General features: G+C 69.0%; 50 protein-coding genes and 3 tRNA genes (2 of these 53 only partly in view). 26 read left to right on the top strand and 27 right to left on the bottom strand.

Annotation, left to right across the window (positions count from 1 at the left end; all coding sequences use genetic code 11):
* The 4 genes from D8M34_RS09015 to D8M34_RS09000 all read right to left on the bottom strand — a co-directional run.
* Positions 1 to 316, bottom strand: partial view of a hypothetical protein gene (locus D8M34_RS09015; RefSeq protein ID WP_025105166.1) — the 5' portion only. It extends 152 nt beyond the left edge of the window; the window shows 316 of its 468 coding nt (coding positions 1-316); its start codon is at positions 314 to 316; its stop codon lies off the left edge, out of view.
* Between the two features lie 64 nt (positions 317 to 380).
* Positions 381 to 6,998 carry a DUF7507 domain-containing protein gene (locus tag D8M34_RS09010; protein WP_161973057.1) on the bottom strand — a complete coding sequence of 2,206 codons (6,618 nt, stop codon included), beginning with the start codon at positions 6,996 to 6,998 and terminating at the stop codon, positions 381 to 383.
* Between the two features lie 225 nt (positions 6,999 to 7,223).
* Entirely contained in the window at positions 7,224 to 7,685 is a 462-nt protein-coding gene (locus D8M34_RS09005) for a hypothetical protein (protein ID WP_062766032.1), read from the bottom strand.
* An 84-nt stretch (positions 7,686 to 7,769) separates the two neighbouring features.
* Positions 7,770 to 7,852: transfer RNA gene (locus D8M34_RS09000), tRNA-Leu, on the bottom strand.
* A 144-nt stretch (positions 7,853 to 7,996) separates the two neighbouring features.
* On the opposite strand from D8M34_RS09000, the gene D8M34_RS18985 reads away from it, so the two are divergent.
* The 7 genes from D8M34_RS18985 to pknB are packed head-to-tail and all read left to right on the top strand — an operon-like array spanning position 7,997 to position 16,875.
* Positions 7,997 to 8,722: an FhaA domain-containing protein gene (locus D8M34_RS18985; RefSeq protein ID WP_025102897.1), complete on the top strand. Its 726-nt coding sequence runs from the start codon at positions 7,997 to 7,999 to the stop codon at positions 8,720 to 8,722.
* Positions 8,719 to 9,240 carry an FHA domain-containing protein FhaB/FipA gene (locus D8M34_RS08990; RefSeq protein ID WP_126893798.1) on the top strand — a complete coding sequence of 174 codons (522 nt, stop codon included), beginning with the start codon at positions 8,719 to 8,721 and terminating at the stop codon, positions 9,238 to 9,240. The genes D8M34_RS18985 and D8M34_RS08990 overlap by 4 nt, the downstream gene beginning before the upstream one ends.
* A gap of 7 nt (positions 9,241 to 9,247) precedes the next feature.
* On the top strand, positions 9,248 to 10,552 hold the full coding sequence (locus tag D8M34_RS08985; protein WP_025102895.1) for a PP2C family protein-serine/threonine phosphatase: 1,305 nt from the start codon (positions 9,248 to 9,250) through the stop codon (positions 10,550 to 10,552).
* Positions 10,549 to 11,934, top strand: coding sequence for an FtsW/RodA/SpoVE family cell cycle protein (locus D8M34_RS08980; protein WP_025102894.1), 1,386 nt, complete (start codon positions 10,549 to 10,551; stop codon positions 11,932 to 11,934). The genes D8M34_RS08985 and D8M34_RS08980 overlap by 4 nt, the downstream gene beginning before the upstream one ends.
* Position 11,935: 1 nt before the next feature.
* The gene (locus D8M34_RS08975) at positions 11,936 to 13,390 is read left to right on the top strand and encodes a peptidoglycan D,D-transpeptidase FtsI family protein (RefSeq protein ID WP_025102893.1); all 1,455 of its coding nucleotides are present in this window, start codon (positions 11,936 to 11,938) and stop codon (positions 13,388 to 13,390) included.
* Positions 13,387 to 15,138 carry a serine/threonine-protein kinase gene (locus D8M34_RS08970; RefSeq protein ID WP_231729537.1) on the top strand — a complete coding sequence of 584 codons (1,752 nt, stop codon included), beginning with the start codon at positions 13,387 to 13,389 and terminating at the stop codon, positions 15,136 to 15,138. The genes D8M34_RS08975 and D8M34_RS08970 overlap by 4 nt, the downstream gene beginning before the upstream one ends.
* 45 nt (positions 15,139 to 15,183) lie before the next feature.
* Positions 15,184 to 16,875: a Stk1 family PASTA domain-containing Ser/Thr kinase gene (pknB, locus tag D8M34_RS08965; protein WP_025102891.1), complete on the top strand. Its 1,692-nt coding sequence runs from the start codon at positions 15,184 to 15,186 to the stop codon at positions 16,873 to 16,875.
* Positions 16,876 to 16,890: 15 nt separating this feature from the next.
* On the opposite strand, the gene D8M34_RS08960 is transcribed toward pknB, so the two are convergent.
* From D8M34_RS08960 to D8M34_RS08955, 3 genes are read right to left on the bottom strand one after another with little or no spacing between them, the layout of a single operon-like run.
* Positions 16,891 to 17,523, bottom strand: a complete 633-nt coding sequence (locus D8M34_RS08960) for an anthranilate synthase component II (RefSeq protein ID WP_062765909.1) — start codon at positions 17,521 to 17,523, stop codon at positions 16,891 to 16,893.
* A complete protein-coding gene (locus D8M34_RS18980; protein ID WP_036292274.1) occupies positions 17,520 to 17,675 on the bottom strand; it encodes a membrane protein in 156 nt (51 codons plus the stop codon). The genes D8M34_RS08960 and D8M34_RS18980 overlap by 4 nt, the downstream gene beginning before the upstream one ends.
* A 21-nt stretch (positions 17,676 to 17,696) precedes the next feature.
* On the bottom strand, positions 17,697 to 18,491 hold the full coding sequence (locus D8M34_RS08955) for a class E sortase (protein ID WP_062638016.1): 795 nt from the start codon (positions 18,489 to 18,491) through the stop codon (positions 17,697 to 17,699).
* A gap of 104 nt (positions 18,492 to 18,595) precedes the next feature.
* Here D8M34_RS08955 and D8M34_RS08950 point away from each other — a divergent pair, with 104 nt between their 5' ends.
* A complete protein-coding gene (locus tag D8M34_RS08950) occupies positions 18,596 to 18,835 on the top strand; it encodes a cell division protein CrgA (RefSeq protein ID WP_025102888.1) in 240 nt (79 codons plus the stop codon).
* 150 nt (positions 18,836 to 18,985) lie between these two features.
* Here the strand turns inward: D8M34_RS08950 and D8M34_RS08945 are convergent, their stop codons facing one another.
* Together D8M34_RS08945 and D8M34_RS08940 are read right to left on the bottom strand one after the other, a co-directional pair.
* Positions 18,986 to 19,879 (bottom strand): rhomboid family intramembrane serine protease, encoded by an 894-nt coding sequence (locus D8M34_RS08945; RefSeq protein ID WP_025102887.1) that lies wholly within the window; start codon positions 19,877 to 19,879, stop codon positions 18,986 to 18,988.
* A 21-nt stretch (positions 19,880 to 19,900) separates the two neighbouring features.
* Positions 19,901 to 20,458, bottom strand: a complete 558-nt coding sequence (locus D8M34_RS08940; RefSeq protein ID WP_025102886.1) for a peptidylprolyl isomerase — start codon at positions 20,456 to 20,458, stop codon at positions 19,901 to 19,903.
* Between the two features lie 146 nt (positions 20,459 to 20,604).
* Between D8M34_RS08940 and D8M34_RS08935 the strand changes: the two genes are divergently transcribed.
* Both D8M34_RS08935 and D8M34_RS08930 read left to right on the top strand, forming a co-directional pair.
* On the top strand, positions 20,605 to 21,102 hold the full coding sequence (locus D8M34_RS08935; protein WP_025102885.1) for a hypothetical protein: 498 nt from the start codon (positions 20,605 to 20,607) through the stop codon (positions 21,100 to 21,102).
* Positions 21,099 to 21,581, top strand: a complete 483-nt coding sequence (locus tag D8M34_RS08930; RefSeq protein WP_238695631.1) for an aminoacyl-tRNA deacylase — start codon at positions 21,099 to 21,101, stop codon at positions 21,579 to 21,581. Before D8M34_RS08935 ends, D8M34_RS08930 begins: the two co-directional genes overlap by 4 nt.
* Positions 21,582 to 21,595: 14 nt before the next feature.
* Here D8M34_RS08930 and D8M34_RS08925 read toward each other — a convergent pair whose 3' ends face one another.
* Entirely contained in the window at positions 21,596 to 22,018 is a 423-nt protein-coding gene (locus D8M34_RS08925; protein WP_126893797.1) for an NUDIX hydrolase, read from the bottom strand.
* A 134-nt stretch (positions 22,019 to 22,152) separates the two neighbouring features.
* Here D8M34_RS08925 and D8M34_RS08920 point away from each other — a divergent pair, with 134 nt between their 5' ends.
* Positions 22,153 to 22,599, top strand: a complete 447-nt coding sequence (locus D8M34_RS08920; protein ID WP_126893796.1) for a hypothetical protein — start codon at positions 22,153 to 22,155, stop codon at positions 22,597 to 22,599.
* Positions 22,600 to 22,649: 50 nt separating this feature from the next.
* Complete coding sequence (locus tag D8M34_RS08915; protein WP_126893795.1) at positions 22,650 to 23,771, top strand: M24 family metallopeptidase; 1,122 nt, start codon at positions 22,650 to 22,652, stop codon at positions 23,769 to 23,771.
* 9 nt (positions 23,772 to 23,780) lie between these two features.
* Here the strand turns inward: D8M34_RS08915 and D8M34_RS08910 are convergent.
* From D8M34_RS08910 to D8M34_RS08850, 13 genes are all read right to left on the bottom strand, one after another.
* Positions 23,781 to 23,856: transfer RNA gene (locus tag D8M34_RS08910), tRNA-Ala, on the bottom strand.
* 26 nt (positions 23,857 to 23,882) lie between these two features.
* A tRNA-Ile gene (locus D8M34_RS08905) sits at positions 23,883 to 23,956 on the bottom strand.
* An 85-nt stretch (positions 23,957 to 24,041) separates the two neighbouring features.
* A complete protein-coding gene (locus tag D8M34_RS08900) occupies positions 24,042 to 24,950 on the bottom strand; it encodes a DUF4097 family beta strand repeat-containing protein (RefSeq protein WP_126893794.1) in 909 nt (302 codons plus the stop codon).
* A complete protein-coding gene (locus D8M34_RS08895) occupies positions 24,947 to 25,636 on the bottom strand; it encodes a LuxR C-terminal-related transcriptional regulator (protein WP_025102879.1) in 690 nt (229 codons plus the stop codon). Before D8M34_RS08895 ends, D8M34_RS08900 begins: the two co-directional genes overlap by 4 nt.
* Positions 25,624 to 26,955, bottom strand: a complete 1,332-nt coding sequence (locus D8M34_RS08890) for a sensor histidine kinase (protein ID WP_126893793.1) — start codon at positions 26,953 to 26,955, stop codon at positions 25,624 to 25,626. The genes D8M34_RS08895 and D8M34_RS08890 overlap by 13 nt, the downstream gene beginning before the upstream one ends.
* A gap of 161 nt (positions 26,956 to 27,116) precedes the next feature.
* Positions 27,117 to 27,521, bottom strand: a complete 405-nt coding sequence (locus D8M34_RS08885; protein WP_025102877.1) for a DUF3566 domain-containing protein — start codon at positions 27,519 to 27,521, stop codon at positions 27,117 to 27,119.
* Positions 27,518 to 30,073: a DNA gyrase subunit A gene (gyrA, locus tag D8M34_RS08880; RefSeq protein WP_025102876.1), complete on the bottom strand. Its 2,556-nt coding sequence runs from the start codon at positions 30,071 to 30,073 to the stop codon at positions 27,518 to 27,520. The genes D8M34_RS08885 and gyrA overlap by 4 nt, the downstream gene beginning before the upstream one ends.
* A gap of 72 nt (positions 30,074 to 30,145) precedes the next feature.
* Entirely contained in the window at positions 30,146 to 32,227 is a 2,082-nt protein-coding gene (gene gyrB / locus D8M34_RS08875) for a DNA topoisomerase (ATP-hydrolyzing) subunit B (RefSeq protein WP_082758468.1), read from the bottom strand.
* Positions 32,228 to 32,345: 118 nt separating this feature from the next.
* Complete coding sequence (locus tag D8M34_RS08870; RefSeq protein WP_025102874.1) at positions 32,346 to 32,855, bottom strand: DUF721 domain-containing protein; 510 nt, start codon at positions 32,853 to 32,855, stop codon at positions 32,346 to 32,348.
* Positions 32,848 to 34,062, bottom strand: a complete 1,215-nt coding sequence (gene recF / locus D8M34_RS08865) for a DNA replication/repair protein RecF (RefSeq protein ID WP_062765906.1) — start codon at positions 34,060 to 34,062, stop codon at positions 32,848 to 32,850. Before recF ends, D8M34_RS08870 begins: the two co-directional genes overlap by 8 nt.
* A gap of 52 nt (positions 34,063 to 34,114) precedes the next feature.
* Positions 34,115 to 35,257, bottom strand: a complete 1,143-nt coding sequence (gene dnaN, locus D8M34_RS08860; RefSeq protein ID WP_025102872.1) for a DNA polymerase III subunit beta — start codon at positions 35,255 to 35,257, stop codon at positions 34,115 to 34,117.
* Positions 35,258 to 35,739: 482 nt separating this feature from the next.
* Positions 35,740 to 37,131 carry a chromosomal replication initiator protein DnaA gene (dnaA, locus tag D8M34_RS08855; RefSeq protein WP_062765903.1) on the bottom strand — a complete coding sequence of 464 codons (1,392 nt, stop codon included), beginning with the start codon at positions 37,129 to 37,131 and terminating at the stop codon, positions 35,740 to 35,742.
* A gap of 183 nt (positions 37,132 to 37,314) precedes the next feature.
* Positions 37,315 to 37,950: a hypothetical protein gene (locus D8M34_RS08850; RefSeq protein ID WP_025102870.1), complete on the bottom strand. Its 636-nt coding sequence runs from the start codon at positions 37,948 to 37,950 to the stop codon at positions 37,315 to 37,317.
* Positions 37,951 to 38,063: 113 nt separating this feature from the next.
* Here D8M34_RS08850 and D8M34_RS08845 point away from each other — a divergent pair, with 113 nt between their 5' ends.
* The 12 genes from D8M34_RS08845 (at position 38,064) to D8M34_RS08790 (ending at position 50,000) form a co-directional block, all read left to right on the top strand.
* A complete protein-coding gene (locus D8M34_RS08845; protein ID WP_062765900.1) occupies positions 38,064 to 39,386 on the top strand; it encodes a hypothetical protein in 1,323 nt (440 codons plus the stop codon).
* Positions 39,383 to 39,874, top strand: a complete 492-nt coding sequence (locus D8M34_RS08840) for a hypothetical protein (protein ID WP_029989164.1) — start codon at positions 39,383 to 39,385, stop codon at positions 39,872 to 39,874. The genes D8M34_RS08845 and D8M34_RS08840 overlap by 4 nt, the downstream gene beginning before the upstream one ends.
* A 129-nt stretch (positions 39,875 to 40,003) precedes the next feature.
* Positions 40,004 to 40,141 carry a 50S ribosomal protein L34 gene (rpmH, locus tag D8M34_RS08835; protein WP_022879826.1) on the top strand — a complete coding sequence of 46 codons (138 nt, stop codon included), beginning with the start codon at positions 40,004 to 40,006 and terminating at the stop codon, positions 40,139 to 40,141.
* 6 nt (positions 40,142 to 40,147) lie between these two features.
* A complete protein-coding gene (gene rnpA, locus D8M34_RS08830; protein WP_126893792.1) occupies positions 40,148 to 40,498 on the top strand; it encodes a ribonuclease P protein component in 351 nt (116 codons plus the stop codon).
* Positions 40,495 to 40,845, top strand: coding sequence for a membrane protein insertion efficiency factor YidD (yidD, locus tag D8M34_RS08825; RefSeq protein WP_062765898.1), 351 nt, complete (start codon positions 40,495 to 40,497; stop codon positions 40,843 to 40,845). The genes rnpA and yidD overlap by 4 nt, the downstream gene beginning before the upstream one ends.
* Before the next feature lie 3 nt (positions 40,846 to 40,848).
* The gene (yidC, locus tag D8M34_RS08820; RefSeq protein WP_060921330.1) at positions 40,849 to 41,919 is read left to right on the top strand and encodes a membrane protein insertase YidC; all 1,071 of its coding nucleotides are present in this window, start codon (positions 40,849 to 40,851) and stop codon (positions 41,917 to 41,919) included.
* A complete protein-coding gene (locus D8M34_RS08815; RefSeq protein WP_062765892.1) occupies positions 41,916 to 42,407 on the top strand; it encodes a Jag family protein in 492 nt (163 codons plus the stop codon). The genes yidC and D8M34_RS08815 overlap by 4 nt, the downstream gene beginning before the upstream one ends.
* A gap of 24 nt (positions 42,408 to 42,431) precedes the next feature.
* On the top strand, positions 42,432 to 43,079 hold the full coding sequence (gene rsmG / locus D8M34_RS08810; protein WP_062765888.1) for a 16S rRNA (guanine(527)-N(7))-methyltransferase RsmG: 648 nt from the start codon (positions 42,432 to 42,434) through the stop codon (positions 43,077 to 43,079).
* 3,168 nt (positions 43,080 to 46,247) lie between these two features.
* Positions 46,248 to 47,171: a ParA family protein gene (locus tag D8M34_RS08805; RefSeq protein WP_062765885.1), complete on the top strand. Its 924-nt coding sequence runs from the start codon at positions 46,248 to 46,250 to the stop codon at positions 47,169 to 47,171.
* On the top strand, positions 47,171 to 48,145 hold the full coding sequence (locus D8M34_RS08800) for a ParB/RepB/Spo0J family partition protein (RefSeq protein ID WP_062765882.1): 975 nt from the start codon (positions 47,171 to 47,173) through the stop codon (positions 48,143 to 48,145). Before D8M34_RS08805 ends, D8M34_RS08800 begins: the two co-directional genes overlap by 1 nt.
* A gap of 61 nt (positions 48,146 to 48,206) precedes the next feature.
* Entirely contained in the window at positions 48,207 to 49,655 is a 1,449-nt protein-coding gene (locus tag D8M34_RS08795) for a sugar porter family MFS transporter (RefSeq protein WP_197426474.1), read from the top strand.
* Between the two features lie 9 nt (positions 49,656 to 49,664).
* On the top strand, positions 49,665 to 50,000 hold the full coding sequence (locus D8M34_RS08790; protein WP_062765879.1) for a hypothetical protein: 336 nt from the start codon (positions 49,665 to 49,667) through the stop codon (positions 49,998 to 50,000).
* A gap of 110 nt (positions 50,001 to 50,110) precedes the next feature.
* Here the strand turns inward: D8M34_RS08790 and trxA are convergent, their stop codons facing one another.
* From trxA to D8M34_RS08770, 4 genes are all read right to left on the bottom strand, one after another.
* Positions 50,111 to 50,434, bottom strand: coding sequence for a thioredoxin (gene trxA / locus D8M34_RS08785; protein ID WP_025102859.1), 324 nt, complete (start codon positions 50,432 to 50,434; stop codon positions 50,111 to 50,113).
* Between the two features lie 68 nt (positions 50,435 to 50,502).
* Entirely contained in the window at positions 50,503 to 51,477 is a 975-nt protein-coding gene (gene trxB, locus D8M34_RS08780; protein ID WP_025102858.1) for a thioredoxin-disulfide reductase, read from the bottom strand.
* Between the two features lie 79 nt (positions 51,478 to 51,556).
* Entirely contained in the window at positions 51,557 to 53,173 is a 1,617-nt protein-coding gene (gene murJ / locus D8M34_RS08775; RefSeq protein ID WP_062765876.1) for a murein biosynthesis integral membrane protein MurJ, read from the bottom strand.
* Complete coding sequence (locus tag D8M34_RS08770) at positions 53,166 to 55,361, bottom strand: DUF6049 family protein (RefSeq protein ID WP_126893791.1); 2,196 nt, start codon at positions 55,359 to 55,361, stop codon at positions 53,166 to 53,168. The genes murJ and D8M34_RS08770 overlap by 8 nt, the downstream gene beginning before the upstream one ends.
* Positions 55,362 to 55,457: 96 nt before the next feature.
* Here D8M34_RS08770 and D8M34_RS08765 point away from each other — a divergent pair, with 96 nt between their 5' ends.
* A complete protein-coding gene (locus D8M34_RS08765) occupies positions 55,458 to 56,966 on the top strand; it encodes a DUF7059 domain-containing protein (protein ID WP_174235378.1) in 1,509 nt (502 codons plus the stop codon).
* A 28-nt stretch (positions 56,967 to 56,994) separates the two neighbouring features.
* Positions 56,995 to 57,671: the 5' portion of an LLM class flavin-dependent oxidoreductase gene (locus tag D8M34_RS08760; RefSeq protein ID WP_126893789.1), read on the top strand. It continues 382 nt past the right edge of the window; the window shows 677 of its 1,059 coding nt (coding positions 1-677); its start codon is at positions 56,995 to 56,997; its stop codon lies off the right edge, out of view.

Below are 57,671 nucleotides of genomic sequence, written 5' to 3'. Positions count from 1 at the left end.
ACACGGTCACGACGTAGGTCGCGTCCGCGTCCGTGGGATTGCCGACCACGCCTTCCGCCGTCCCGCCGTCGTCCTCCGTGGTGCAGGTCGTGATCTGGGTCCCGGCGCGCACCTCTGGGGCGTCCGGCACGTCCTCCGGCACGCTCGTCGCTCCGACGACCCCCTCGTCCTCACCGGGGATCTGCGGCGCCCCCTCCGCGGCCGTGCGCGTCGGGGCCGGCTCCTCGGCGGCGGGGGAGCAACCGCTGAGCAGGAGACCGAGGATCAGGATCGGTGCCGCGAGGCGCGAAGTGCTGCGGTGGCGTGTGGACATCATGGGCTCCTCCTTCGACCGGGATCGCCCGTGGCGGGTGGACGCACCCGCCACGGACGACGCTCGGTCAGCGCTGTTCCTGCTCTTCCTCTCGCCGTCGCACCCGCGTGAGGCCGAGACCCAGGCCGGCGAGGACCATCACTCCGCCCAGCAGCAGGCCGCCGGCGGCGAGCGTCCCACCCGTGACCGCGAGCCCGGTCGGCGGCGTCGGCACCACGCGGGTGACCGTCTGCGAGGTCGGCGGATCGATCGGCCCGCCCGGCGTGTTCCCGCTCACGGCTGCGACGTTGCGCACCTCACCGCGACGCACGTCGGCGGCATCGATGGTGTGCGGCGGCACGGTGCACGTCATCCGCTCCCCGGAGGCGAGGCTGGTCGCCGGGCAGGTCACCGGGCCCGCGGTCGGATCGGACACGACGATGTCGGAGACCGTCTGCGCCCCTATGTTGCTGACGACGATCGTCCACTCCACCCGGTCGCCGAGGTCGACGATCCCGTTGCCGTTCACGTCCACGGTCGTCGCGCGCTTCTCGATCGCAAGCTCGTTCGTCCCGTCGAAGGGCACCTCGACGGTCGACGGCGGCGACACCGGCGGCGTGCCCGATGGCGGTGTGCCGGTGGCCGTGGCTGTGTTGGTCAGCCGGCCGGAGTCGACGTCCGCCTGCGTCGTCGTGTACGTCGCCGTGCAGGTCACGGTCTGCCCGGGGATGATGCGCGCGGCCTCATCGGGGCAGGAGATGGCCGAGAGGTCGCCCTCTCCGGAGAACTCGGTCTCCTCGACCGCCACGTCGCTCAGCGTCACGTTGCCCGTGTTGGTCACGACGAAGGAGTACTCCAGCGTCTCCCCCACGGTGGTCATCACGGCCGGGGTCGCGGACTTCACGATGCTGAGGCCCGGGGTCGGCAGCGCGGGGACGCGCGCCTCGGACGGCGGCGACACCGGGGGCTGCAGGTCCCCGGGCGGCACACCGGTCGCGGTCGCGGAGTTCGTCACCTGGCCGGCGTCGATGTCCTCCTGCGTCAGCACGTACGTCGCCGTGCAGATGAGCTGGGCCCCGGGGGCCATCGACGCGGTCCCGGCCGGGCAGTCGATCGCCGACAGCGGACCCGTCCCGGAGAAGTCGCCCTCGGTGATCGCGACATCCGTCAGCGTGACGTTGCCGGTGTTGGTCACGACGAAGGAGTAGGTGATGTCCTGGCCCACGACGTAGGCCGCCGCCGTGTCGGGGCTGGCCGACTTCACCACGGCGATCGCCGGGTTCCGGTCACCGGGCACCTCCACCGTCGACGGAGGCGTCTCCGGCGGCTCGCTGGTCGGCGGCTCTCCCGTCGCGACGGCCGTGTTCGTGAGTCGCCCGGCATCCACATCCGCCTGGGTGACCACGTACGGCGCCGTGCAGGTCACGGACGCACCGGGGGCCAGCGAGGCCGCCGCGGCCGGACACGTGATCACCGGCGCGGTTCCCGTCCCCGAGAACGACACCTCGTCCACGCCGACATCCGTCATCGTGACGTTGCCCGTGTTGGTGATGAGGAACGAGTACGTGATCGTCTGCCCTGCGGCGCTGATCCGCGTGAGGTCCGCGGTCTTCGCCACCGTGAGGGCCGGCGACCCGTCCGAGGGCACCTCGACCGTCGAGGGCGGCGAGACCGGCGGCTGCCCCGACGGCGGTGTCCCCGTGCCGGTAGCGGTGTTCGTGACGCCACCCGCATCGATGTCGGCCTGCGTCACGACGTACGGCGCGGTACACGTCACCTCCGCTCCCGGAGCGAGGGACTCCGCCCCCGCGGGACAGGTCACCACCGGCGCCGTGCCGGTGCCGGTGAACGAGACCTCGTCCACCCCGACATCCGTCAGCGTGACGTTGCCCGTGTTCGTGAGGAGGAACGAGTACGTGATCGTCTGGCCCGCCGCGGTGATCTCGGTGGGGTCGGCCGTCTTCGCCACGGTCAGCGCGGGAGCCGGGTCACCGGGGACCAGGACGGTCGACGGCGGCGACACCGGGGGCTCACCCGAGGGCGGCGTGCCGGTCACGGTCGCGGTGTTCGTCACCCCGCCGCCGTCGAGGTCGGCCTGCGTGACCACGTACGGCGCGGTGCAGGTGACCTGGGCTCCCGGCGCGAGCGACGCGGCGCCCGCCGGACACGTCACGACCGGAGCCGTGCCGGTGCCGGTGAAGCCCGTCTCCTCCACCGTCACGTCGGCGATCGTCACGTTGCCCGTGTTGGTGGCCAGGAAGGAGTAGGTGATCGTCTGGCCGGCCGCGGTGATCGTCGACCGGTCGGACGACTTCACCACCGACAGGCCCGGCGACGGCTCCGACGGCACCTCGACCTCAGACGGCGGTGACACCGGCGGCTCCCCCGACGGCGGCGTGCCCGTGGCGGTCGCCGTGTTGGTCACTCCGCCCGCGTCGATGTCGGCCTGGGTGACGACGTACTCCGCGGTGCAGGTGACGTCGAGCCCCGGTGCGAGCGAGGACACCGCAGGCGGGCACTCGATCACCGGCGGAGTCCCCGTACCGGTGAAGGAGGCCTCCGTCACCTCGATGTCCGTCAGAGTGACGTTGCCGGTGTTCGCGACGACGAACGTGTAGGTGATCGTCTGGCCCGCGGCCGTGATCTCGGTCCGGTCCGCCGTCTTCGACACCGTCAGCCCCGGCGACGGCTCCGACGGCACCTCGACCTCGGACGGCGGCGACACCGGCGGCTCCCCCGACGGCGGCGTGCCCGTCACCGTGGCGGTGTTGGTCACCCCACCCGCGTCGATGTCGGCCTGGGTGACGACGTACTCGGCGGTGCACGTGACCTGCGCGCCGGGAACCATCGTGGCGGCACCCGCCGGACAGGTCACCACCGGGGCAGGACCCGTACCGGTGAAGGTGCCCTCCTCCACCGTGACGTCGCGCACCGTGACGTTCCCGGTGTTCGTCACGAGGAAGGAGTAGGTGATCGTCTGCCCCGCTGCCGTGATCTCCGTCCGGTCAGCGGTCTTCGTCACGGTCAGCGCCGGGGCCGGGTCGCCGGGGATCTCCACCGTCGTCGGCGGCGACACCGGTGGCGTCCCCGACGGCGGCGTGCCCGTCGCCGTCGCCGTGTTCGACAGCTGCCCGGCGTCGATGTCGGCCTGCGTCAGCGTGTACGTGGCGGTGCACTCGACCTGCGCCCCCGGCGCGAGCGATGCGGCCCCCGCGGGACACGTGATCGCCGACACCTCTCCCGAGCCCGTGAACGCCGTCTCGTCCACCGTCACGTCGGTGAGGGTCACGTTGCCCGTGTTCGTCACCACGAAGGTGTAGGTGATCTCCGTCCCCACCGTGTAGCCGGCGGCGGTGGAGGGATCGGCCGACTTCACGACCGTGATGCCGGGCGTCTGGATCGACGGCACCTCGACCTCCGACGGCGGCGACACCGGCGGCTCGAGGGTTCCGGGCGGGTCGCCCGTCACGGTGGCGGTGTTCGTCACACCGCCTGCATCGATGTCGGCCTGCGTCACCTCGTAGGTCGCCGTGCACGTCACCTCAGCTCCGGGTTCGAGGGACGCGGCCGCTGCGGGGCAGGTGACGACGGGAGTCGCACCGGTACCCGAGAACGACACCTCGTCGACGGTCACGTCCGCGATGGTCACGTTGCCCGTGTTCGTCACGAGGAACGAGTAGGTGATGACGTCCCCCGCGGCGGTGATCTCCGTCCGGTCGGCCGTCTTCGCGACCGTGAGGGCGGGCGCGCCGGGCACCGTGACGATCGCCGTGGAGGGCGCCGACACCGGCGGTTCGAGGTCGCGGGGCGGCGTGCCCGTCGCGGTGGCGGTGTTGGTCACCTGACCCGCGTCGACGTCCGCCTGCGACGCCTCGTAGGACGCGGTGCAGGTCACCTGGGCGCCCGGAGCGAGTGCCGCCGCGGCGGCGGGGCAGGTGATCTCCGGCGCCGTGCCCGTGCCGGAGAACGCGGTCTCGGTCACGGTGATGTCGGTGAGGGTCACATTGCCCGTGTTCGTCACGAGGAAGGCGTAGTCCACGGTGGCCCCGGCGGCGGTGATCGTCGTCGGGTCGGCCGTCTTGACGAGGGTGATCGCGGGCGTCTCGTCCGCGGGGACGACCACGGTCGAGGGCGGCGACACCGGCGGCTCGCCCGTGGGCGGCTCCCCGGTCACGGTCGCGGTGTTGGTCACCCCGCCCGCGTCGATGTCGGCCTGGGTCACCACGTAGGGCGCGGTGCAGGTCACCTGCGCACCCGGGGCCAGGGAGGCGGCGGCCGCGGGGCAGGTGATGACGGGAGCGGTACCGGTGCCGGTGAACGACGTCTCCGTCACCCCGACGTCGTCGATGGTCACGTTCCCCGTGTTGCTGATGAGGAACGAGTAGGTGATCGTCTGTCCGGCCGCGGTGATCTCCGTGCGGTCCGCCGACTTCGCCACCGTGAGCGCCGGGGCGGCGGTGACGGGGATCTCGACCGTGGACGGCGACGACACGGGTGCCGCGCCCGTCGGCGGCGTTCCCGTCGCGCTGGCCGTGTTCGTGAGCGCCGAGGTGTTGTAGTCCGCGGCCGTCACGGTGTAGCTCGCGGTGCAGGTCACCTGCGCTCCCGGAACGAGGGATCCGGCGCCGGCGGGGCAGGTCACGTCGAGGGCTCCGGTGCCGGAGAAGGACTCCTCGTCGATGCTGACGTTCGTCAGGGTCACGTTCCCGGTGTTCGTGACGAGGAAGGAGTAGTCGATGGTCTGCCCGGCGCCGGTGATCGCGGTCGTCTCGGAGCGCTTCTCCAGCGAGATCGCCGGAGCCGGGTCCACCGGCACGCGCACGGTCGACGGCGGAGACACCGGAGGCGTCAGCGACCCGGGAGGCACACCGGTGGCGGTCGCCGTGTTGCTGACCGATCCCCCGTTCACGTCGGCCTGGGTCAGGGTGTAGCTCGCGGTACAGGTCGCCTGCGCGCCCGGGGCGAGCGGTGCCGTCGGACATACGGCCGCCGAGAGCGTCCCGGAGCCCGTGAACGCCGTCTCGTTCACCGCGATGTTCGAGACGGTCACGTTGCCCGTGTTGGTGACGATGAACGAGTAGTCGATCACCTGTCCGACCGTGAAGTCGTCCGGTCCGGACGGGGTCGCCGACTTCACGACCGTGAGCGCCGGGGTACGGGTCGTCGTGACCGTCGCGGTGCTCGGGTTGCTCTCCACGCCGGTGTTGGCCTCGGAGGTTCCGGTGGCGAGCGCGGTATTCGTCACCGTGCCCGCGTCGATGTCCGCCTGGGTCAGCGTGTACGCCGCCGTACAGGTGGTGTTCTGCCCCACGGCGAGCGTCGTCGCCGCACAGTTCACCGCCCCGAGCGTCCCCGTACCGCTGAACGCGGACTCGCGGATGCCGAGCCCCGAGACGGCGACGTTGCCGGTGTTCGTGACCGCGAACGAATAGGTCACCGTGTCCCCCGCCGCGCTGGCGGTGGTCGGCGTGACCGTCTTCGTCAACGCCAGAGAGGGCGCCGGAGCCGTGATCGTGACGGCGTAGTCCTCCACCTCACCCGGACCGCCCGTCCCCGTCGGCGTCGCCGTCGTCAACCCCGTCCCGCTCTGGATGCGGAATCGGGCGAACGTCTGCCCGCCCACCGTCTGCGAGGCGATGCCGGACCAGTTCAGTGTCACGGATGAGCCGTCCGCCGTGCCCGCGGGGACCGTCGCGGTGGCGCCCTCGTTCGCATCGAACACGCCGTTGCGGTTGAAATCGATCCAGCCGACCAGGGTCGCCGGCACACCCGGCACCTTGTTCGACGCCAGCACCGACACCGAATAGGTGTTCGTCACGCTCGCCATGATCGGCCCGAACGACGCCACCCCCGTCTCGTCGTTGATGGTCTGGTTCGGGGCCGTGCCGCCGACGACGTTGTCGCCCGTCGCGTTCGCGCTGTACTGCATCGCCGTCTCGGCATCGGCCGACCACCCGAGATACGTCGCCGCATTCAGCTCCTGGGAGGCCGAGCCGTAACTGGCCGGCGCATCGCCGAAGTCGTCGGGGATGGTCGTACAGGAAGGGTTGAACCCGTCGATGCCCTCGCCACCGCTCTGCGCCCGGTAGCCGCGCACGACGATGTCGCTCGTCCCGGTCGTCCCGGCGGGGCCGCATCGGGGGGTCGGCGTGTTGAGGCCGCCGTTCGTGTTGAAGTTCTGCCCGGCGGTGAGGACGGTGGCGGAGGCCGCGAGGTCGATCCGCAGCTCCCCCGCGGCGGTGAAGGTCATCGGACGGCACGTGATCTGCACGGACGAGGGCCACCGCGCGCCGTTGTCGCCGACGAAGGTGGTGCCGGTGATGCGGTGTACGAAGGTGTTCGCCGGACACGTCGCCGTCTGCACGTTCCCGCGACCCTGGTCGTAGACCGGCCCCTCGATCCACGTGGGGTTAACCGTGGAGGTGATGACCCCCGCATTGCTCACGGTGATCGACGAGCACTGGAGGCTGAAGCGCGTGAGGATCGAGTTCGCTGAGGAGCCCGGCGCGTCCGCGGTGCGGTTCTCCGTCCGCACGGCCGTGAGGACGGAGCTCGCCGGGCACTCGGTGGGGGCGGTCAGATCCTTGTCCGACCCGACGACGGGTCCTTCATACGACACGCCGAGGTACAGCTGAGCCGGGTCGCCCGGGGCTGCTGTCGCGGGCACCACGGGCGCGACGAGCGATCCCAGCACGAGTGCGAGCATGGTCGCCACCGCCCACGACGTCCGCGGTGATGACCGTGGCCGTCGTCGCGCTCTCCGATCCATCTTCTCTTCTCGACCAGACCGCGTGCGCAGAGAACCCCGCATGAACACTCCCCTGTCCAGATCCCGGCTCACCCGCTCCCCGAGCTGGGATACCGCCGAGGGTAAGGCGAGCGATCAGCGAACTCCAGGGCGACTTTCGTCCCCCCAGGATGAGGACTCAGGTCAGCGATCGGGGGTGGAAGGCGCCTCGAGTCGACGGCGCAGCGCCGTGGCGCGTTCCTCGAGTTCCGCGCGGATCTCGTGGGCGGCGAGCGAGCCACCGGAGAGGAAACCGGCCTCCAGCGCCTCCCGCCACCGACGGTTCACCTCGTCCAGCTCGAGGGTGAGGCGCTCCCTCTCCTCGGCCGAGATCGGCTCCGGCGGGACGGACTCCTCCGCCCCGTCCTCCGGCACGACGTACCACCGGAAATCCTCGCGACCGCGGGCATTGTTGAGACGCCAGAGGAGGAAGAGGGAGAGAAGGAACCCTGCTCCCCCCGTCGCGATCATCACCCAGGCGAACCCGGGCGTCTCGTCCAGAACGCCGATGCCGTACCAGAGGAGCAGCAACGCGGTCAGAGCCAGGGCGCCGGGGAAGACGATGCGGACGAGGACGAGTCCGACGGTGTGCATCCAGGGGCTCATGCGGCAGACCGTTCGATAAGCGTTCGCGGGGAAACAGAAAGAGCCGGTCAGACTCTGACCGACTCTTTCATGAATGTCTCGCTGTGCGCGAGGGGGGACTTGAACCCCCACGTCCATACGGACACTGGCACCTGAAGCCAGCGCGTCTACCATTCCGCCACTCGCGCGAGCGTCTCGCTCCGAAGAACTCAACTTTCCGAGGATATCACGCGTTTTCGCCCGCGTTGCACACCCCGGCAGGGGCGTCGGCGGCGTTCCCCCAGGTCACCTGGCTACGATGTCCCTACCGGTCGGCATGCCAGAGGAGCCCAGTGGGACTACTTGACAGCTTTGAGAAGGGTCTCGAGCGCGCAGTGAACAGCGCGTTCGCGAAGACCTTCCGCAGCGGCATCCAGCCCGTGGAGATCGCTTCGGCGCTGCGACGCGAGGCGGATACCACTGCGGCCGTGGTGAGCCGTGACCGCATCATCGCGCCCAACAACTACGTCGTGCGCCTGAGCCCCGACGACGCGGAGCGCATGCGCGGGCTCGGCGGCGCGCTGACGGACGAGCTGCACGCACTCCTCACGAAGCACGCGAAGTCGCAGGGCTACAGCTTCGCCGGCCCCCTGTCCCTCACACTCGAGGCGGACGACAAGGTCGCCACCGGCACCGTGCGCGTCACCTCGGGCACCGTCGAAGGACGCGTGAGCTGGCAGGCCGTGGTCGACGTCGACGGACGCCGGCACACCCTCACCCGTGCCCGCACCGTGATCGGCCGTGGCTCCGACGCCGACATCACCATCGCCGACGCGGGATCCAGCCGTCGTCACGCCGAGATCCTCTGGGACGGCGAGCGCGCGATGCTCCGCGACATGGGATCCACCAACGGCACGAAGGTCGACGGGCAGAAGCTCCGCGAGGCCGCGCTCCCCTCCGACACCACGATCACGATCGGTCGTACCGACCTCGTGTTCCGCATCGTCCCCGTCGCCACCCCGTCGCGGTCGTCGCGCCCCGACGACGACGCGACCCGCGTGTTCGGAGCCCTCGGATGAGTGAACTGGTCCTGCTCCTGCTCCGCATCGGCTTCCTCGTGCTGATGTGGTTCTTCGTGTTCGGGGTCGTCTACTCCCTGCGCGCCGACCTGTTCGGGGTGCGCGCTCGGAAGCTCCCCGCGGAGGCGACAGCGGGAGCACCCGCCGCCGCTCCGGCCGCGGCACCGGCTGCCCCGCCCCGTCCCTCGTCGGCGCGATCCTCGACCGGGCCCGCGACCGTGGCCACGGCGAAGCGCCTCGTGATCACGGCCGGACCGAAGGCGGGTCTCGAACTGCCCCTGGGCTCCGACGCGATGACGATCGGCCGCTCCAGCGAATCCGCTCTGGTGATCCGCGACGACTACACGTCCAGCCATCACGCCCGGCTCCTGCTCCGCGGCGACACGTGGGCGATCCAGGACCTCGACTCGACGAACGGCACCTTCGTGGCCGGCCAGCGGGTGACGGGCGGCCCGGTCTCCCTCAGCCTCGGCACCCCGGTCAAGGTCGGCGCGACGACGTTCGAGCTGAGGGCCTGACGCCGGCATGGTCTTCGAAGGCTCGAGCGCCGCGATCTCCCACACCGGGAAGGTCCGCTCCAACAACCAGGACTCCGGATACTCCGGGGCGAACCTGTTCGTCGTCGCCGACGGCATGGGCGGACACGCGGGCGGCGACGTCGCCTCCAGCATCGCGATCCAGCGCATGGAGCCGCTGGATCAGCCGTACTCCTCCACGGAGGACGCGCAGGCCGCCCTCCAGGCCGCCGCCACGACAGCCGCGGGCGATCTCATCCGCGCCGCGAAGGATCGTCCCGAGCTCGCCGGGCTCGGCACCACGCTCAGCGCGATCATCATGGTCGACGAGTACGCCGTCATCGGCCACATCGGCGACTCGCGCATCTACCTCTACCGCGACGACGCGCTCACGCAGATCACCGCGGACCACACCTTCGTGCAGCGACTGGTCGACTCCGGCCGGATCACCCCGGAAGAGGCCAGATACCACCCGCGTCGTTCGGTGCTCATGCGGGTGCTCAGCGACATGGACGCCGACCCCGAGCTCGACATGTTCGTCATGCACGCGCAGCCCGGCGACCGCTGGCTGCTGTGCTCCGACGGCCTCTCGGGCGTGGTGGACGAGGCGCGCATCCTCAAGGCCATGCAGCTCGGGCTCGCCCCGGGGCGCACGGCCGACAACCTCCTCAAGCAGGCCCTCGACGGCGGCGCCCCGGACAACGTCACGATCGTGATCGTCGACGTCGGCGGACAGCACCCCGTCCACTCCGGCACCGCCACGATCGTCGGCGCGGCGTCGAACCCGTCCGGGGTCTACGTGCCGCCGGTCCGCGCGCCGCGGAGCAACTGGCTGCACCCGGTGCGGCAGGCCGCGAACGAGCCGAGCCACTTCGAGCCGGCGCCCGAGTACCTCGAGGAGCTGATCGAGGAGGATCGCCGTCGCGCCAAGCGCCGCCGACTGGGCTGGATCGCCGGCGCGGTCGTCGTCCTCGCGATGCTCGGCTTCGCCGCGTTCGCGGCATACAGCTGGACGCAGACGCGCTACTTCATCGGCGCCGACGAGGACAGCGTGGTGATCTTCCAGGGCGTTCAGCAGAACATCGGTCCGATCACCCTGTCGACCCCGGTCGACGACACCGAGATCCTCCTCGCCGATCTGCCGCCGTATCAGCGGGCCTCGGTCGAGCGCACCATCAGCGCCCGCTCGCTCTCGGACGCGATGGCCATCGTCGACCGGCTTCGCTCCGGCGCCGAGGCCAACATCATCGAGCAGACGCCGCTGCCCACCCCGCTCCCCTCGCCGAGCGAGACGCCGTCGGGAGGTGCCGGATGAGCACCGACGTCCAGGCCGACACCACCGTCATCAAGGCCCTGCGCCGACTGCGCATGCCTCAGACGCAGCGCAACCGTGAGTTCTGGTTGCTCCTCTTCGCCTGCGCGATCAGCGGCGCCGCCCTCACGCTCGTCCAGCTCGGCGCTCTCGGCACGATCGACCCGATGATCCTGGCGATCGGCGGCGGACTCGCCGCCCTCGCCTTCGCGCTGCACGTCGTGCTCCGCTTCGTCGCCGCCGACGCCGACCCGTTCGTGGTCCCGATCGCGACGCTGCTCACCGGCCTCGGCGTCGCGATGATCTACCGGATCGACATCGCGTTCGGGAACACCGGGTGGAACGCCTACTCCACCAAGCAGCTCGCCTGGACGGCCATCTCCCTCGCCGGCGCGATCGCGGTGGTCATCCTGCTGCGCAACTACCGGATCCTCTTCCGGTACACCTACATCTTCGGCCTCGCCGGCATCCTCCTGCTGCTCCTGCCGTTCGTGCCCGGTCTGCGGATCCCCGACGCGAACGCCCAGGTCTGGGTGTCGCTGGGCGGCATGTTCGCCTTCCAGCCCGGCGAGCTCGCCAAGATCTGCCTGGCGATCTTCTTCGCCGGTTACCTCGTGCGCACGCGGGAGAGCCTGACCTCGGTCGGCAAGCGGGTGCTCGGCATCACCTGGCCGCGCATGCGCGAACTCGGTCCGGTCCTCGTCGTCTGGCTCGTCTCGCTCGGCATCATCGTCTTCCAGCGCGACCTCGGCACCGGAACGCTCATCTTCGGCATGTTCGTGGCGATGCTCTATGTCGCGACGGGCAAGACGAGCTGGGTGCTGATCGGTCTCGGCCTCGTGGTGGCCGGCGTCGCCGCCGCCTCGCAGATCCTCAGCTACGTGCAGGGTCGTTTCATCAACTGGCTGTTCCTGTTCGACTCCTCCAAGGTCGACCCCGACGTCGCCGGCTACCAGCCCATGCAGGGACTGTTCGGTCTCGCCCGCGGCGGCCTCATCGGCACCGGCTGGGGCCAGGGCCGCCCGGAGATCACCCCGCTGGCGCACAGCGACTACATCATCACGAGCCTCGGCGAGGAGCTCGGCCTCATCGGCCTCTTCGCGATCCTCTGCCTCTACATGGTGTTCGTCAGCCGCGGCGTCCGCATCGGGCTCGCGGGCCAGGACGACTTCGGCAAGCTGCTCGCCACGGGGCTGTCGTTCACGATCGCCCTCCAGGTCTTCATCATGGTGGGCGGCGTGACGCGGGTCATCCCGCTGACGGGTCTGACCACGCCGTTCCTCGCCGCCGGCGGCTCCTCCCTCGTCGCGAACTGGCTCATCGTGGCGCTCCTGCTCCGCATCTCCGACGGCGTCCGCCGTCAGCCCCGGGTGGTGATCGGCTGACATGACCAAAGAGCTCCGCAGACTCAGCATCGTCATGCTGTTCATGTTCGTCGCGCTGTTCGCCGCGACGAGCTGGATCCAGGTCGTCGAGACCGATGTCCTGTCGCAGAACCCGCACAACAAGCGGACGCGGCTGGACAGCTACGAGATCCAGCGTGGCGCGATCATCGTCGACGGCACCGCCATCGCCAACTCGGTCCCGAGCGACGACCAGTACCGGTTCCAGCGCGTGTACACCGACCCGGGCCTGTGGGAACCCGTCACCGGGTACTTCAACCCCGCCCTGGGTTCGGCCACCGGCATCGAGGAGGCGATGAACGCCGATCTCTCCGGGACCGGCTCGAACGCCTTCTTCGCCGAGATCGAGCGCATCCTCTCCGGCCAGCCTCAGCGCGGCTTCAGCGTCGAACTCTCCCTCGACACCGCCGCACAGCGCGCGGCCGTCGAGGCCCTGGACGGCCTGCAGGGAGCGGTCGTCGCGATGGACCCGAAGACCGGACGCATCCTCGCGATGGCCTCCACCCCGGGCTTCGACACGAACCGCATGGCGACGCACGACGCGAACGCGGCCAACGCCACGTACGACGAGCTGGTGGCCGATCCGGGCAAACCGCTCTCCAACCGGGCGATCGCGGGTGACCTCAACCCCCCGGGCTCGACCTTCAAGATCGTCGTGGCGGCCGCCGCCTACGCGAGCGGAGACTGGACGCCGGAGTCGACGCTGCCCAACCCGACCTCGTACACGCTCCCCGGCTCGAACAATCGCGTCTCCAACGCCTGGGGAGGCGCCTGCGGCCCCGGGGAGACCGTCACGATCGCCGAAGCGATCCGCCTGAGCTGCAACATCCCCATGGCCGAGCTCGCGGTCGAGCTCGGCGACGACACGATCCGGGAGATGGCCGAGAAGTTCGGCTTCAACCGCAGCTTCGACACGCCCCTCACCTCGACGCCCTCCAGCTACCCCCAGGGCCTGGACGACGCGCAGACCGCGCTCACCGGGTTCGGGCAGGGACAGGTCACCGCGACGCCGCTGCAGATCGCCATGGTCTCGGCGGGCATCGCGAACGACGGCGTGGTCATGAACCCGCAGATGGTGGACGCCGTGATCGGCAACGACCTCTCGGTGATCCGGTCGTTCGAGAGCACCGAGTTCGGGCGCGCGATGGACGCCGACGTCGCCGACGACGTCACCTCCGCCATGGTCGCGAGCGTCTCAAACGGTGCGGCGCAGGGTGCAAGAATAGACGGGGTCGACGTAGCCGGTAAGACGGGAACGGCGGAGAACGGAAACAGGCCGCACACGCTGTGGTTCACGGGGTTCGCCCCCGCGGACGACCCCGCGGTCGCGGTAGCGGTCGTCGTCGAGAACGGCGGCGGACAGGGTCAATCAGGAAGCGGGGACACCATCGCCGCTCCGATTGCGAAGAAGGTCATAGAGGCGGTGCTGGGCAGATGAGGCCGACGCAGGGTGTGTCGTTCGGTGGTCGCTACGAGCTGCAGTCGCGTATTGCGATCGGCGGCATGGGCGAGGTGTGGGAGGCGACGGATCACGTCATCGGTCGCACCGTCGCCATCAAGATCCTCAAGGACGAGTACATGGGGGACCCCGGGTTCCTCGAGCGGTTCCGCGCGGAGGCGCGTCACGCCGCGCTCGTCAACCACGAGGGCATCGCCAGCGTGTTCGACTACGGCGAGGAGAACGGCAGCGCCTACCTCGTCATGGAGCTCGTGCCGGGTGAGGCTCTGTCGACGATCCTCGAGCGGGACGGCTCGCTGAGCGCGGACAAGACGCTCGACATCGTCGCGCAGACCGCCTCGGCGCTCCAGGCCGCGCACGCCGCGGGCCTCGTGCACCGCGACATCAAGCCGGGGAACCTCCTGATCACGCCCGACGGCCGTGTGAAGATCACCGACTTCGGCATCGCCCGCATCGCCGACCAGGTCCCGCTCACCGCGACCGGCCAGGTCATGGGCACGGTGCAGTACCTGTCGCCGGAGCAGGCGTCGGGTCACCCGGCCTCCCCCGCGACAGACACCTACTCGCTGGGCATCGTCGCGTACGAGTGCCTCGCCGGCAAGCGCCCCTTCACCGGCGAGTCGCAGGTCGCGATCGCCATGGCGCAGATCAACGAGCAGCCGCCGCCGCTGCCGCCGACGGTCCCGATCCCCGTGCAGAACCTGGTCATGGCGATGATCGCCAAGAAGCCGGCGGATCGCCCCTCCTCCTCGGCCACGGTCGCCCGCGCGGCCCAGGCCCTGCGTCGCGGCGACCTGAACTCCGCGGCCATCGCCGTGCCCGCCATCGCGACGGGCGGCATCGCCGGCGACGACGACGCCACGCGCATGCTCACCGCGACCGGTGACGACGGCACGACACGCATCCTCCCCACCACCGCGCAGCTTCCCACCGACGAGGCCGCCGCGGAGGAGCAGGAGAAGAGAAAGAAGAAGAAGAGCGCCTGGACGTGGCCGCTCATCGCGCTGCTCGTGCTGCTGCTCATCGTGGCCGGCGGCACGCTGTGGGCGCTGTTCGGACCCCAGACCGACGACGCGGATCCCAAGCCCACCGGGAGCTCGAGCCGCACCCCCACCCAGGTCGAGTCCGAGACGCCCTCCGCGCCGCCCACTCCTCAGGAGACGCGCGTCGACGTGACGGCGCTGAACCTCACCGACATGGACTGCGCCACGGCGACGGCGACGCTCAAGGAGGCCGGCTTCAGCGACATCACGTGCGCCGACGGCGACCCCGCGCCGAGCGACGGCGAGGTGGGCAAGGTCTACCGCGTGCAGCCCTCGGGCAACGTCGCGACGACCACCCCGATCGCATTGACCGTCTACGCCGGCCGCACACCGCTCCCGACGCCCACGGACAAGCCGACGATCACCGGGGACCCGGTCGCGGGCAGCACCGTCACCATCTCCTGGGGCACCGGTTTCACGTGCCCCAGCGGCACGACCCTGTCCGGCTACGTCGTCTCGCTGCAGAACGGCACCTTCGCCGCGGGCGGCCCGAACTTCCAGCCGACCCAGCGCAACGCGCAGGTGACGGTCGGCGACGCCGTGGGCCAGCAGCTCATCGCCACCTACCAGGGCCTGTGCTCGGGTGGGGACCAGCGGACGTCGAACGCCTCGCCGCCGCTGTCCGTCACCATCGTCGCTCCGGAGGACGGCGAGGGTGACAGCGGGGAGAGCACCGAAGGGTAGCCTGAATAGCCAGTCCAGCCGCAGTCGATTCCAGGGGGTTCATCCGTGTCCACAGAGCCACGAGTCATCGCGGGCCGGTACCGCGTCGACGAGCTCATCGGGCATGGCGGGATGGCGAAGGTGTACCGCGGGTACGACCTGACCCTGGGCCGCGAGATCGCGATCAAGATCCTCGATCCCGAGCTCGCCCGCGACACCAGCTTCCGGACGCGGTTCCGTCTCGAGGCGCAGTCGGCGTCCCGCATGTCGCACCCGTCGATCGTCCGTGTGTACGACGCGGGTGACCCCTCGACGGTCGACAGCTCCTCCGACGAGCCGCCGTACATCGTCATGGAGCTCGTCAAGGGCACGCTCCTCAAGAAGATCATCGCCGACGGTCCGGTGCCCGTCGAGGACGCGGTGCGTTATGTCGACGGCATCCTCGAAGCGCTCGACTACTCGCACCGCGCCGGCGTCGTGCACCGCGACATCAAGCCCGGCAACGTCATGGTCACCGACAAGGGTCAGGTGAAGGTGATGGACTTCGGCATCGCGCGCGCGGTGTCCGACTCCTCCTCCACCGTCGCCGAGACGACGCAGATCATCGGCACCGCCGCGTACTTCTCCCCCGAGCAGGCCAAGGGCGAGCCCGTCGACGCGCGTGCGGACCTCTACTCCACCGGGGTCGTGCTGTACGAACTGCTGACCGGACGCCAGCCGTTCCGCGGGGAGTCCCCGGTGGCCGTGGCCTACCAGCACGTCAGCGAGACGCCGGTGCCGCCCTCCGAGGTCAACGAGGAGTCTCCCGCGGCCCTCGATCCGATCGTGCTCCGCGCCCTCGCGAAGGACCCGTACCAGCGGTATCCGGACGCCGCCCACTTCCGCGCCGCCCTCGACGCGGCGGTGACGGGTGCGGCACCGACGCGCAAGCAGATCGGCGCGCTGACCAGCGAGCTCTACGGACCCAATCCGCGGCAGGCGCAGGAGACGGCGCGATCGCTCCGTCAGCTCAGCACCGACACCACCATGGCCCGCACGCAGTCGGGGCCGCCCGTCGCGTGGATCTGGGCCGGCGTCGCCCTGCTCGCGGTGCTCCTGGCCTCCGTGCTGTTCTGGGTCTGGACCATCAGCATGCGGCCCGCCGACGTGCCCAGCACCTCGCGCGTCGTCCCGGATCTGACGAACGTCGCCTCGGAACGTGCGCAGGACGACCTCGCGGAACTCGACCTCTCGTCCAAGATCGTCATCGAGTCGAGTCCCTCGATCGCGGAGGGCAACGTCATCCGCACGGATCCGGAGGGCGGGGTGTCCGTGGAGCAGGGCTCGACCGTCACGCTCTACGTGTCCTCGGGCGAGGAGACGGTCGTCGTACCGAAGCTGGAGGGCCTGTCCCTCGATGCCGCCACGAAGGCGCTCCAGGACGCGGGACTCGAGCTCGGCACCGTGACCCAGCGCAACGACAAGGGTCTTGCCGCGAACACCGTCATGACGGCCAGTGAAGAAGAGGATGCCGAGGTGGCCCCCGGCACGGTGGTGAACCTCGAAGTCGCCAGCGGCAAGGTGACGCTGAAGAACATCGTCGGCTGGTCCATGGATTCGGCCACCGAGGAGCTCGAGAGTATCGGGCTCACCCCGGTGCCGACCGAGGCACCGGAGTGCCCGGCGTCGGATCCGGCGACCGTGCACTCGATGTCCGTCGCGCCGGGCGACGTTCCCGTCGGGTCGTCGGTCGAGCTCCGCTACTGCACCGGATCCTGACCCGGACCCGCCGGCTCAGCGCGCCAGCGGATCGAGGCGCGCGGATCGGGAGACGGCCTCCTCGTCGCCGCACAGCCCGAGCCAGTTCGCGAGCAGTCGATAGCCACCCCGGGTGAGCACGCTCTCCGGGTGGAACTGCACCCCGTGCAGCGGCAATGTCCGGTGCGCGAGGGCCATCACGGTGCCGTCGGGCGCGGTGGCGGTCACGGTGAGGTCGGCGGGCAGGTCGCCCGCCGCGAGAGCGAGCGAGTGGTAGCGCCCGACGTCGAACGGCGACGGGAGCCCCGCGAACAGCGCGGAGCCGTCGTGACGGACCGCCGAGACCATGCCGTGCATCACCGCAGGTGCCGACCGGACGGGCGCCCCGAGCGCGGCTCCGATGACCTGATGTCCCAGACACACGCCGAGCGTCGGCACGCCGCGCCGCATCGCGATCCGGGCGGCCTCGACCGAGACCCCGGCGTCGGCGGGGGCCCCGGGCCCGGGAGAGAGGAGGAGGGCGTCGTGGGAGTCCAGCATGCCTTCCACCGCCGCGGCGTCCGTCGCGTCCGACTCGACGAGGGTGGTGTCCGCCCCGAGCTCCCGGAGATAGCCGACGAGGGTGTGCACGAAGCTGTCGTGGTTGTCGACCACCAGGACGCGCGTCATTCGACGTCGACCTCGCCGGGGGAGATGAGGGGGCTGACCCAGGGGAACACGTACCAGAACAGCGCGTAGAGCACCGCGGCGATCACCACGAGCAGGATGAGGACGCGCAGCCACCACGGGCCGGGCAGCAGGCGCCAGAGTGCGGCGTACATGGGTCTTCTCTCTCCTGGGGGTCACACGGACGGCGCGGCCGGCGGCGGTGGCGGATCGGTCAGGGCCGGCGGGGGTCCCTCGGCTCGCGGTTGGAAGCTCTCGAACACCCCGTACGCGACGATGCGCTCGGCGAGCGAGTACAGCGGCGAGCATGCCGTCAACGTGATGTACTGCTCCCCCGTCTGCTGCTCCGGCATCTGCGGCACGTCGGCGAGCACGTCGGTCTGCGTCGGCTTCACGTACTCCAGGGTGCGGAACCGGTAGGTGTACCACCCGTCCGGAGTCTCCACCACGATCGCGTCGCCCACGTGCAGCTTGTCGAGCTGGTTGAACGGCTTGCCCCAGGTCGTGCGGTGGCCGGCGAGCGAGAAGTTGCCGACCTCTCCGGGCATCTTCGACTGCGTGTAGACCCCGATGCCCTTCTGATCGAGCGTGCGCGCCCGGCTGGTCCCCCCGTAGATCCCGAAGTTGTAGTCGGCCCCGAACCGGGGGATGTGCATCTGCCCGAACCACTCGCCGTCGGCCGGTGCCGCCGGGACCGGCGCCTGATAGACCGTCTCGCCGTCGTCCGTCTCGATGAGAGGCGGGGGCTCGGGGGCTTCGCCCGCGGCGAGCTGCTGCGAGATCGCGGCGCCCTCCTCGTTCTTCTGGGCGGCGATGATGATGTCGCCGATCCACATCTGCCAGGCGACGAAGAGGAGCACGATGACGCCGGCGGTCAGGAGGAGTTCGCCGAGCACACTCGCGAACGTGGCGCGCGACCGGGGTCGCTGCCGCCGTCCGCGCCGCCCCCCAGGCACGACAGATGCAGTCATGGGCGTGATCATATCCGCCCGACCTGTGCAGCAGGAGTCGGGGCACCACCGATCCGCGTCCTCACGTCTCGTCCGCGCCGAGGTCTCCCGGGTACAATGACGGCATGGCACGTGACCGCAAGACCGAAGAACCCGCCGTCGAGCGCGCCGAGGGCGACGCCGCTCCCAACGCCGTCTGGTTCAAGCCGGTGATGATCGGCTTCATGCTCCTCGGCCTCGCCTGGATCCTCGTCTTCTACATCTCGGGCATGCAGTTCCCCATCCCCGGCCTCGACAACTGGAATCTGGCCATCGGTCTGGGCATCGCCCTCATCGGATTCCTCATGACCACACGCTGGCGCTGACCGGCCGCAACGACAAGAACCCCTCGCCACTGCGGCGAGGGGTTCTTTCGTCTGTCCGAGAGGCGAGGTTATCCACAGGTTATCCCCACACTGGGGAGAATTACACCGATGTTATTCACAGGGGTTAACAACCCTGTTAACAACTCGGGATCAGGCCAAAAGGATGAGGGGCGGCACCACGGCGACCACGACGATCAACAGCACCACCAGGGCGGCGAGCGACACGATCTGCCAGGTCCGCTGGTCGCGGCGCTTCGTGCGGACGTAGATGAGGGCCACGAGCGCGCCCGTGATCGCGCCGCCGAGGTGCGCCTGCCAGGAGATGCCACCGGCGAAGAACCCGAAGGCGAAGTTGATGCCGAGGATCACGAGGATGCCCGTGACGTTGGCCCCGATGTGGCGCCCGATGATCAGGAGCGACGCCAGGAGTCCGAAGATCGCCCCGGAGGCGCCGACCGTCCACGTCTCCGGCGCGAGGACGGCCACCGCGACGGATCCGCCGAGACCGCTGATGAGGTACAGCGCGAGATAGCGGACACGACCGAGCATCGGTTCGAGGTTCTGCCCGAGCATCCACAGAGCGAGCATGTTCAGGGCGAGATGCACGAAGCCCCCATGCACGAACAGCACCGTCAGCAGTCGCCACGGCTCGAACGGCAGGAGGGAGAGGTTCGGGTAGAGGAACGGCGCGTAGAAGCCGAGAGCCTGGATGATCGGGGCGTTGAGCCCGGGGATGAGCTGCACGAGGCCGATGAACGACGTCACCGCCAGCAGGACGTACGTGACGACGGGCTTGCCGCTGCGCACGGCCCCCATGGTCGTGGCGCCGCCGCCGCGCCAGCGTCGCGCGGCCTTCTTCTGAGCGGGGGTGCGGTTCTTGCGCTCGGCATCCATGCACTCGGGGCAGATCACGCCGACCGGGGCGGGCGTCTGGCACTCGGGGCAGATGGTGCGGAGGCACCGCTGGCAGAGCACGAAGGACTGCCGATCCGGATGCCGGTAGCAGAAGTTCTCACGGTTGTTCGTGAACTCGGGCGTCGTCATCCGGATCGGCCGTCGCAGTCGTCAGGCGGCGACGATGTCGATCGACTGCAGCACCACGGGCTCGATCGGGCGGTCGCCCGCCGCCGTCGGGACCGCGGAGATCGCGTCGACGACCTTGCGCGATGCGTCGTCGGCGACCTCGCCGAAGATCGTGTGCTTGCCCTGCAGCCACGGGGTCGGGTCGGTGGTGATGAAGAACTGCGAGCCGTTGGTGCCCTCGACCTTGCCGGTGATGGCGTTGCGGCGGAGGCCCGCGTTGGCCATCGCGAGGATGTAGGGCTCGTTGAAGTTGAGCTCGTTGTTGATCTCGTCGTCGAAGTTGTACCCCGGACCGCCGACGCCCTGGCCGAGCGGGTCGCCGCCCTGGATCATGAAGTTCGGGATGATGCGGTGGAAGATGACGTCCTTGTAGAGGGGACCCTCGCCCGGCTTGCCGGTGGCGGGGTGCGTCCACTCCTGGGAGCCGTCGGCGAGACCGACGAAGTTCTTGACCGTCTTCGGGGCGTGGTCGCCGAAGAGGTTGATGACGATGTCACCGTGGTTGGTGTGCAGAGTTGCGACGTGGGAAGCGTGAACCATGCGTTCATTCTCGCAGAGCTTCCGGTGAGCGGGCCGGGCGTGTACAACGCGGGAGCCGATGATGCAAGGGGCGGGCGATTCCCTCGCCGCATCCAGCCTCTCGTGGCAAGATGGGGAACCCGTACTCCAATGGACAGGAGAGCATCGTGAGCCTCAGCCGCAAGCGGAAGAAGCAGCTTCGTCGTCTTCAGAAGGACGCGAACCAGCTGTGGGAAGACCAGCAGGTGCTCGTCGGCCACGCCGCCGACGTCGCTCGTGAGGCGGGTCGCCAGCTCGGCAACTTCAATCGCGAGCAGATCGTCCCCGTGGTCCAGGACACCTACAACCGCCGCGTCGCCCCGGTCGTCGACCGCTCGGTGAAGGCCGGTAAGCATGTCGTGGACGACAAGGTCGTCCCCATCGTCGGCGGGGTTGTGGGTACGGCACTGACCGCCTGGGACGTCGCGAACGCGAAGCGCCACGGCGTCGAGTACAAGGCCCGCAAGGCCGTCTCGCAGAAGAAGGGTCCGGGCCTCGGATCCGTCATCGCCATCGTCCTGGGCGCCGCCGCCGCGGTCGGCGTGCTCTACGCCGCCTGGCAGGCGCTGCGGGCCGACGACGAGCTCTGGGTCGCCGACGACCCGCTGTCGGCTCCCGACGCGTGACCACTCCCGACCCGCACGCGCGCGTGAGGGATGCTGCGGCCGCCCGCGGACTCGACATCGAGATCCGCGAGCGGCCGCAGGCGCGTGACCTCGTCGAAGCCGCCGAGATCCTCGGCATCCCGCCGTCCGGGATCGTGAAGACCCTCGTGGTGAAGCGCTCGGATGACACCTATCTGTTCGCGCTGGTCCCGGGTGGGCGGTCCATCTCGTGGCCGAAGCTGCGCGCCGTCGTCGGAGTGAACAAGCTCCGTCTGCCCGAACCCGAGCTCGCTCTCGCAGCGACCGGTTACGAGCGCGGAACCATCGTCCCGATCGGCAGCACCACCGAGTGGCCGGTCTACGCCGATGAGTCCATCGTCGGCGAGCGGATCGCGATGGGTGCCGGTGCGCACGGCTACAGCCTGTTCGTCGACGCCGACGACCTCATCGCGGCGTACGGCGCGACCGTCGCCGACATCTCGGTGCCCGAAGAGCGCTGACCGTCGCCGGATCCTCAGAGCAGGCCCTCCATCCGCAGGGCGATGTCCACCAGCCGTACACGCTGCAGTCCGGCGACCGCGGAGAGCGCGAACCACTCGGCGCGATCGGTGGATCCCTCCGTCTCCCAGCGCAGCTTCCCCCCGGTGACCTCGGCCCGATAGACGATGCGCAGGGTATGCAGGGGGTCGGACGACTTCTGCACGCGCCGTCCGGCCGGGATGACACGGGAGTGGATGCCGAGGAGCTGTCCGACCCGGACCGTGTACCCGGTCTCCTCGCGGAGCTCCCGCCGCACCGCGTCCTCCGGCGCCTCGCCCGGTTCCAGGCCGCCGCCCGGGAGCGTCCACGCCACGCGCCGGCCCTCGGTCCACCGCGCCAGCAGGAGGCGCCCACCCTCATCGGTGACGACCCCGTATGCGGCGACGCGCAGGTCCATGCGTCACACCTTATCCGGGTCTCGGGCCGTCCCCCGCCGCGTGACGATCGGGGTGATCGATCACGAATCGAGAAGCCCGACATCACGGGCCGTCCCTACGCTGGGAGCATCATCCGGCCCACGAGAGGAACATCATGGCTGACACCGAGAAGAACTTCACCGCCGAGGAGCGCGAGGCCATGCAGGCCGCCGCCAAGGAGGCCCGCACCCGACGCTCGCGGGCCAAGAAGTCGCCCGAGGAGCTGCGGGCCGCCGGAGAGGCCGATCTCAAGCAGGCCGTCGCGAAGCTCACCGACGAGGACAAGCTGCTCGCCGAGAAGCTGCACGAGCTGGTCTCCGAGGTGGCGCCGGAACTCGTGCCCCGGACGTACTACGGCATGCCGGCGTGGGGGCGCGACGGGAAGGTGCTGTGCTTCTTCCAGCCGGCCAGCAAGTTCAAGGTCCGCTACGGCACCTTCGGGTTCGAGCCGATCTCCAACCTCGATGACGGCACCGTCTGGCCGACCGCGTACGCGGTGACCGCGCTCACGGAGAAGGACCTCGAGTTCCTCGCCGGACGCATCCGCCAGGCGATCAGCTGATCCCGAAGTGGGTCTGACGCAGCGGGGCCGCTCGCGTTAGCGTGGTGCCTGTGAGCACCCTTCCCTTCTCCGCCGCCGTCTACGCCCGCCGTCTGGCACGCGCGCAGGAGCGCGCCCAGGAGGCTGGCCTCGACGCGATCATCGTCGGCCCCGGCCCCGACCTGCAGTACCTCCTCGGCGTCGAGGGTGACACCATCGAGAGGCTGACCGCCCTCGTCCTGCCGCCGCAGGGCGCGGCGACGGTCATCGTCCCGCGGATGGAGCTCGCCAAGGTGCGCAGCACGGCCGTCGGAGAGCTCGGACTGACCGTCGCCGACTGGGTCGACGGCGACGATCCGTACGCCCTCGTCGCCGCGGCGACAGGTCCCGTCTCCCGCGTCGGGGTGTCGGATGCGCTTCCCGCGCTGCACGTCGTCCCGATCGGGGAGCGGCTGCAGGCCCGGCTCGAGCTCGCGACACCCGTCCTCCGCGAGGGCCGGATGACCAAGGACGACGAGGAGATCGCCGAGCTGCGCCGAGCCGGCGCGGCGATCGATGCCGTGCACCGCCGCGTGCCCGGATGGCTGCGCGCCGGCCGCACCGAGCGGGAGGTCGCCGCCGACATCGCTGCGGCGATCGTGGAGGAGGGGCATCGGACCGTCGAGTTCGTCATCGTCGGCTCCGGGCCCAACGGCGCCGACCCGCACCACGAGGTCTCCGACCGGGTCATCGAGGAGGACGACGTGGTGGTCGTCGACATCGGCGGCGCGGTGCCGAGCGGCTACAACTCGGACAGCACGAGGACCTACGTCGTCGGAACTCCCGATCCGGTGGCAGCCGATCGCATCGCCACCCTCGTCCGCGCCCAGCAGGCGGCCGTGGACGCGGTGCGCCCCGGGGTCACGGCGGCGGAGGTCGACGCGGCCGCCCGCTCGGTTCTCACGGAGGCGGGGCTCGGCGAGGCGTTCCTGCACCGCACGGGTCACGGGATCGGCGTCTCGGTGCATGAGGAGCCCTACATCGCCCCCGGCAACGACCTCGTGCTGCGAGAGGGCATGGCCTTCAGCATCGAGCCCGGCATCTATTTCGCCGGCGAATGGGGCGCCCGCATCGAGGACATCGTGGTCGTGACGGCGGACGGCGCCGAGCGCCTGAACACGGCGCCGCATGAACTCACGGCGACCGACCGGTGAAGGGGAGGATGGTGGAGCCTAGGAGATTCGAACTCCTGACATCCTGCTTGCAAAGCAGGCGCTCTACCAACTGAGCTAAGGCCCCGTGAGGGAATTCTTGAATTGAAAGGGTGGGGCTACCAGGACTTGAACCTGGGACCTCTTCATTATCAGTGAAGCGCTCTAACCGCCTGAGCTATAGCCCCGTCAACCTCCAGAACTTTACCGGAGTTTCGCCGAAAATCCGAATCGAGGGCGAGGACCCCCTCCGGGATCCTCGCCCTCGGCCGGTCACCGTCCCGGACTGACGTCCACGCTGCCGGCCGACACGGACACGTCGATCGTGCGGCGAGCGCTCGGGGACTCGTCGACCCGGGCATCGAACGAGCCCGCGTTGACGTCCTGACTGATCCGATACTCCACGTCGGGAAGGGTCAGATTCAGCGATCCGGCGCTCACGTCGATCGTGGTCGTCGTCGGCGCATCGCCGGTCAGCTCCACCGTCAGATCGCCCGCAGCGATGCCGAGATCCGCCTGATCGACGCCGTCGAGGAGGACGTCCGCGCGTCCCGCGTTCATCTGCACATCGAAGGCCGAGGCCGCACCGGAGACGTCGAGGGATCCGGCGTTGATCTGGACTTCCAGGGAGCCGAACTCACCGGAGACGTCGAGAGCGCCGGCATCGAGAGTGAGACTCGCGTCGAGGTCGGAGCCGCTGAGCTCCTCCGGCAGCGTGAGGACTGCGCGCTCGTCGTCGCCGAACCAGTTGCCGAACCACCAGCCGAAGGCCGGTCGAGGACTCCGGACGACGAGCTCGTCCGCCTCGCGCTCGAACGTCCACGCACCGCGGCCGTTGGTCACGGAGAGCTCCGCCGCGTCGACATCGCCGAAGTCGATGCGGACCATGCTCGCGTCGGCGTCGAGATCGATCGCGGTGACGCCGTCGACGTCCACCGTCTGCACCGAATCCGGTCGGCTGGAGGAGAGGAGGGTGCCGGTCGCCGCGACGGCCGCCGTGCCTCCGGCTCCGAGCAGCGCGATCCCACCGACCACCGCGGTGACGATCATGACGGCGGTCGCTCCGGACGAGCGCCGGGGTCCGGGCGCGCCGGGCGCCGCCGCGGGGGAAGCCGCGGACGGCGGCGGGGGAGGAGTGATCGGGGTGTGGCCGCCCTGTGCTCCGGTGTTCTCGGTGGTCATCGTGTGACTCCTGTCTGGCCGTTCGGCGGCGTCGTGCCGCCCGTGTTCTCGAGGTGGGCGAGGGCGGCGAGCACGCGGCGGTTGCCCGACTCGTCCTGTTCGAAGCCCAGCTTCTGGAAGATGGAGGTGATGTGCTTCTCGACGCTCGCCGCCGAGAGGAAGAGGAGGCCGGCGATCGCCTGGTTCGACTTGCCCTCGGCGAGCAGGGCCAGCACGGTGCGCTCCCGCTCGGTGAGCCGCATCATGCGGTCGTCGCGGTTCCGCCGGGTGAGGAGCTGAGCCACCACTTCCGGGTCGAGCACCGTGGCCCCGTCGGCGATCCGCTGCACCGAATCGATGAACTCGGCGACATCCGCCACCCGGTCCTTCAGGAGGTAGCCGAGCGGACCGCCCTGCGCGGCGATGAGATCCGACGCGTAGCGCTCCTCCACGTACTGCGACAGCACGAGGATGGCGAGCGCCGGGTGCACGGCACGGAGGTCCAGCGCCGCGCGGATGCCCTCGTCCGTGAACGTGGGCGGGAGCCGCACATCGAGGATGCAGAGGTCCGGGGAGGTGGATGCCACAGTGGCACGGAGGTCGGTGGTGTCGGTGAGGGCGGCGACCACCTCGTGGCCGGCGTCCTCGAGCAGACGCACGAGCCCCTCGCGCAGGAGGACGGAGTCCTCGCAGATCAGGATGCGCATGGCACGTTCACCTCCAGGCTGGTCGGACCGCCCTGCGGGCTGTCGAGTCGGAACGTTCCGCCCGCGGCGAGGATCCGGTTCGCGATGCCGTCGAGGCCTCCGCCCGGGATGACCTGGGCTCCGCCCATGCCGTTGTCCTCGATCCGCGCCCAGAGGGTGTTCCCCTCGCGGAGCCGGACCGTGACCCGCGCCTCGCTGGCCCGGGAGTGCTTCGCCGCATTGGTCAGCGACTCGGCGATGGAGAAGTACACCGCCGCCTCCGCATCGCGCCCCGGCCGCGGAGCCCCGGAGCCGTACCCCTGGGTCCCTGCGCCGCCACCCTGGGTCCCTGAGCCTGTCGAAGGGTCCATCCGCACGTCCAACTGCACGGGGATGGGGGAGCGGCTGGCGAGCGCCGACAGTGCGGCGTCCAGGCCGCGATCGTCGAGCACCGACGCGTGGATGCCCCGCGCGAGCTGCCGCAGCTCGGTGATCGCCGCCTTGGTCGACGTGTGCGCCTCGGAGATGAGCTCCTTCGCGGCGTCGGGATCGGTGTCGATCTTCTGCTGCGCGAGCCCGAGGGTCATCCCGACGGATACGAGCCGCGGCTGGACGCCGTCGTGGAGGTCGCGTTCGATCCGCGTCCGTTCCAGGTCGGCGGCGCGGACCGCTCCCTCCCGCTGGGCGGTGGATGCCCGCACACGCTCGGTGAGCTCGACCTCCCGGGCCCGGGCGACGATCGCCAGCGCCAGCGTGCGAGCCAGGAGGGCGAGGCCGATGATGCCGGCGGCCGAGGCGAGCGCACCGAGGATGCCGATCAGGGGCGCCCAGGACACCGGGATCTGCCCGCCGCCGAAGGGACCGATGATCGTCTCGGCCGAGGTCAGCGGCGCGAAGGCGATGATGATCGACCAGAGGAGGGCCCAGAAGAGCCGCAGCACCACGAAGCCGAGGACCGCGGTGATCGCGAAGTTCGCGACCGCGCGCCACATCCGTCCGTCGATGGCCTGCCGCCCGAGTGAGCGGAGCCAGCCGCCGAAGCCGGGACGGTCCCGCGGCTGGAGCCGGAGCGGGGCGTTCGGCACGCGGTACAGGCCGGCGACGCGGGAGATCTCGAACCAGCCGACGCCGAAGAGCGCGTACACGAGGCCCACGAGCACGACGATGCCGACGCCGAAGACGAAGAGGAGTCCGAGCCCGGTGCCGAGGAGGCCGCCGAGCATCCCGAAGATGCCGCCGCCGATCACCCCGACTCCGGCGAGGTGCAGGATCGTGAGCGGGATGCGCAGCGGCGGCTTCCCGGTCGCAGCAGCCTCGGGGGTCGCAGTCTGTGTGGTCATGCTTCCACGGTAGGGCCGCCGCACGACCGCGCCCACCGAGTCAGCCGGACACTCCCGTTCGGGTTTTCCCTACCCCGCCGAAACCCCGCTCTATCGCCGAAACCCCGGCCTGCATCGGTGCGCAGGCCGGGGTTTCGGCGGAAAGACGGGGTCTCGGAGGCTCAGTTCGACATGAAGCCGACGAGCAGCCCTCCGGTGACCTTCACGGCCAGGTTGTAGATACCCGCGACGACCGCACCGAGCACCGTGAACACGATGAGGTTGAGGATCGCGACGACGGCGGCGAACGCCATGACCTGCGGCAGACCCACGAGCTCCGACAGCGGGATGGCGCCGTCGGTGAAGCTGCGCACGAACTCGTCGGCCGTGGACATGATGCCGGTGGCCTGGAGCACGAGGAAGATCAGGAAGAACGACACCATCGTGACGACGGCCAGTGCGACCGCTCCCAGGAAGGAGAGCTTCACGGCGGACCAGAAGTCGACGTAGACGAGGCGCAGACGGACCTGCTTACCGCCGGTCTTCCGTGTCGACTTCTTCGCCAGCTTGTCGGCCACTGTGCTCATGCGTCTGTATCCTCGGGTGTCTCAGTCGTCTGGGGGGCCTCGGCATCGGCATCCGGCTCGGTCTCCTCTTCGGTGAGACCACGCTCGCCGTTCCGGGCGATGGCGAGGATGCGGTCAGCCTCCGTCGTGCGGGCGAACACCACTCCCATGGTGTCGCGACCCTTGGCGGGGACCTCGGCCACGGCAGAGCGTACCACCTTGCCGCTGGACAGAACCACCAAGACCTCGTCGTCCTCGGACACGATCAGACCACCCGCGAGAGTGCCCCGATCGTCGTTCAACTTGGCGACCTTGATGCCGTATCCGCCGCGCCCCTGGACCCGGTATTCCTCGACGGCGGTGCGCTTGGCATAGCCGCCGTCGGTGACGACGAACACGTACTTCCCGGGTGCAGCGACGGAAGCGGACAGCAGGCTGTCACCCTCGCGGAACTTCATGCCCTTCACACCGGCGGTGGCGCGACCCATCGGGCGCAGGGCCTCGTCGGTCGCCTGGAACCGCACCGACATCCCCTTGCGGCTGATGAGGAGGATGTCGTCCTCGGCGTTGACGAGGAGAGCGCTGACCAGCTCGTCCTCGTCGTTCAGCCGGATCGCGATCACGCCGCCCTGGCGGTTGGTGTCGTAGTTGTCGAGACGGGTCTTCTTGACCAGGCCGTCGCGCGTGGCGAGGACGAGGTAGTCGGCCACGGCGTAGTCGCGGATGTCGAGGACCTGCGCGATGCTCTCGTCCGGCTGCAGCGCGAGGAGGTTCGCGACGTGTGTGCCCTTCGCGTCACGCCCGGCCTCCGGCACCTCGTACGTCTTCGCGCGGTAGACCCGGCCCTTGTCGGTGAAGAACAGCAGCCAGTGATGGGTCGTCGTGACGAAGAAGTGCTCGACGATGTCGTCGGCGCGCAGCTGGGCGCCCTTGACGCCCTTGCCGCCGCGGTGCTGGGAGCGGTAGTTGTCGCTGCGCGTGCGCTTGATGTAGCCCTCGCGAGTGACGGTGACGACCATCTCCTCTTCCGCGATGAGGTCTTCCATCGACACGTCGCCGTCGAAGCCGTGCAGGATGTGCGTGCGCCGCTCGTCCCCGAACCGGTCGACGATCGCGGTGAGCTCCTCGCGGATGATCGTCCGCTGCCGGCCCTCATCGGCGAGGATCGCCTTGTAGTCCGCGATGAGCGCCTCGAGCTCGTTGGCCTGGTCGATGATCTTCTGACGCTCCAGCGCGGCGAGGCGACGGAGCTGCATCTGCAGGATGGCATCGGCCTGGATCTCGTCGATGTCGAGGAGCTTCTGCAGACCCTCGTTCGCATCCTGCGTCGTCTGGGAACGGCGGATGAGCGCGATAACCTCGTCGAGCGCGTCGAGCGCCTTCAGATAGCCGCGCAGGATGTGCATGCGCTTCTCGGCCTCGTTCAGCCGGAACTGCGTCCGTCGCACGATGACGTCGATCTGGTGGGCGATCCAGTTCGAGATGAAGCCGTCGATCGCGAGCGTCCGCGGGACGCCGTCGACGATCGCGAGCATGTTCGCGCCGAAGTTCTCCTGCAGCTGCGTGTGCTTGTAGAGGTTGTTCAGCACCACCTTCGCCACGGCATCGCGCTTGAGCACGACGACGAGGCGCTGACCCGTGCGGTCCGAGGACTCGTCGCGGATGTCGGCGATGCCGGTGATCTTGCCGTCGCGCGCGAGGTCGCCGATCTTGACCGCCACGTTGTCGGGGTTCACCTGGTACGGCAGCTCGGTGATGACCAGGCAGGTCCGCCCCTGGATCTCCTCGACGTTGACGACCGCGCGCATCGTGATCGAGCCGCGGCCGGTGCGGTACGCCTCGTGGATGCCCTTCGTGCCGAGGATCTGCGCGCCGGTCGGGAAGTCCGGTCCGGGGATGCGCTGGATCAGCCCGTCGAGCAGCTGCTCCCGGGGGAGGTCCGGGTTGTCCAGCGCCCAGAGCGCGGCATCGGACACCTCGCGGAGGTTGTGCGGCGGGATGTTGGTCGCCATGCCGACCGCGATGCCGACCGAGCCGTTGACGAGGAGGTTCGGGAACCGGGACGGCAGAACCGTCGGCTCCTGGGTCTGGCCGTCGTAGTTGTCGGCGAAGTCGACGGTGTCTTCTTCGATGTCGCGCACCATCTCGAGCGCGAGCGGGGCCATCTTCGTCTCGGTGTACCTCGGTGCCGCCGCGCCCATGTTGCCGGGCGAGCCGAAGTTGCCCTGGCCGAGAGCGAGCGGGTACCGGAGCGACCACGGCTGCACGAGACGGACGAGCGCGTCGTAGATCGCCGAGTCGCCGTGCGGGTGGTACTGACCCATGACCTCGCCGACGACGCGGGCGCACTTGGAGAACGACTTGTCGGGGCGGAATCCGCCGTCGTACATGCCGTAGATCACTCGGCGGTGCACCGGCTTGAGACCGTCGCGCACATCGGGGAGAGCACGGCCGACGATGACCGCCATGGCGTAGTCGAGATAGCTGCGCTGCATCTCCGACTGCAGATCGACCTGGTCGATCTTGCCGTGCTCGTGGCCCTCGGTGATGTCGGGGCGTTCTTCGTCAGTCATGTGTCTTTCCTGGTTGGCTGAGCTTGTCGAGGCGTCGGATCCCCTGGCACACGCTCAGGGACCCCGCGGTGATCAGATGTCGAGGAACCGGACGTCCTTGGCGTTGCGCTGGATGAAGCTCCGACGCGATTCCACGTCCTCGCCCATCAGCACGCTGAAGATCTCGTCCGCGGCGGCGGCGTCCTCGATGGTCACCTGGCGGAGCGTCCGGGTGGTGTGGTCCATCGTGGTCTCCCAGAGCTCCTTGGCGTTCATCTCGCCGAGACCCTTGTAGCGCTGGATGCCGGCGTCCTTCGGGATGCGCTTGCCGTTCTCCAGCCCGTAGGCCAGCAGCGCGTCGCGCTCGGCGTCGCTGAACACGTACTCGTGCGCCGCGTTCGACCACTTGAGGCGGTAGAGCGGCGGCATCGCGAGGTACACGAAGCCGGCCTCGATGAGTCCGCGCATGTAGCGGAACAGCAGCGTGAGCAGCAGGGTGGTGATGTGCTGGCCGTCGACGTCGGCATCGGCCATCAGCACGATCTTGTGATAGCGCGCCTTCTCGATGTCGAACTCCTCGCCGATGCCCGTGCCGAAGGCCTGGATCATCGCCTGGACTTCCTTGTTGCCGAGCGCCTTGTCGAGACGCGCGCGCTCGACGTTGAGGATCTTGCCGCGCAGCGCGAGGATCGCCTGCGTGTGCGGGTCGCGACCCTGCACCGCCGAACCACCGGCCGAGTCTCCCTCCACGAGGAAGATCTCACTGATCGACGGGTCCTTGCTCGTGCAGTCCTTGAGCTTGTCGGGCATGGCCGCCGACTCGAAGACGCTCTTGCGACGGGCCGTCTCGCGCGCCTTGCGGGCGGCGAGCCGCGCGGTCGCGGCGTCGATCGCCTTGCGGATGACGTTCTTCGCCTGGTTCGGGTTGCGGTCGAACCAGTCGCCGAGCTGGTCGCCGACCACCTTCTGCACGAACGCCTTCGCCTCGGTGTTGCCGAGCTTCGTCTTGGTCTGCCCCTCGAACTGGGGCTCGCCGAGCTTGATCGAGATGACGGCGGTCAGTCCCTCGCGCACGTCGTCGCCGGAGAGGTTGTCGTCCTTCTCCTTGAGGAGGTTGTTCGCACGGGCGTAGCGGTTGACGAGCGTGGTGAGCGCCGCCCGGAAGCCCTCCTCGTGCGTGCCGCCCTCGTGCGTGTTGATCGTGTTGGCGTAGGTGAACACGTTCTCGGTGTAGGACGTGGTCCACTGCATCGCGACCTCGAGGGAGATCTTGCGCGCCGTGTCCTCCGACTCGAAGGCGATGATCTCCTCGTTGACGACCTCGGCGTGGCGCACCTTGTTCAGGTACTCGACGTAGTCGACGAGACCGCGCTCGTAGAAGAAGACGTCGCTCGGCTGCTTCGTGACCGCCTGGCCGTCTTCCTCCGTCTCGTACGCCGACTCCGGCCGCTCGTCGGACAGCTCGATGCGCAGTCCCTTGTTGAGGAACGCCATCTGCTGGAACCGGGTGCGGAGCGTGTCGTAGTCGAACTCGACCGTCTCCTGGAAGATCTCCGCGTCCGGCCAGAACGTGATGCTCGTCCCGGTCTCCTCGGTGGCCTCGCCCTTCTCGAGCTTCTGCTGCGGGACGCCGCCCTCGGCAAAGCTGTGCCGCCAGACGAAGCCCTTCTGCTTGACCTCCACGTCGAAGCGGGTCGACAGCGCGTTCACCACCGAGGATCCGACGCCGTGCAGACCGCCGGAGACGGCGTAGGCCCCGCCGCCGAACTTGCCGCCCGCGTGCAGGATCGTGAGCACGACCTCGACCGTGGACTTCGACGGGTCGGAGGAGTGCGGGTCGACGGGGATGCCGCGGCCGTTGTCGACCACGCGCACGCCGCCGTCGGCGAGAAGGGTGACGAGGATCGTGTCGGCGTAGCCGGCCAGCGCCTCATCGACGGAGTTGTCGACGATCTCGTAGACGAGGTGGTGCAGTCCGCGGGGTCCGGTCGAGCCGATGTACATGCCGGGGCGCTTGCGCACGGCCTCGAGTCCTTCGAGGATCTGGATCGAGTCGGCGCCGTACTCACCGGGCTGCTGCTTCTTCGGTGCGGGTGCCGCCGATTCTCCGGCCTGTGAGCCCGACGAAGCGTCGTTGTTCGGTTCCGTCTCGTCAGCAGGGGATTCAGGCGTCATCAGAGGGCATTCTCCAGATCGATATCTCGAACTCCCATTCTAGCCGGGTTTCGAGTCGAAATGCCGCTCAACGGCCGCGTGTGGCCCTCTGAGCGTTTCGGACCCCTTGCATGGTGCCCTACCCGTAGGTATCGCGCGGGCCCCGCCCTGGAACGGCTCTGGGACCCCATTTCCACGAGGGGACGTCCGGTCCGATGAAGCGGAGGTTCTCCACCCCCGCCTCCGGATACCGTCGTCCGATCTCGGTGAGGATGGTCGCACGCATGAACTGCAGGTTCTTCGCCCACGCCGTCGAATCGCACTTCACGGTGAGCAGTCCCCGCTCGAGCGACACCGGCTCCGAGTGCTTCGCGGTGTCCGCTCCGGCGAGGTCGGCCCACTGCCGGACGAGGTCCTCCCGCGCGAGCGTCGTCTCCCAGCCGGATTCACGGGTGAGGGTGTCGAGGACCGCACCGAGGGTTCCCGGATCGCGTCCGGGAGTGAACGGCGCGTTGTCGTCGTCGACCGAGATCCGTCGCTTGCGCTTCCAGTTCTTGGCGCTCGGCTTGAGCCCGCGCAGCCGCAGATAGGTGGCGACGGTCTCCGGCGCCTCCGCCGGAGCTGCGCTGTCCGTGACGACGTCAGTCATCCTGCGCACCCTCCTCTTCCTGCGACCGGTCGCGCTCGTCGGTGATGGTCCCCGCTGCGATGCGCACGACGTGGGCGTGAAGCACATCGGGGATATCCTCCTCCACCGCGGCAGTCACCACTACCTGCTCATAGCCCGCCGTGAGGGCGGCGAGACGCTGGCGCCGATCGGCGTCGAGCTCGGCGAAGACGTCGTCGAGGATGAGCACCGGGTCGCCGGCGGGAGACTCGCTGCGCAGCAGCTCGGCGGATGCCAGCCGCAGAGCGAGCGCGACCGACCAGGACTCGCCGTGCGAGGCGTAGCCCTTCACGGGAAGGTCGCGGACCCGCAGCACCAAGTCGTCCCGATGGGGTCCGGTGAGGGTGAGACCGCGGTCGAGCTCATTCGATCGTTTGGCCGCCAGCGAGGCGCGGAACATCTCGGCGATCCGGCGGGAGTCTCCGCGCACGTCATCCACGGGAGTGGGGCCGTCGGCGGCGTCCCGATCGTCGTCGTCCTCCGGATCGCTGCCGGCGACGGACAGGGCCCAGTCCAGTTGCGGTCGGTGATCGGCGCCCGCAATCGCCGCATAGGCATCGGCCACCGGCTGCTGCAGATCGGAAGCCAACCGCTGCCGCGCCGTGATGATCTCCGATCCCAGCGAGACGAGCTTGTCGTCCCAGACGTCCAGGGTGCTCAAGGCCTCACCGCGGATGCCGCGCGCCCGCGCCGACTTGAGAAGGGCGTTGCGCTGCTTGAGCACGCGATCGTAGTCGGCCAGTACCGCGGCGAGGCGCGGGGTGCGCTGGATGAGGAGTTGATCGGCGAACCGGCGCCGAGCCGACGGGTCTCCACGGACGATCTGGAGGTCTTCCGGCGCGAAGAGGACGACGTGCGCGTAGCGGGGGAGCTCGTTGGTCTTCGACGGCGAGCCGTTGATGCGCGCCTTGTTCGACCCCTGTCGATTGAGCTGTACCTCGACGAGCACACGCCGCTCACCGTGGGAGAGCCGCGCACGGATGACCGCGTAGTCCTGGCCGTCCCGCACCATCGGAGCGTCGGACGACACCCGATGCGACCCGAGCGTCGCGAGGAAGACCACGGCTTCGGCGAGGTTCGTCTTGCCCTGGCCGTTCCGCCCGACGAGGACGTTCGGCCCTCGGTGCAGGGCGAGTTCCGCGGTCGCGTAATTGCGGAAATCGACCAGGCTGAGGTGCTCCACAATCACGGAGCCAGCCTACCTTCCGGGTCGGACACTCCCTCGGGGCGAGAGCTCGCGCTCAGCGCAGGAGGAGGTTGGGCTGCAGCAGGTACTTGAACGAGTCCAGGCCCGCCTGGTCGACCGAGGTCTGGCTGGTGATGAGCACGGGGCTGAGCTTGTTGGCGTTGTCGCTGGAGGTGAAGGTCACCCGCACGAACTCGCTCTTGACCGCGCCGAGCGCCTCGATGAGGTACTGCGGGTTGAGCCCCAGGGTCACCTCGTCGCCGCCGGAGAGGATGGCGTCGACCGACTCGGAGGCGCGGGCGTGCTCGCTACCGGAGGCGTCCATCGTGACGCTGTCGGTCGAGAACGTGAAGCGCAGCGGCGCGGCGCGGTCGAGCACGAGGGACACGCGGCGGACGGCCTCGATGAGGTCGGCGGTGTTGACGACGGCGTAGTGGTCGGTCTGCTCGGGGAAGAGGCGCCGGACCGGGGGGAAGTTGCCCTTGATGAGCAGCGAGGTCACGGTCTTGTTGCCGGCGGTGAACGCGATGATCTCGCGGTCTCCGGCCCCCGAGAACGCGATCTGGATCGTGCCGGCGTGCCCGAAGGTCTTTCCGACCTCGACGAGCGTGCGAGCGGGGACCAGCGCGGTGGCCTCGACGGCTTCTCCATCCCACGGCACGTCACGGAGCGAGACCCGGTAGCGGTCGGTGGCGACGAGGCTGAGGGTGTGTCCGGTGACCTCGAGCTGGACACCCGTCAGCACCGGAGTCACGTCGTCACGGGATGCGGCGAAGCCGACCTGGGCGATCGCGGTGCCGAATTCGTCGGCCGGGACGACGCCGGAGGATCCGGAGACCTCGGGAATCGACGGGTATTCCTCGACCGGCATGGCCGCGAGGGTGAAGCGCGCCGAGCCGCAGGTCACCGCGATCCCGCCGTCATCCTCCACGGCGATCTCGATGGGGGCGTTCGGGAGGCGGCTCGCGATGTCCGAGAGCAGGCGGCCGTGGACGAGGATCGTGCCCGGGGTCTCGACCGTCGCCTCGATGGTGGTCCGTGCGGAGGCCTCGTAGTCGAAGGCCGAGAGCGTGAGTCCCGAACCGTCGGCCTCGATCAGCACTCCGGCGAGGATCGGCTGCGGATTGCGCTGGGGGAGCAGCTTGACGACGAAGGACACAGCCTCGCTGAAGACATCGCGGTTGACCTGAAACCTCACGGGTGCTCCCTTGTCGTCGAACATGACGGGTCGTCGTCGGGCCCTGCCTGTGCAGGGAATCCCATGCTAGCCCCACAGTCCTGCGCTTCCCTACGCCGGAGGACTTGTGATGCCCCGGACCGGTTCTCCCCACCGTCTGGTGATCGGATCGCACCCTGAATGACTTAACTCCTTAACGGTGTTAACACCTGTGGATACTGTGGATAAGTCGGTGGAAAGCAAGCGCGAGTAAGGAACTACACACTTGTCACTTGTGGAGACCCTGAGGAATCCGCGGGTGGACGAGGGTCCGTCGCGATCAGACCGTCCCGCGGTTATCCACAGGTTTCCCCGATCGACACACATCTGCGTCGGCGCGTTCCACGGTCATCCACAAGTTATCCACATGTGCATAGACGTATTTATCCGGCGGTCAGGGACCTGTCAAACGCCGAAGGGACGCCCTCCGGTGTCGGATGGCGTCCCTCTCGTGCGCTCAGGCGTCAGCGACGACCGAGCTGCGTGGTGATCTCGGTCACCTGGTTGTAGATCGAGCGGCGCTCCTTCATGAGCTCGCTGATCTTCTTGTAGGCGTACATGACCGTCGTGTGGTCCCGGTTGCCGAAGAGCTGCCCGATCTTCGGGAGGGAGAGGCTGGTGCGCTCACGGCAGAGGTACATGGCGATCTGCCGTGCGGTGGCGATCTGCTGCGAGCGGCTGGAGCCGTAGAGATCGTCGACGGTGAGCTTGAAGTACTGTGCGGTCGCCGTGATGATGTCGGTCGGCGAGATGATGTTGTCCTCGGCCGTGTCGATGATGTCCCGCAGCACGGTCTGGGCGAGGGAGATGTCGAGGGCCGAGCGGTTCAGGCTCGCGAACGCCGAGACGCGGATGAGTGCGCCCTCGAGTTCGCGGATGTTCGAGGACACGACCGTGGCGATGTACTCGAGCACCTCGTCGGGGATGTGGAGGGCTTCGCTCTGCGCCTTCTTGCGCAGGATCGCGATGCGGGTCTCGAGGTCGGGTGCCTGCACGTCGGTGATGAGGCCCCACTCGAAGCGGCTGCGCATGCGGTCCTCGAAGCCGGTCAGGTGCTTCGGCGCGACATCGCTCGTGATGACGACCTGCTTGTTGTGATCATGCAGGGTGTTGAAGGTGTGGAAGAACGCCTCCTGCGTCTCCGCGCGCCCCTGGAGGAACTGGATGTCGTCGATGAGGAGGATGTCCACGTCGCGGTAGCGCGCCTGGAACGCGGCACCGCGGTTGTTGGCGATCGAGTTGATGAAGTCGTTCGTGAACTCCTCACTCGACACGTACCGCACCTTGACCCCCGCATAGAGGGACTGCGCGTAGTCGCCGATGGCGTGGAGGAGGTGGGTCTTGCCCAGTCCGGAGTCGCCGTAGATGAAGAGCGGGTTGTAGGCCTTGGCCGGCGCTTCGGCCACCGCGACCGCCGCGGCATGGGCGAACCGGTTGGACTGGCCGATCACGAAGTTGTCGAAGGTGTACTTCGGGTTGAGGCGCGACTCGTGACGCACGGCCGCGGGCTGCTCCATCGGGGACTCGGCGCGCACCGGTTCCTGCCGACCGAAGTCCGCCACGGCGATGGGGGCGGTGGGCTGCTCGGCCAGTTCGTGGTTCACGACGACCCGGTACGAGGTGACCTCCTCGCCGATGTGCGCGAGGGCTTCCATGATGGGCAGCCGGAGGCGCTTGTTGATCTGGGCCGCGGTGAGGTCGTTCGGCACCTCGAGGTAGAGCGTCGCCGACATCACGCCGGCCGGTACCGCGAGACTCAGGAACCCCTGGAGCTGGGGGGTGACCCGGTCGTCGGCTTCCAGCAGCTCCTGCACCGTGGTCCAGATCGGGACTTCGGGCTGGGCTGATGAGGACATGGTGCTCCGGACGATGTTCGGGAAGGGAGCGCGGGAGAGGCTGCCCTGTGGATAACTACGGATGCCCACGCTAGTCATCGTCGTCGGGAACGGCAACCTGCCGCGGAGAATCAAGCCCCGTGGCGGCTCGGTCGCGTGGCCGGGGTTGTGGATAGCTCCTGTGTGGAGCGGAGGCGAGTGCTCTCAGTCGGCGTCGTACTCGCAGCTGACCGTGCCGGAATCCGACGTCTCCTCGACGACCAGCTCGTCGTTCCAGTAGATCTTGCATCCCACCGTCTGATCGTCGCTGTCGGTGGGTGCCGTGATCGTGATCCAGGCCGACGACTCCGACGTGGTGTACTGCGCGTTCCCGACCGCCGGCCAGGGGAGGGTCCTGGTCTCGGTGTCGCTGCTGAAGGTGGCTGTCACCCCGGACTGCGGTCCCGTTCCTTCGAGGAACACCTTGTTCAGCGGGGGTGACCAGAGTCCGCTCAGGAAGACGATCAGCAGGATGAGCGCGAGGAGGAGGGCGGCGAGGGCGGCTGCCAGCCCGAGACCCGCCGTGCGGCGCTCGTCCGAAGGAGCGCGGCGCGCGCGGCGGGCAAGGACGATTCCGCCGATCGCGGCTGCGGCGCCGAGGACGAAGACGGGGATCAGCCAGGGATTCTGGAGCGCGTAGTACGGAACGGCGAGGGCGACCAGGAGGATGAGAGAGACGACTCCCGTGGCGATCGCCGCGGTGGGGAGCGTCCGAGTCCGCCTGCCGTCGCGGGTGGTCTCGGAACCGGAGTCGGAATGGGTCTGCTGGTGGGTCATCGCGGCCTCTCGCTGGGACAGCACTTCCCGCTCATCGACGGTTCGAATAGCATACCCGGGGGGATACGGACGTCCTCCGGTTCGCATGGTCGACCGGATCGATGCCGCCCTCATTCGACGAGACGGGGGGATGAGAAGTGGCCGGATACGCCGAGCTGGACGAGATCATCGGAAAGATGAAACGAGCCGCCATCGACTGTTGGATGGCGGACCAGGGCTTCGACCCCGTGTGGGGGAACGAGGGCACCTACGCGAAGTGGGGCTGGGCCCCGTATCAGTACTTCCGGCCCGAAGCCGACGGCTCCGGCGGCGGTGAGAGCGTGGGGTACGGGGACGGTGTGTCCTGCGTCGCCCAGTTCGACGCCATCCGTTCCACGATCGACGGCCTCGTCGAGCGGTGGCGGAATCTCCCGGACGGTTCCGCGTGTGCCACCCCGCAGAGTGCCGCCAACGCGGCGGCAGCTCAGCTCGGCGCCTCGGGGACGGATCCGAACGCCATGGGCGGGAGCGATATCGCCACATCCAACGGGACCGTCGCCGAGGTGGTCCTGAACCGGATGGACGGGAGCTTCCGGGATCCCTTCGTCGACAAGTACTACACCCAGTTCTCGGCGGTGCACCCGGGCATCGGGCAGGCCGCGAAGATCCTCCAGGCGAACTACGCCGCGTGCGGGGCGATGTGGCCGGCGGTGGGTGACGACGTCGCGACGATCTGCGACAGCGCCCGGGTGGCCTGGGAGACCCAGGCGAAGAACTCGTCGGCGGCGACCGCGACGTTCCAGTTGACGGTGCTCGCCGCGGTCGCCGGTGCAGTGGGATCGATCGTCACGGCGGGCGCGGGAACCGTCGCTGCCGTCGCCGGTCTGGGCGGTGTGGCCTTCGCGGCGAACACGGCCCTCGCCGGCATCACCGCCAATGCCGCGATCTCGGGGAGCTCCTACGACACGATCCTGAAGTCCCTGACCGACGCGCTGAAGAAGCTGGACGAGACGATCACCGCCCAGGAGAAGGCGCTGGCCACGATGCTGACCTCCGCCGAGTCGACGATCCGCGGTGATCTCGCGAGCTACAACCTCGACGCGTCCACGCTGGGCGAGTATCCGGTCCGCGACGGGGCGATGCGGATCGACAAGACGGACGCGAACATCGTGTCACGCAACATGGGTCGGATCGAGGAGACGCTGTCCGGTGCCCGATCGGCGCTCGGCAGCGCACCGGCCAGTGCGCCCACGCCGCGAAGCGCGGGGATCGGCTGGTCCTCGAACGGAACGCACGCAGAGGCGACCGCCCTGCATGCCCTCGTCGTGCGCTGCCTTGACCTGACGATCGCCGAGTACTCCCGCGGCCACGACCTGTTCGACGCGACGGTGGCGGATTACTTCCAGACCGATGCGAACGCGGAGCAGACGGTGCGGACGCTGCTGGCCGATGAGCGCCTGAGCGCGGATCTCGGGGTGTGACGGCCATGGAGAGTCGGCATCTCGGACCCATCCTTCTCGACGGCGGCGCCGGCGGCGGCGCCATGGAGGAGACGATCGACTTCGCGGGAGAGCAGATCCGTGCGCGACTGGAGATCGACTATCCCGACCGGCTGACGCAAGCGGCCGTCGACGACATCGATGTGATGCTCGATCACCCCCAGGTGGCCGATGGCCTCGCCCGGGACACCATCGCGTCCGCGCTGCGCCGGGAGGACTCCGCCGCGGCGCAGCTCTTCCAGGCGTGGGAGGGTGCGCGATGGGGGAGGGACAGCTCGGAGGAGGAGTTCCTGCGGGCGCTTCGGCCTGTCGCGATGACCATCACCCCGGATGGTGGAAGGGTGAACCCGGACCGTGTGGTCCTCGCTTACGGGGTCGGTGACGGCTCGGCGACCGGCCTGGTGACGGTGCGCCTTCGGCAGTGGGCGCCGCCGGAGGTGGATCGCACCCTCGCGCGCGGGGCCGCCTAGGCCGTGACAGGCAGATTTGCCCTGTGCGCCGCCAAGACGTACCCTTAATCGGTTGACTTATGCCTGTACGGCAGTTCCCTATGTCTCCGGTCGAAGTGAATCCGGTGGCAGCATTCCCGGAGTGATCTCATGAGCAAGCGCACCTTCCAGCCCAACAACCGTCGTCGCGCCAAGAAGCACGGCTTCCGTGCCCGCATGCGCACCCGCGCCGGCCGTGCCATCCTCTCGGCACGCCGCGCGAAGGGCCGTACCGAGCTCTCCGCGTAAGCAGCTGTGCTCGCCCGCCCGTTCCGTTTGACCCGCGGGAGCGACTACCGACTGGTCGTTCGACGCGGATCGCGTTGTGGCGGGGCCCGCGTCCTCACCTCCATGCTGGCGACCGGTGAGAGCAGCGCAGCGCGTTTCGGTTTCATCATCAGCAAGCAGGTGGGCACCGCTGTGGTGCGCAACACCGTGCGCCGGCGACTCAAAGCCGTCTGTGCGGAGGCGCTCCCACGTGTTCCTCAGGGCACGGATGTCGTCATCCGTGCCCTTCCTGCGTCGGCGACGGCGTCGTATGCGGAACTCCGCAGTGACGTGCACCGCTGTCTCGCGCGGCTCGCGCCCGTCGAGGCCACATCATGACCGCCTTGCCGGCGTCGTCGGTGGGCACGGGAGAGATGCGCGGACGCGACGTGCTCCGGAGCATTCCGCTCCTTCCGCGCAACGCCGTGCTGACCCTTCTCGCGGGGTACCGCAAGGTGGTCTCGCCGATGTACGGGGACGTGTGTGCGTACTACCCCTCCTGTTCCGCCTACGCTGTAGGTGCGGTGCAGCAGCACGGCGCCGTGCGGGGGGCTCTGCTCTCGGCGTGGCGCATCCTCCGCTGCAACCCCTGGTCTCGCGGAGGCGTCGACGACGTCACACCGCATCGACACTTCCGCTACGACCTGACCGCACACGGTTTCGTCGTCCCCTCCCGAAAGGACTGATCGGTGGGTCTTGACCTTCTGTTCGCCAGTGCCACCCCCAGCCCGGAACCGGCATCCGGCGGATTCGATCTGCTCGGCACGATCCTGTGGCCGCTGAAGTGGGTCGTCGAGCTCATCCTCGTCGCCTGGCACTGGCTGCTGACGGCCGTCGGTCTCCCTGCGGCGTCCGGCATCACCTGGGTCCTCTCGATCGTCGGCCTCGTGATCGTGGTCCGTGCAGCGCTCATCCCGCTGTTCGTGAAGCAGATCAAGAGCCAGCGGAAGATGATGGAAATCGCTCCTGAACTGCGCAAAGTCCAGGAGAAGTACCGCGGCAAGAAGGACCAGCTCTCTCGCGAGGCGATGAGTCGCGAGACGATGGCGCTGTACAAGAAGCACGGCACGACGCCGATGTCGAGCTGTCTGCCCCTGCTCGTGCAGATGCCGATCTTCTTCTCGCTCTACAGCGTGCTGAGCGACGTCAGCAAGCACGCGACGCAGGGCGTCGGCGGTGTCGGGCTGCTGAGCGCGGAACTCACGCAGGAGTTCTACGACGCCAAGCTCTTCGGGGTCGCGTCCCTGCACGAGAACCTCGGCAACGCGATCGAGGCCCAGAACGTCACGGCGATCATCATCCTGATCACCCTGGTCGTCCTGATGATCGCGTCGCAGTTCTTCACGCAGCTGCAGATCATCTCGAAGAACCTCTCGCCGGAGGCCAAGACCGGCCAGGCGTACCAGATGCAGAAGATCATGCTCTACGTTCTGCCGCTGGGCTTCATCTTCTCCGGTGTCTTCTTCCCGCTCGGCGTGGTCGTGTACTGGTTCATCTCGAACCTCTGGACCATGGGGCAGCAGTTCCTCGTCATCCGTGAGATGCCGACTCCCGGTTCCGAAGCCGCCAAGGCCCGCGAAGAGCGGCTCGCCCGCAAGGGCAAGGCGATCGACTCCTCCGGCAAGGTCGTCCCGATGGCTGCATACGAGGCCGAGCAGCAGCGTCTGCTCGAGGAGGCTGAGAAGGCGAAGGCGGCGGCGCCGAAGCGGCAGCAGCCGGTCGGTAAGAAGCGTGCGAAGAAGAAGGGGAACGCGTCATGAGCGAGGTCGTGACCGGGAGCACAGTGCCCACTGTGGCGCAGCTCGAGAACGAGGGGGACGTCGCGGCGGACTACCTCGAGGAGCTGCTCGACATCGCAGACATCGACGGTGATCTGAACCTCGACGTCCGTCAGGGTCGTGCCTACGTCTCGGTCGAGGCCGAGGGTGACGGGCTCGCGTTGCTCTCCGCTCCCGATACGGTGCAGGCGTTGCAGGAGCTCACGCGTCTCGCCGTCCAGAACAAGACCGGCTCGTTCTCGCGCCTCATCCTCGACATCGGCGGATCCCGCGACGCGCGGCGCCGTCAGCTCGTGACTCTGGTCGAGGCGGCGGCCGCGAAGCTCGATGAGGGCTCGTCGCAGGCCTCGCTCCCGGCGATGTCGAGCTATGAGCGCAAGCTGGTCCACGACATCGCCGCCGAGCGCGGTCTCGTCTCCGAGTCGTACGGCGAGGGCGCGGACCGCCACACGGTCCTGCGTCGGCACTGACGCGCGGAAGGCGAGCGCTGGCACGTGTCCGAGACGCAGGACTTCGGCGAGAAGACCGTCGAGCAGGAGCCGGCCGTCGCTGCCCGGATCTTCGGGGAGCGCCTGCAACTCGCTCGACGGTTCACGGACTCCCTTGCGCGTGAGGGGGAGGAGCGGGGCCTGATCGGGCCGCTGGAACTGCCGCGCTTGTGGACGCGCCACATCCTGAACAGCGCGATCGCCGCGCCCCTCTTCCACGGCTCCGTCGCGGATATCGGGTCCGGGGCCGGACTGCCCGGTCTGGTGCTCGCGATCGCGCGGCCCGACGTGTCGTGGACCCTCGTGGAGCCGATGGAGCGTCGGATCAATTGGTTGACTGAGCAAGTGAACGACCTGGAGCTCACGAATGTCACCATTCTCCGCGCGCGTGCCGAGGACGTGCGTGCGAAGGGCGCCTTCGATGTCGTCACGGCTCGTGCGGTGAGCGCATTGCGGACCCTGATCCCTCTGACCGCTCCGCTGGTCCGCGATGGTGGGGAACTGGCCCTGTTGAAGGGGATGAACGCCGCGAACGAGATCGAAGCGGCACGGAAGCAGATCGCGAAGTTCAAGCTCGCGGATGTTCGGGTCGAAGTGCTGGGCGAGGGGTTGCTCCCGGAGACCACTCGAGTCGTCCGCGCCTCCGTGCGCTGAAGACGTCGCCGTCTCCCGGGACACGGGGCTGACCCGGGGTCCTACCGTGCCCCCATGTTTCCGGCGCCGTCGATACGTCGCCGGGAGATCACTCTCCATGGGGCGATGTCGTGCGATCACGTCCGTAGGCCGCTCCGCTGCGGTTGCGGCTGTGTTCGTCCAGATCGAAGTCGGAGCAGTCGTCGTTCACCGCGCCCCGCGAAGGTTCGTCCTGTCGTCGCATCGATTGAGCCGCTGCGCGGATCGATGCGCCAGGGCTGGGAAGCGCTGAGTCGGTGCGCCGCGCAATGGGCGTGAATCCGACTGGCTGCGGCGAACTTGACGGGTCCGGACGTCTGCATGGCGCGTGTGAACGCTGCAGTTCGGGTGGTCTACGGCAGATCTCTCCTTGCGGCGGACTCGAGTTGTTTCACGTGAAACAGCCTCATGTCTGCACCCTTGGCCGGGGCGGATAGGAAAGCGATGCAGGGGAGTAGGCAACCGTCACACTGCCGAGCGCCGATGCGTCGACAGGTGTCGCTCTCCGGCCTCGGCCGGTACCGCGAACGTGGTTGGGCCGCGGCGCGATGTGAGGTGGAGATTTTGCCAAGGGGGGATGAGGCCCGTCCGGTTGAGGGGTTGGCGGTGTCCGTCGACCGTTGGGGGTGGGGGCGTCCGTGCCGTGACTATCTCGCCACACCTTGTCTTCCGGGAGCTGCCAAGGCAGGACTACCGAGTCCGCACGAGCAGGGCCCGGGCGCCCAAATAGGTACCCACGCCACGTATCGTGCAGAACCACTCGTCACGAACGCCTGGCACGATGTGTCGTGGGGCCCGCAATCCGAAAAGCGGCGCCCAGATACGAGATCGGGTGGCAATGCAAGTGCGGCCCCGCTCAGCGCGTCCTCGCGACGGCGGGCGGAGGACTGGCTGGCTCAGCCGGCCCGGACGCATTGGCGAGAGGTGTGTGCGTTGCTTTGACGGCCCCGTGGCGGCCCTGGTCCGTTTCACATGAAACAAGGACGACGAGATATCCCGACTGCGGCTCTCCAAGGGTCCGGGTGGCACGATAGACGTACGCAAGTGCGGCGCCGGCAGGCGCAGCTTCTGGCGTCGGACCCGTCGGTGCGCTGAGGCCAGAGTCACGGGCCGACGTTTCATGTGAAACGGCAGGATGAATGCAGCTGGGGGCCAAGCGCTGGTATCGAGGGGAGATGTCGCCTCGCTGCCAGAGCCAGTACGTACGGCTGCGCGGCGACGTAGGTTGAGGAGCGTAGAGCGCAGGGACAAGGGTCGGGAGCGGTGCGGCCGTTTCACGTGAAACGCTGGCGACAACTGCGGGGGTGCAGGGTTCTCAGTAAGCAGAGCGATCGCCTTGCGATCCAAGAGCCGTGCCTGACCCCCCGCGCGGCGGGAGTTGGCAAGGAGTGCAGCGCGCATTGCCGAGCGTCGGGGAGGTAGGGCTGTTTCACGTGAAACCATGACTGACAGCGGTTGACGGCCGAGGGCTGTGGGTGTGCGGGACGGCCGGGACAGTACCCAAACGGACTGCCTCATGCTGCGAGGCGGCATGGGCCACGGGTGGCAGCACGTAGAGGCTAGTGTCGGGCGTCATTCGGCGGTTTCACGTGAAACGCTGCCAGCAGCAGGTGGGGACGGACGGTGGGCCGGGAGGTGACCAGGCGTTTCGCTATCCAAGCCAGCATCTAATGCTGCGCGGCGTCCCCGGCTAAGGATCGCAGCGCGCAGAGCCGAGGTCCGGGCGCCGTGCCGCTGGTTCACGGGAACACCCTCTCGGGTGCGGCGGGGGTCGGGGCGGTTGTGTCATCTGACGAAGCCCGGCACGCTGAGAGTCAGTTCGTCGTGAGGCGTTAGTCGTGGGGGGTCGGTCGTGGGTTGCCTCACGCTCACGGTGGTGCCCGCGGTGTTTGACACGGCTGGTGAGCGGTCGTTGGTGAGCGCGGGTGCTCCACTGGTGAGGGGTTCGGCGGGGGCTGTCTGATTCTCTGATTGTAGGCGGCAGTGAGCACCCCGGCGGGCGCGGGGGAATGAGTTGTGCTTTCTGGGCCGGCGACTGCGTGGGTTTCATGTGCGTGACCGAGCGCCGACGGATGGCCGTGATATCGACGGGGTCCGCACGGGAGCTCGCGTGTCGGCTTGGGGAAATCGCGGGGGCATACCGTGGCGAGCACTGGTGCTGAGCTACTCGATTGCGGCACGGCATGGAGGGCGCACTCCAGCGGGCGTCAGTGCTCGCGGTCTTCGACAGATCGCGTGACGCCGGCCTCCTGGATCACCTGCGGTACTCAGCGACACGGAGTGAGCGCACGCCCCCAGGGGGCACGCCCGGGCGTTTCACGTGAAACGGCACCGAGAGTATGGACTCATCGCCTGTTCCCACGCGTAAGGAGCAGTGCGTTCTCACCGGACGCGTGGATTGCGTGCCGGGGAGGGGCATGCGCCACTTGTGGCCCGCGCGGTAGCGACGGGTGGAGGCGGGCGCGAACGGAGCACCAAGACGCACGCAGACTGCGCCGAGTTCCTGGGGTAGACCAAGGCACGATGTGGAGGTTCACACGACGTTGGCGTGGTTCGGGCGAGCTGGGGGGTGCAGGGGGCTGCTCAGACAGGACAAGGAAGCCAGCACCGTGAGCGTTCCCGCGTGGTGGCCTGGCTCCGTGGTGGCTGTCTCGGTCTCCGATTGGGACCCGTAGAGGTGGGGCCTGCGTGTGCCGGAGTGCCCATGTCCAGGCCCGGGCCCCGGTGTCGGGGCCCTTACGGATTCTGGGCTGCGGGACTGCGCGGAAACACAGACGGGGGGGGAGGAGCATCTGCGGTGGCCGGGGAGAGCGTGCCAGGGCCTCGTATGCGACCGAATCGGTGAACGAGGCGCTGATTCGCGGACCTGGTGGAAGTCTGCTCCCGATCCGACGTGATCCGGAGGACGCGGATGATGGCGAAGCCAGTTCCGCCCGTCACGCCGGACCACAGGCCAAAGAGGTGTGGCACCTAGGCCGTTCTCCAGGACGGGAGGGCAGCCAGGCGTTTCACGTGAAACGTCCGTGTCCAGCGCCATGCGGTCCATTCGGCGGACACGGCGCGCGAGGCACGCACCCTGCTGCCTGGTCGCGCCTGTGCTGCGAGGTCGGTCCCTGCGATTAGAGTGGAACGCGGCCCCGAAAGGAGTGGATGTTTCACGTGAAACAGTCCGAGAAGGCATCGTCGAACGAGTCGTTCGGGATGGATACACCCCTCGCGCGAGAAATCGCGGATCTCTCCGCCCGGCGCCGCGCGCTGGAAGGGGTCTCCGTCGAGTTCAGTGGCGACACTCGCATCCTGACGGTGTCGAATCAGAAGGGCGGTGTGGGTAAGACCACCAGCGCCGTGAACATCGCATCCGCGCTTGCGGGACTGGGCGCGAAGGTGCTCGTCATCGACCTCGATCCGCAGGGGAACGCCTCCACTGCCCTTGGGGTGCCGCACAACGCCGACACCCCGAGTGTCTACGATGTCCTCATCGACGAGTTCCCCCTTGCGGAGATCGTTCAGCCCAGCCCCGAGAGCCCGAATCTCTTCTGCGCGCCGAGCACGATCCATCTTGCGGGTGCTGAGATCGAACTCGTCGCGCAGGTGGCGCGAGAGCACCGCCTCCGCCGGGCTCTGGAGGACTACCTCGCGGACCATCCGGTGGACTTCGTCATCATCGACTGCCCTCCCTCCCTCGGGCTGCTCACGATCAACGCTTTCACTGCCGCGAACGAGGTCTTCATCCCGATCCAGTGCGAGTACTACGCCCTGGAGGGTCTGAGCCAGCTGCTCGGCAGCATCCAGATGATCCAGAAGCACCTCAACCCGGGGCTGCATCTGTCGACCATCCTCCTCACGATGTTCGACGGACGGACGCGGCTGGCCCAGCAGGTGGCGGAGGAAGTGCGGTCCCACTTCCCCTCGCAGGTGCTGGACACCGTGATTCCGCGCTCCGTCCGTGTGTCGGAAGCCCCCAGTTTCGGCCAGACGGTCATCGCCTACGACGGTCAGTCCGCCGGGGCGATCGCGTACCGCGAGGCCGCCGTCGAAATCGCGTCGCGACAGACGCAGAGCAAGGAGAAATAATGGCGAAGCGCACTGGACTCGGCCGCGGCATCGGCGCCCTCATCCCGACGGCGGACCAGACCGAGCGTCCCGTCGACGTGTTCTTCCCCGGTGCGAAGATCGCTCCGACCCCCGAGGCTCCCTCCGCGAGCGCCAACGCCGCGCCCGAGACCGAACTCGAGGCGGTGCCGGGGATCCACCTGATCCAGGTCGACCCGCAGGCGATCGTGCCGAACCCGCGGCAGCCCCGCACGCACTTCAACCCCGAGGACCTCGCGGAACTCGTGCACAGCGTCCGTGAGTTCGGCGTACTGCAGCCGGTGGTCGTCCGGAAGAACAGCGACGGCGAGTACGAGCTCATCATGGGGGAGCGGCGCACGCGGGCCGCCCGCGAGGCCGGACTCGAGGCGATCCCCGCCATCGTCCGCGACACGGCCGACGAGGACCTCCTGCGTGACGCGCTGCTGGAGAACCTCCACCGCTCGGAGCTGAATCCCCTGGAAGAGGCGTCGGCCTACCAGCAGCTCCTCGACGACTTCGGCATCACTCAGGAGGAGCTGGCCACGCGCATCGGGCGCTCCCGTCCGCAGATCAGCAACACCATCCGCCTGCTCAAGCTGCCGGTGCCGGTGCAGCAGCGAGTGGCCGCCGGTGTGCTGACCGCCGGACACGCCCGCGCGATCCTCAGCGTGGACTCTCCGGAAGCGATGCAGCGTCTGGCGGACAAGGTCGTCAACGAAGACCTGTCCGTTCGCGCGACGGAGGAAGCCGCCAAGTCGCAGCCGTCCGCAGGGAAGACTCCCAAGCCCACCCCGGGTGCGCGGCGGGCCTACCTGGACGAGGTCGCCGGCAAGCTCGGAGACCGGCTCAACACGCGCGTCCGGATCTCCCTGGGTGCACGAAAAGGCCAGGTCACGATCGATTTCGCATCGATCCAGGATCTGAACCGCATTCTCGAGGAGCTGGGCGAAGAAGGGTACGGCTCCGCGCGGTGACCGCGCCCCCGGTCGGGGGTGACATAGACTCGCGTCATCTCGACGATGCGAGGGGGATGTCATGTCCAGATCAGCTGATCCAGCGAGTATCAAGCGTCGCGTGATCGCCGTCAGTATCGCGGCGGCTCTGGGCGGATTCCTCTTCGGATTCGACACCGCGGTGATCAACGGCGCCGTCGACGCTCTGGCCGGAGACGTCTCCGGTTTCGATCTGGGCACGGGCCTCAAGGGCTTCGCCGTGTCGTCCGCCTTGATCGGCTGCGCCGTGGGCGCCTGGTTCGCCGGGCCCGTCTCGAACAAGTTCGGACGCATCCCCGTGATGGTGGTCGCCGCGGCCATGTTCTTCGTCTCGGCGATCGGCTCCGGCCTCGCCTTCAGCGTCGTCGACCTCATCGTCTGGCGCGTGATCGGCGGCCTCGGCGTCGGTGCGGCGTCGGTGATCGCACCCGCGTACATCGCGGAGGTCTCGCCGGCAGCGATCCGCGGTCGGCTCGGATCGCTGCAGCAGCTCGCCATCGTCCTCGGCATCTTCGCCGCCCTCCTATCCGACGCCCTGCTGGCGGGCATCGCGGGGGAGGCCGACCAGCCGCTGTGGGGCCTGACCGCGTGGCGGTGGATGTTCATGGTCGCGGCCATCCCCGCGCTCGTCTACGGACTCGTGTCGTTGCGGCTGCCGGAGTCGCCGCGCTACCTGGTCCGCAAGGGCGAGGTGAAGCGCGCCGCGGAAGTGCTCCAGACCGTCACGGGGACGATCGACACCGAAGCGAAGATCAAGGAGATCACGGGCACGATCGACACGGAGCGCTCCGAGTCGCTACGGGATCTGCGGGGGAGCCGGCTGGGGCTCAAGCCGATCGTCTGGGTCGGCATCCTGCTGTCGGTGTTCCAGCAGTTCGTCGGCATCAACGTCATCTTCTACTACTCCACCACGCTGTGGCAGTCGGTGGGCTTCGACGAATCCAGTGCCCTCCTCACGTCCGTCATCACCTCCGTCACGAACATCGTCGTCACGATCGTCGCGATCCTTCTCGTCGACCGGGTCGGTCGTCGGATCATGCTCCTCGTCGGCTCGGTCGGCATGACGGTGACCCTCGGACTCATGGCGCTCGCCTTCTCGTTCGGCACGCTCGACGCCTCCGGAACCGCGACCCTGCCCGATCCCTGGGCCACCGTCGCCCTCATCTGCGCCAACGGCTTCGTCGTGTTCTTCGGTGCGAGCTGGGGCCCGCTCGTGTGGGTGCTCCTGGGCGAGATCTTCCCGAATTCGATCCGTGCCGGCGCTCTCGCCGTCGCCGCGGCGGCGCAGTGGGTGGCCAACTTCTTCATCTCGACGACGTTCCCGGCGTTCGCCGAGATCGGCCTCACCTTCGCGTACGGCTTCTACGCGTTCTTCGCGCTGCTGTCGTTCTTCTTCGTGTTCTTCAAGGTGCCGGAGACCAAGGGCCGCGAGCTCGAGGACATGAGCGAGGATGCGAAGGTGGAGCGCCGACCCCGTCGCGCACGCGCGTAGGCTGGAGGGATGACCGAAGCCGTCCCCCGTCGCGCCAGCCTGGAAGTGCTGCGCGCCGAGGCGTCGGACGAACTCGCCGTCCTCGTCCAGGAGCGCCTTCTGGGCGGTGAGGACCCCTGGGAGTTCATGGAGGAGCTGCCCAGCGTCGACGAACTCGTCGTGTACCTGCTCCGTGCGGACAACATCGCTGCCAACGACGGTGTCCGACCCAACGCCGCGCGACACTACCGGGTGCTGCGCCAGATCGCCCTCGAATACCCGGAGCTCACCCCGGCCGTCTGGGGGCTTCTGGATGAGAAGCAGCGACACCGTCGCTGGGACCCGCGCATCGCTGACGCCTCCTGACGCCGATGCTCCTCGTTCTCTCCTGATCCGTCGCTGACCGGTACGGGCGGCGCGGAGAATGCGAAAAGGGCCGCACCCGGAGGTGCGGCCCTTTTCGTGGTCGTGGGGGATCAGCCGAGGAAAGCGGCGAGATCCTGCTCGAGGGCGAACTTCGGCTTGGCGCCGATGATCGTCGTCTTGACCTCTCCGCCCTGGAAGACCTTCATCGCCGGGATCGACGTGATCTGGTACTTCATGGCCAGCTCTGGGTTCTCGTCCACGTTGAGCTTGAGGATGGTGATCTTGTCGGGGTTGTCGGACTGGATCTCGTCCAGCACCGGCGCGACCATACGACACGGACCGCACCACTCGGCCCAGAAGTCCACCAGCACGGGACCATCGGCCTGCAGCACGTCCTGCTCCCAGGTCGCCTGGCTCGTTGCCTTTGCACTCATCAGAGTTCTCCTTGTTCGAGGTTCGCCTGTTGCAACAACGGGCGGGGGGAAAGTGTTCCCGGCCGTGGTCAGGCCGTGATGACCTCGGCGGCCTCGGCCGCGGGGACCTCGACGGAGGAGTCCTCCAGGTCTGCGAGGAAGTGCTCGGCGTCGAGGGCCGCGATCGTGCCCGTCCCGGCGGCGGTGATGGCCTGGCGGTAGGTGGGGTCGATCACGTCGCCGGCGGCGAAGACTCCGGGAACCGACGTGCGCGAGGAGCGACCGTCGACCCAGATCGTCCCCTCGGGCGTGAGCTCGAGCTTCTCGTGGACGAGGTGGGTGCGCGGGTCGTTGCCGATGGCGATGAACAGGCCGTCGAGGGGCAGGTCGCGCAGCGAGCCGTCCTCGGTGGAACGAAGCTGCACGCCCGAGACGGCGTTGTCGCCGAGGATCTCCACGACCTCGCTGTTCCACACGAACTCGATCTTCTCGTTCGCGAAGGCGCGCTCCTGCATGATCTTCGAGGCCCGCAGGGTGTCCTTGCGGTGGATGACGTACACCTTGTCCGCGAAGCGCGTGAGGAAGGTGGCCTCCTCCATCGCCGAGTCACCGCCGCCGACGACGGCGATCGTCTTCTGACGGAAGAAGAAGCCGTCGCAGGTGGCGCACCAGGAGACGCCGAAGCCGGAGAGACGCTCCTCGCCCTCGATGCCGAGCTTGCGGTAAGCGGAACCCGTCGCGTAGATGATGGTCTTCGCCTCGTGGGTGGCGCCCGAACCGAGGGTGACCTTCTTGACGGGGCCGGCGACGTCGAGCTCGGTGACGTCGTCGTAGAGCACCTCGGTGCCGAACTTCTCAGCCTGCTCCTGGAACTTGGCCATGAGCTCGGGGCCCTGGATGCCCTCCGGGAAGCCGGGGTAGTTCTCCACCTCGGTCGTGTTCATGAGCTCTCCGCCGACCTCGACGGAGCTCGCGATGAGGAGCGGCTCCAGGTTCGCGCGCGCCGCGTAGATGGCAGCCGTGAATCCGGCGGGGCCGGAGCCGATGATGATGACCTGACGCATGTGATCTCCGTTAGAAAGGCGGTGCCGTCGAAAGACGTCCGACTGCTTCAACCCATGGTAACCGCGGGGCATTCCCGCGTCAGCGGCCGGGAAGGAAGCGGCGGACGAGCCCGCCGGCGGCCTTCAGCTCCGGGGCGCGGAAGACCGCGAGGATCGCGACGTAGACGAGCACGACGACGAGTCCGATGACGGCCGTCGCCAGGGTGCCGGGAATGACTCCGGACGTCGCCCATCCCGTCGTCCCGCCGAGGAGGAGGAAGGTGCCCCAGCCGGCGAGACCGGCCGGGATCGCGGCGATCGCGAAGAGCGCCAGGGCACGCATCCACGAGAGGACGCCCAGCCCGCCGATCTTGCGATGCAGCAGCCAGGTCGCCACGATCGTCTGCAGCGTGCTGGCGATGGACTGGCCGAGAGCCACGGCGGCAGCCAGCTGGGTCAGGGCGATGACCTCTGCGGACAGGAGCGCGGCCGCGCCCAGTGCGGTCACGACGATCAACGTGCACTGGAAGATCGTGAACCAGAAGGGGGTGCGCGTGTCGTCGTAGGCGTAGAAGGTGCGCTGGACGATGAACAGGATCGTGAGCGGGATGAGGCTGATCAGATAGCAGAGGAGGACGATGGCCGCGCCCTCGGCATCCGAGGGGCTCTCGGTGAAGACGCGGGAGGCGGGGATGGCCGCGGCGGCGACGGCGGCGACGGCGGCGACGATGAAGAAGAGCAGAGTGCGGATGCTTCGCGAGATGTCCCCCCGGACCTCGTCATCGCGACCTGCGGCGGCGTGCTCGCTGATCTGCGTGAAGTACGGGGTTCCGATCGACAGGACGATGACGGAATAGGGCAGCATGAAGATGAGCCACGCGTTCGTGGTCACGGCGAGGGACGCCCCGGTGCCGGACGCGTTGCTGACGATGTTGCCCTGGAGCACGCCCGCAGCCAGGGAGGCGAATGCCATCAGGAACGTCCATCCGGCGAGCTTCCCCACGTTGCCGAGGCCGACCCCTCGCCACTGGAAGTCCGGACGGAGGGAGAGGCCCGTCCGCCTCCAGAACAGGAGCAGGATGAGCGCCTGCACGGCGATGCCGAGGGTCGCCGTGCCGCCGAGAGTGGCGATCATCTCCGGGGTCCACTCGGCGGAGTTCCGGGAGACCGGTGCGAAGACCCACCCGAGGATGAGGAACCCGATGATGGAGACGATGTTGTTGACGACGGGGGCCCAGGTGAACGGCCCGAAGATACGCCGCGCGTTCAGAGCCTCGCCCAGCAGCGCGTAGAGGCCGTAGAACAGGATCTGCGGCAGGCACCAGTAGGCGAGGGCGGTCGCGAGCGCTTGGGTCGCGGGCGAGAACCCGCCGGCCACGATCTGCACGAGCCAGGGTGCTGCGATCGTGGCCACCGCCGTGACGGCGACCAGGACGACGGTGCCGAGGGTGAAGAGCTTCGAGATGAAGGTGTTTCCCCCGTCGGCGTCAGCCGTGGCCTTGACGATCTGCGGCACGATGACCGCGGTGAGGATCCCGACGGAGATGAGGGAGAAGACGCTGTTCGGCAGGGTGTTGGCCGCGGCGAACGCGTCGGCAGGACCCGACCCGAACGAGCCGATCACCGCCACGAGGATGATGCTGCGCAGCAGCCCGGTCACGCGGGAGACCAGGGTGCCCGCGCCGATGATGGCGCTGGCGCGTCCGAGACTAGTCACGCGACTCCTTCGCGGAAGGGGCATCAGGGCCGTCGAGACGCTCCTGCACCGCGGCCTCCGCCTCCTTCTCCTCGATCAGTTCCTCGACGGCTGCCTCGACCGCTTGCTCCTCGATCGCCTCCCGGCGCTTCCGACGCACCGTGCGGACGACGCCGAGAGCGATGAGCAGCACGGCCAGGCCGCCGAAGATGACGAGCCCGATGGTCTCCCACTCCGCCCGCACCGCCACGCGGACGGTCTGCTCCGACTGGATCGGCACTCCCGTCGGGCTGGTCAGCGCGAGACGCAGATCGAGCTCGCCGCTGCCCACCCGGGCGGAGACGGGCACCTTCGCCCTGGTCGTCGAGTTCGCCTGCACCTCGACGTCGATCACGGGCTTCACCTCGAGGCGCGGATCGCTGGGGGCCGCGAACAGCCGCACGGTCACAGGCCAGGGGAGGTCGTTGCGCACCGCGATCGGCAGGTCGGCGTTGGCCGTGAGCAGCTGGATGGTGCTGGAGTCGGGGATGCTGACCGCGCCGAGCGTCTCGGTGGTGCGGGCTCGATGGGCCGCGACCTTCTCTGCGAAGGCCTCATCGGACGAGCCGACCGCGATCGTGCGCAGGATCCGGATGCGCTCCGGGCTCAGCAGCACGAGGGGGTCGTCGAGGACGGTGGCGAACGCGGTGAGGGCGCCCTCGTCCGTGAGCAGGTTCGCGAGGTCAGGGGCCCTGGTGGCCGCAGCGGCATCCGGGACAGTGACGGAGGCGGCAGGGGCCGCGCGCACCGCGGAGAGCTCGAATCCGACGGAGTCCGCCGCCGAGATCGCGTCGCGGAGCGCGTCGGCCGAGCGGTTCTCGTCGCGATCCAGCCCCACGAGGAGCGGGGCACCGGGGGCACGGGCACCCGCGAGGAACAGCCGCGCCGCGGCCTCGGCCAGGTGCGCCTGACGCGGGGCGGAGGAGGATTCGGCCGCGGCGGCCGACAGCGCGGCGGACGTGGCGGCGTCGATGACGAGCAGGTCCTGGCCGCCCGACGTCGCGTGGGCGGAACTCTGCCCACCGACCGTCGTCGACGACACCACCGTCGTCGTCTTCCGGTCCAGGTAGCCGGAGAAGGCGGCGAGGTCGCCCTGCGCGAGGTCGCTCTCGGGCCAGACGATCCCCGGGATGGCCCCGTCGATCTCCGCCAGCTCCTCATCGGTGGGCAGCGCGGGGCCGTCGGTCGGCGTGGGAGACGGTACCGCCGCGGTCCCGGGCGTGCTCGTCGGCGTGACGGCGCGCTGCTGCGGGAAGGCGGCGGGGTCGAGCAGGGAGGTCAGCGGGAGTGGCGCCAGGGCATCCGGGAGACCGGCCTGGGCCTGCACGGTGAGGTCGGCGTCGCCGAACTGCAGGGCGAAGCGGGTGTTGGGGAGCTCCTCGAGCCTCTCCAGCCAGTCCGTGGCCGTCGAGGGGGCGGCCGTGCCGAGGGCGCGGATGGCGGCGGGGATGGCGGGATCGAGTGCGAGCACGGCCGTCGTCCCCGCCACGCCGTCGAGCTGTGCGGTGAGGTCGCCGTCGGGGGCGGTGAGGTCGGTGAGCTCCTCGGCGCTCAGCAGGGCTCCGCCGGCCGGGGTCGCGGTGATCGGGACGAGCACCCCGATCGGACTGGTCGGCGCGGAGGTGACGACGAGGACGCTCGTCGCGGTCGCATCCCAGGTGGTGGTGCGCTGCCCCGCGGTGTCCTTCGTGCGGGCATCGCTCAGGACGGCCCGCAGCGGGTACACGCCGGGCGCGAGGGGCTCGAGCGTCTCCTGCGGCACGAACACCGTCGTGGTCGCGGATCCTCCGGCCTCGGCCGTCTTCGTGGCCTCGTCGCCGAGTGGGAGGAACGAACCGGCAGCACGCCCCTCGTCCAGCCAGTCCGTGACGGCGGCATCGTCGCCGAGCGGCGTGCTGCCGAGCTCGACCTCGACCCGGCCCGTGGAGAGCTCCGACGCGGTCTCGTTGTCGATCGTGATCACCGCCGAGGTCGACGTGCCCGGCGCGACGGTGCCGCGCAGGCCCGCCGTGACATGCAGCTCCACCCGCTGGTCGTCGTCCGCGGGGGGCTGGTCGGCCGCCATCGCCGGTCCGCCGACCCCCAGGGCGCAGACGCCGGCGGCGACCACGAACGCCGCGAGCCGGCGCACGCGCGCGCGGAGGCCCGTCTCGGGAGTGATCGCGGTCATGAAGGTCTTCCTCGAACGCCGGGAGGAGGCGGATCGTGAGTACTGACCCTGCGATTCTAGGAGGCCGGAGGGAGGAGAACCCTGAAGACGCGTAGAGTGACGGCCGTGTCCGACACCCCCGCCCCCCATCCCGACCCGCTCCGCAGTGCCGCGTTCGCCGCGGATCTCGACGCCGCCGACCTCCGATCCGAGCCCCTGCGTCGCCTCTGGGGAGAGGAGGCGGACGATGCCCTCGCCCGCGGCCTGCGCGAACCCATCCTGCGGGCGATCGCCGGGGACGAGGGCGTGCTCGCGACCCTCGGACGTCTCCTGGTGCTCGGGCTTCCGCAGCCCCGCGCGGCGGTGGAGCGCGCCCTGCCCACCCTCGGCGTGGACGGTCTGGAGGCCCTGGGGCTGGCGACGGTCGACGCCGACTCCGTGATCCCGGTCGCGCTGCTGCGCCCGCAGTCGTTCGTCGACGAGGACGGTGTCGGGGAGTGGTGGATCGCGAGCGATCTGGACGAGGTCGCCCTCGACGGTCCGCTGCCCGCCGATCACGTGCTCGGCGTGGGCGGGGCCTCGCGCACGCTCGCCGAGACGGTCGTGCCGCTCGCGGTGGATCGTGCCCTCGACCTCGGCACGGGCTGCGGCATCCAGGCGCTCCTCGTGGCGCGGCGAGCCGGCCGGGTCGTCGCCACCGATGTCTCCCGCCGAGCACTCGCCTACGCCGCGCTGAACGCGCAGCTCAACGGGGTCACGAACATCGAGTTCCGCCACGGCAGCATGTTCGAGCCGGTCGCCGGGGAGGCGTTCGACCTCATCGTCTCGAACCCTCCGTTCGTGATCACCCCCCGCACCGAGGGGGTGCCCGCCTACGAGTACCGCGACGGCGGTCTCGTCGGCGACGCGCTCGTCGAGCAGTTCGTGCGCACGGCACCGGCGCATCTCACCCCGGGCGGCATTGCCCAGCTTCTCGGCAACTGGGAGTCCCGCACGGGGATCACCGGCCTTGCCCGGCTGGACGCGTGGGTGCCCGCCGACCTCGACCTGTGGGTGGTGGAGCGGGAGGAGCTGTCGCCCCTCGCGTACGCCGAGCTCTGGATCAGGGACGGCGGCATCACGCCGCGCGACGCCGCGTTCACTCCGCTGCTCACCGCGTGGCTCGACGACTTCGCGGCGCGGGGTGTGACCGCGATCGGCTTCGGCTACGTGCTGCTCCGCCGGGGGCAGGGCGAGCCGCTGCGGCGGTCGGAGCGTGTCTCGCAGCCCGTGGCGAACGTGGGGGCGGCGCTCGCTCTCGGCCTGGCGGCCCACGATGCGCTCGCCGAGGGACTGCCGGACACCCTCGTCGTGGCCCCTGACGTGACGGAGGCGCGCCACCTGCTTCCCGGCAACGACGACCCGAGCGTGATCGAGCTGCGTCAGGGCGGCGGATTCGCGCGGACCGTCGCGGTGGATCCCGCGCTCGCCGGGTTCGTCGGCGCCTGCGACGGGGAGCTCCAGGTTCTGCAGATCGCCCCCGCCCTTGCCGACCTCTTCGAGGTGCCCTTCCCGCAGCTGTGGGCGGAGCTCGAGCCGCGCATCCGGGGACTCGTGCTCGACGGCTTCCTCCTCCCGGGGGAATAGTCCCGGCTTCCATGCGTTCGAATACACCATGAAGGCTTTCGGATTCCTCTCGTTCGGTCACTATGCCGACGTGCCCGGCTCGGCGACCCGCACCGCAGGCGACATGCTGAAGCAGACCATCGAGATCGCGGAGGGCGCGGACGAGCTCGGCGTCAACGGCGCCTACGTCCGCGTGCACCATTGGGCCCGCCAGGCGGCGTCCCCGATGCCGCTGCTGACGGCCATGGCCGCGCGCACCGAGCGGATCGAGGTCGGCACCGGCGTGATCGACATGCGCTACGAGAACCCGTTCCAGTTCGCGGAGGAGGCGGCCGCACTCGACCTCATCGCGGACGGCCGGATCGCGCTCGGCGTGAGCCGTGGGTCACCCGAGACGGCGCTGCGCGGCTACGAGACCTTCGGCTTCCGCGACGAGGAGGACCCGGAGCGCGGCAGCGTGCTCGCACGGGAGAAGTTCGAGATCTTCCTGCGGGCCATCGACGGCGAGCGACTCGCCCCCGGCGACCCCCGCATGGTGGGCGCGGGACAGTACCTCGCGATCGAGCCGCAGTCGACCACGCTGCGCGACCACATCTGGTGGGGCTCGGGTTCGCGCGCCACGGCCGAGGAGACCGGACGCCAGGGGCTCAACATGATGAGCTCGACGCTCGTGACGGAGGCCACGGGGCAGCCGTTCCACGAGCTGCAGCGCGAGCAGATCGAGCT

The organism is Microbacterium sp. HSID17254, assembly GCF_003989315.1.
Lineage (GTDB): Bacteria > Actinomycetota > Actinomycetes > Actinomycetales > Microbacteriaceae > Microbacterium.
The sequence above is the reverse complement of the archived record's forward strand: the minus strand, read 5'-3'. Positions and strand labels throughout refer to the sequence as shown.

Coding starts and splice junctions, on each gene's coding strand:
- D8M34_RS08945 (WP_025102887.1), bottom strand. CDS start 19,879: ATGACGACGCCCGAGTTCACGAACAACCGTGAGAACTTCTGCTACCGG.
- trxB (WP_025102858.1), bottom strand. CDS start 51,477: ATGCGTCAGGTCATCATCATCGGCTCCGGCCCCGCCGGATTCACGGCT.
- D8M34_RS08800 (WP_062765882.1), top strand. CDS start 47,171: ATGGCGAAGCGCACTGGACTCGGCCGCGGCATCGGCGCCCTCATCCCG.
- trxA (WP_025102859.1), bottom strand. CDS start 50,434: ATGAGTGCAAAGGCAACGAGCCAGGCGACCTGGGAGCAGGACGTGCTG.
- D8M34_RS08980 (WP_025102894.1), top strand. CDS start 10,549: ATGAGCACCGACGTCCAGGCCGACACCACCGTCATCAAGGCCCTGCGC.
- D8M34_RS08890 (WP_126893793.1), bottom strand. CDS start 26,955: ATGACCACACAGACTGCGACCCCCGAGGCTGCTGCGACCGGGAAGCCG.
- D8M34_RS08920 (WP_126893796.1), top strand. CDS start 22,153: ATGGCTGACACCGAGAAGAACTTCACCGCCGAGGAGCGCGAGGCCATG.
- D8M34_RS08975 (WP_025102893.1), top strand. CDS start 11,936: ATGACCAAAGAGCTCCGCAGACTCAGCATCGTCATGCTGTTCATGTTC.
- gyrA (WP_025102876.1), bottom strand. CDS start 30,073: ATGACTGACGAAGAACGCCCCGACATCACCGAGGGCCACGAGCACGGC.
- D8M34_RS08940 (WP_025102886.1), bottom strand. CDS start 20,458: ATGGTTCACGCTTCCCACGTCGCAACTCTGCACACCAACCACGGTGAC.
- D8M34_RS08900 (WP_126893794.1), bottom strand. CDS start 24,950: ATGACCACCGAGAACACCGGAGCACAGGGCGGCCACACCCCGATCACT.
- D8M34_RS08955 (WP_062638016.1), bottom strand. CDS start 18,491: ATGACTGCATCTGTCGTGCCTGGGGGGCGGCGCGGACGGCGGCAGCGA.
- D8M34_RS09005 (WP_062766032.1), bottom strand. CDS start 7,685: ATGAGCCCCTGGATGCACACCGTCGGACTCGTCCTCGTCCGCATCGTC.
- D8M34_RS08870 (WP_025102874.1), bottom strand. CDS start 32,855: ATGACTGACGTCGTCACGGACAGCGCAGCTCCGGCGGAGGCGCCGGAG.
- D8M34_RS08815 (WP_062765892.1), top strand. CDS start 41,916: ATGAGCGAGGTCGTGACCGGGAGCACAGTGCCCACTGTGGCGCAGCTC.
- D8M34_RS08895 (WP_025102879.1), bottom strand. CDS start 25,636: ATGCGCATCCTGATCTGCGAGGACTCCGTCCTCCTGCGCGAGGGGCTC.
- rpmH (WP_022879826.1), top strand. CDS start 40,004: ATGAGCAAGCGCACCTTCCAGCCCAACAACCGTCGTCGCGCCAAGAAG.
- D8M34_RS08805 (WP_062765885.1), top strand. CDS start 46,248: ATGTTTCACGTGAAACAGTCCGAGAAGGCATCGTCGAACGAGTCGTTC.
- D8M34_RS08970 (WP_231729537.1), top strand. CDS start 13,387: ATGAGGCCGACGCAGGGTGTGTCGTTCGGTGGTCGCTACGAGCTGCAG.
- D8M34_RS08990 (WP_126893798.1), top strand. CDS start 8,719: ATGAGTGAACTGGTCCTGCTCCTGCTCCGCATCGGCTTCCTCGTGCTG.
- D8M34_RS09010 (WP_161973057.1), bottom strand. CDS start 6,998: ATGCTCGCACTCGTGCTGGGATCGCTCGTCGCGCCCGTGGTGCCCGCG.
- D8M34_RS18980 (WP_036292274.1), bottom strand. CDS start 17,675: ATGTACGCCGCACTCTGGCGCCTGCTGCCCGGCCCGTGGTGGCTGCGC.
- D8M34_RS08960 (WP_062765909.1), bottom strand. CDS start 17,523: ATGACGCGCGTCCTGGTGGTCGACAACCACGACAGCTTCGTGCACACC.
- D8M34_RS08985 (WP_025102895.1), top strand. CDS start 9,248: ATGGTCTTCGAAGGCTCGAGCGCCGCGATCTCCCACACCGGGAAGGTC.
- D8M34_RS08790 (WP_062765879.1), top strand. CDS start 49,665: ATGACCGAAGCCGTCCCCCGTCGCGCCAGCCTGGAAGTGCTGCGCGCC.
- D8M34_RS08795 (WP_197426474.1), top strand. CDS start 48,207: ATGTCCAGATCAGCTGATCCAGCGAGTATCAAGCGTCGCGTGATCGCC.
- D8M34_RS08885 (WP_025102877.1), bottom strand. CDS start 27,521: ATGAGCACAGTGGCCGACAAGCTGGCGAAGAAGTCGACACGGAAGACC.
- yidD (WP_062765898.1), top strand. CDS start 40,495: ATGACCGCCTTGCCGGCGTCGTCGGTGGGCACGGGAGAGATGCGCGGA.
- dnaA (WP_062765903.1), bottom strand. CDS start 37,131: ATGTCCTCATCAGCCCAGCCCGAAGTCCCGATCTGGACCACGGTGCAG.
- D8M34_RS08770 (WP_126893791.1), bottom strand. CDS start 55,361: ATGACCGCGATCACTCCCGAGACGGGCCTCCGCGCGCGCGTGCGCCGG.
- D8M34_RS08925 (WP_126893797.1), bottom strand. CDS start 22,018: ATGGACCTGCGCGTCGCCGCATACGGGGTCGTCACCGATGAGGGTGGG.
- gyrB (WP_082758468.1), bottom strand. CDS start 32,227: ATGACGCCTGAATCCCCTGCTGACGAGACGGAACCGAACAACGACGCT.
- D8M34_RS08950 (WP_025102888.1), top strand. CDS start 18,596: ATGGCACGTGACCGCAAGACCGAAGAACCCGCCGTCGAGCGCGCCGAG.